The sequence below is a fragment of the Actinomadura keratinilytica genome (assembly GCF_039539665.1).
GTDB lineage: Bacteria > Actinomycetota > Actinomycetes > Streptosporangiales > Streptosporangiaceae > Spirillospora > Spirillospora keratinilytica.
Genome location: NZ_BAABDO010000002.1, coordinates 1 through 57,086, shown reverse-complemented (window position 1 = coordinate 57,086; position 57,086 = coordinate 1). Strand labels below are relative to the sequence as shown.

At 73.5% G+C, this 57,086-nt stretch carries 53 protein-coding genes and 1 pseudogene; 26 read left to right on the top strand and 28 right to left on the bottom strand.

The window, feature by feature from the left end; all coding sequences use genetic code 11:
- Positions 1–250 precede the first annotated feature (250 nt).
- The 3 genes from ABD879_RS00980 (at position 251) to ABD879_RS00970 (ending at position 3,517) form a co-directional block, all read left to right on the top strand.
- Positions 251–1,570 (top strand): glycosyltransferase family 4 protein, encoded by a 1,320-nt coding sequence (locus ABD879_RS00980; RefSeq protein WP_345016411.1) that lies wholly within the window; start codon positions 251–253, stop codon positions 1,568–1,570.
- Positions 1,571–1,644: 74 nt separating this feature from the next.
- Positions 1,645–2,427 carry a class I SAM-dependent methyltransferase gene (locus ABD879_RS00975; RefSeq protein WP_345016587.1) on the top strand — a complete coding sequence of 261 codons (783 nt, stop codon included), beginning with the start codon at positions 1,645–1,647 and terminating at the stop codon, positions 2,425–2,427.
- On the top strand, positions 2,417–3,517 hold the full coding sequence (locus ABD879_RS00970; RefSeq protein ID WP_345016410.1) for a prenyltransferase: 1,101 nt from the start codon (positions 2,417–2,419) through the stop codon (positions 3,515–3,517). Before ABD879_RS00975 ends, ABD879_RS00970 begins: the two co-directional genes overlap by 11 nt.
- 81 nt (positions 3,518–3,598) lie before the next feature.
- Here the strand turns inward: ABD879_RS00970 and ABD879_RS00965 are convergent, their stop codons facing one another.
- Entirely contained in the window at positions 3,599–4,258 is a 660-nt protein-coding gene (locus ABD879_RS00965; RefSeq protein WP_345016585.1) for a class I SAM-dependent methyltransferase, read from the bottom strand.
- A 541-nt stretch (positions 4,259–4,799) separates the two neighbouring features.
- On the opposite strand from ABD879_RS00965, the gene ABD879_RS00960 reads away from it, so the two are divergent.
- The 3 genes from ABD879_RS00960 (at position 4,800) to ABD879_RS00950 (ending at position 8,401) form a co-directional block, all read left to right on the top strand.
- Positions 4,800–4,991: a ferredoxin gene (locus tag ABD879_RS00960; protein ID WP_345016408.1), complete on the top strand. Its 192-nt coding sequence runs from the start codon at positions 4,800–4,802 to the stop codon at positions 4,989–4,991.
- Positions 4,992–5,079: 88 nt separating this feature from the next.
- Complete coding sequence (locus ABD879_RS00955; protein WP_345016406.1) at positions 5,080–6,168, top strand: Zn-dependent alcohol dehydrogenase; 1,089 nt, start codon at positions 5,080–5,082, stop codon at positions 6,166–6,168.
- A 226-nt stretch (positions 6,169–6,394) separates the two neighbouring features.
- Entirely contained in the window at positions 6,395–8,401 is a 2,007-nt protein-coding gene (locus ABD879_RS00950; RefSeq protein ID WP_345016404.1) for an endonuclease/exonuclease/phosphatase, read from the top strand.
- 503 nt (positions 8,402–8,904) lie between these two features.
- On the opposite strand, the gene ABD879_RS00945 is transcribed toward ABD879_RS00950, so the two are convergent.
- On the bottom strand, positions 8,905–12,252 hold the full coding sequence (locus tag ABD879_RS00945) for a beta propeller repeat protein (protein ID WP_345016402.1): 3,348 nt from the start codon (positions 12,250–12,252) through the stop codon (positions 8,905–8,907).
- Between the two features lie 146 nt (positions 12,253–12,398).
- Entirely contained in the window at positions 12,399–13,022 is a 624-nt protein-coding gene (locus ABD879_RS00940) for a DUF1707 SHOCT-like domain-containing protein (protein ID WP_345016400.1), read from the bottom strand.
- A gap of 284 nt (positions 13,023–13,306) precedes the next feature.
- Between ABD879_RS00940 and ABD879_RS00935 the strand changes: the two genes are divergently transcribed.
- A complete protein-coding gene (locus ABD879_RS00935) occupies positions 13,307–13,909 on the top strand; it encodes a Uma2 family endonuclease (protein ID WP_345016398.1) in 603 nt (200 codons plus the stop codon).
- 122 nt (positions 13,910–14,031) lie between these two features.
- Here the strand turns inward: ABD879_RS00935 and ABD879_RS00930 are convergent, their stop codons facing one another.
- The 5 genes from ABD879_RS00930 to ABD879_RS00910 all read right to left on the bottom strand — a co-directional run bounded on the left by ABD879_RS00930 (position 14,032) and on the right by ABD879_RS00910 (position 18,920).
- Complete coding sequence (locus ABD879_RS00930; protein ID WP_345016395.1) at positions 14,032–14,646, bottom strand: GTP-binding protein; 615 nt, start codon at positions 14,644–14,646, stop codon at positions 14,032–14,034.
- Positions 14,627–15,103, bottom strand: coding sequence for a DUF742 domain-containing protein (locus tag ABD879_RS00925; protein WP_425549608.1), 477 nt, complete (start codon positions 15,101–15,103; stop codon positions 14,627–14,629). The genes ABD879_RS00930 and ABD879_RS00925 overlap by 20 nt, the downstream gene beginning before the upstream one ends.
- 1 nt (position 15,104) lies before the next feature.
- The gene (locus ABD879_RS00920; RefSeq protein WP_345016391.1) at positions 15,105–15,548 is read right to left on the bottom strand and encodes a roadblock/LC7 domain-containing protein; all 444 of its coding nucleotides are present in this window, start codon (positions 15,546–15,548) and stop codon (positions 15,105–15,107) included.
- Positions 15,545–18,211, bottom strand: coding sequence for a nitrate- and nitrite sensing domain-containing protein (locus ABD879_RS00915; protein ID WP_345016389.1), 2,667 nt, complete (start codon positions 18,209–18,211; stop codon positions 15,545–15,547). Before ABD879_RS00915 ends, ABD879_RS00920 begins: the two co-directional genes overlap by 4 nt.
- Positions 18,212–18,521: 310 nt before the next feature.
- On the bottom strand, positions 18,522–18,920 hold the full coding sequence (locus ABD879_RS00910; protein WP_345016387.1) for a roadblock/LC7 domain-containing protein: 399 nt from the start codon (positions 18,918–18,920) through the stop codon (positions 18,522–18,524).
- A gap of 410 nt (positions 18,921–19,330) precedes the next feature.
- Between ABD879_RS00910 and ABD879_RS00905 the strand changes: the two genes are divergently transcribed.
- The gene (locus ABD879_RS00905) at positions 19,331–20,098 is read left to right on the top strand and encodes a sirohydrochlorin chelatase (RefSeq protein ID WP_345016385.1); all 768 of its coding nucleotides are present in this window, start codon (positions 19,331–19,333) and stop codon (positions 20,096–20,098) included.
- Between the two features lie 195 nt (positions 20,099–20,293).
- Here the strand turns inward: ABD879_RS00905 and ABD879_RS00900 are convergent, their stop codons facing one another.
- The 3 genes from ABD879_RS00900 to ABD879_RS00890 form a co-directional block, all read right to left on the bottom strand.
- Positions 20,294–21,109: an enoyl-CoA hydratase/isomerase family protein gene (locus ABD879_RS00900; RefSeq protein WP_345016383.1), complete on the bottom strand. Its 816-nt coding sequence runs from the start codon at positions 21,107–21,109 to the stop codon at positions 20,294–20,296.
- A 13-nt stretch (positions 21,110–21,122) separates the two neighbouring features.
- A complete protein-coding gene (locus tag ABD879_RS00895) occupies positions 21,123–22,025 on the bottom strand; it encodes an SDR family oxidoreductase (protein WP_345016381.1) in 903 nt (300 codons plus the stop codon).
- Positions 22,026–22,220: 195 nt separating this feature from the next.
- A complete protein-coding gene (locus ABD879_RS00890; protein WP_345016583.1) occupies positions 22,221–22,922 on the bottom strand; it encodes a DedA family protein in 702 nt (233 codons plus the stop codon).
- 89 nt (positions 22,923–23,011) lie between these two features.
- Between ABD879_RS00890 and ABD879_RS00885 the strand changes: the two genes are divergently transcribed.
- The 6 genes from ABD879_RS00885 to ABD879_RS00860 all read left to right on the top strand — a co-directional run bounded on the left by ABD879_RS00885 (position 23,012) and on the right by ABD879_RS00860 (position 30,597).
- Entirely contained in the window at positions 23,012–23,941 is a 930-nt protein-coding gene (locus ABD879_RS00885; RefSeq protein WP_345016378.1) for a glutathione S-transferase family protein, read from the top strand.
- Positions 23,942–24,126: 185 nt separating this feature from the next.
- A complete protein-coding gene (locus tag ABD879_RS00880) occupies positions 24,127–24,798 on the top strand; it encodes an AIM24 family protein (protein ID WP_345016376.1) in 672 nt (223 codons plus the stop codon).
- A gap of 197 nt (positions 24,799–24,995) precedes the next feature.
- The gene (locus tag ABD879_RS00875) at positions 24,996–28,694 is read left to right on the top strand and encodes a multifunctional oxoglutarate decarboxylase/oxoglutarate dehydrogenase thiamine pyrophosphate-binding subunit/dihydrolipoyllysine-residue succinyltransferase subunit (RefSeq protein ID WP_345016374.1); all 3,699 of its coding nucleotides are present in this window, start codon (positions 24,996–24,998) and stop codon (positions 28,692–28,694) included.
- Between the two features lie 95 nt (positions 28,695–28,789).
- Positions 28,790–28,969: a DUF6104 family protein gene (locus tag ABD879_RS00870; RefSeq protein ID WP_345016373.1), complete on the top strand. Its 180-nt coding sequence runs from the start codon at positions 28,790–28,792 to the stop codon at positions 28,967–28,969.
- Positions 28,970–29,069: 100 nt separating this feature from the next.
- Positions 29,070–29,885, top strand: a complete 816-nt coding sequence (locus tag ABD879_RS00865) for a DUF4097 family beta strand repeat-containing protein (protein WP_345016372.1) — start codon at positions 29,070–29,072, stop codon at positions 29,883–29,885.
- A gap of 1 nt (position 29,886) precedes the next feature.
- A complete protein-coding gene (locus ABD879_RS00860) occupies positions 29,887–30,597 on the top strand; it encodes a PadR family transcriptional regulator (RefSeq protein WP_345016369.1) in 711 nt (236 codons plus the stop codon).
- Between the two features lie 60 nt (positions 30,598–30,657).
- Here the strand turns inward: ABD879_RS00860 and ABD879_RS00855 are convergent, their stop codons facing one another.
- From ABD879_RS00855 to ABD879_RS00840, 4 genes are all read right to left on the bottom strand, one after another.
- Complete coding sequence (locus tag ABD879_RS00855) at positions 30,658–31,626, bottom strand: zinc-binding dehydrogenase (RefSeq protein WP_345016367.1); 969 nt, start codon at positions 31,624–31,626, stop codon at positions 30,658–30,660.
- A 67-nt stretch (positions 31,627–31,693) separates the two neighbouring features.
- Positions 31,694–32,515: an amino acid ABC transporter ATP-binding protein gene (locus tag ABD879_RS00850; protein WP_425549607.1), complete on the bottom strand. Its 822-nt coding sequence runs from the start codon at positions 32,513–32,515 to the stop codon at positions 31,694–31,696.
- 14 nt (positions 32,516–32,529) lie between these two features.
- Positions 32,530–33,375, bottom strand: coding sequence for an amino acid ABC transporter permease (locus ABD879_RS00845; protein ID WP_345016366.1), 846 nt, complete (start codon positions 33,373–33,375; stop codon positions 32,530–32,532).
- A gap of 9 nt (positions 33,376–33,384) precedes the next feature.
- The gene (locus ABD879_RS00840; RefSeq protein ID WP_345016364.1) at positions 33,385–34,233 is read right to left on the bottom strand and encodes an ABC transporter substrate-binding protein; all 849 of its coding nucleotides are present in this window, start codon (positions 34,231–34,233) and stop codon (positions 33,385–33,387) included.
- A gap of 502 nt (positions 34,234–34,735) precedes the next feature.
- Between ABD879_RS00840 and ABD879_RS00835 the strand changes: the two genes are divergently transcribed.
- Positions 34,736–35,842: an NAD(P)-dependent malic enzyme gene (locus ABD879_RS00835; protein WP_345016362.1), complete on the top strand. Its 1,107-nt coding sequence runs from the start codon at positions 34,736–34,738 to the stop codon at positions 35,840–35,842.
- Positions 35,843–36,113: 271 nt separating this feature from the next.
- Positions 36,114–36,641, top strand: coding sequence for a CGNR zinc finger domain-containing protein (locus ABD879_RS00830; RefSeq protein WP_345016360.1), 528 nt, complete (start codon positions 36,114–36,116; stop codon positions 36,639–36,641).
- A gap of 24 nt (positions 36,642–36,665) precedes the next feature.
- On the opposite strand, the gene sodX is transcribed toward ABD879_RS00830, so the two are convergent.
- Entirely contained in the window at positions 36,666–37,019 is a 354-nt protein-coding gene (gene sodX / locus ABD879_RS00825) for a nickel-type superoxide dismutase maturation protease (RefSeq protein ID WP_345016358.1), read from the bottom strand.
- Between the two features lie 173 nt (positions 37,020–37,192).
- Between sodX and sodN the strand changes: the two genes are divergently transcribed.
- The 4 genes from sodN to ABD879_RS00805 all read left to right on the top strand — a co-directional run bounded on the left by sodN (position 37,193) and on the right by ABD879_RS00805 (position 39,579).
- Positions 37,193–37,594, top strand: a complete 402-nt coding sequence (sodN, locus tag ABD879_RS00820) for a superoxide dismutase, Ni (protein WP_345016356.1) — start codon at positions 37,193–37,195, stop codon at positions 37,592–37,594.
- 117 nt (positions 37,595–37,711) lie between these two features.
- Positions 37,712–38,221: a GNAT family N-acetyltransferase gene (locus tag ABD879_RS00815; RefSeq protein ID WP_345016354.1), complete on the top strand. Its 510-nt coding sequence runs from the start codon at positions 37,712–37,714 to the stop codon at positions 38,219–38,221.
- A 105-nt stretch (positions 38,222–38,326) separates the two neighbouring features.
- Positions 38,327–38,755 carry an ATP-binding protein gene (locus ABD879_RS00810; protein WP_345016352.1) on the top strand — a complete coding sequence of 143 codons (429 nt, stop codon included), beginning with the start codon at positions 38,327–38,329 and terminating at the stop codon, positions 38,753–38,755.
- Between the two features lie 65 nt (positions 38,756–38,820).
- Entirely contained in the window at positions 38,821–39,579 is a 759-nt protein-coding gene (locus tag ABD879_RS00805) for an RNA polymerase sigma factor SigF (RefSeq protein WP_345016579.1), read from the top strand.
- A gap of 174 nt (positions 39,580–39,753) precedes the next feature.
- Here ABD879_RS00805 and ABD879_RS00800 read toward each other — a convergent pair whose 3' ends face one another.
- Positions 39,754–40,263: a hypothetical protein gene (locus tag ABD879_RS00800; protein WP_345016350.1), complete on the bottom strand. Its 510-nt coding sequence runs from the start codon at positions 40,261–40,263 to the stop codon at positions 39,754–39,756.
- Between the two features lie 72 nt (positions 40,264–40,335).
- On the opposite strand from ABD879_RS00800, the gene ABD879_RS00795 reads away from it, so the two are divergent.
- Complete coding sequence (locus ABD879_RS00795) at positions 40,336–41,268, top strand: diacylglycerol/lipid kinase family protein (protein WP_345016577.1); 933 nt, start codon at positions 40,336–40,338, stop codon at positions 41,266–41,268.
- A 302-nt stretch (positions 41,269–41,570) separates the two neighbouring features.
- A complete protein-coding gene (locus tag ABD879_RS00790; protein WP_285496754.1) occupies positions 41,571–41,831 on the top strand; it encodes a WhiB family transcriptional regulator in 261 nt (86 codons plus the stop codon).
- Positions 41,832–41,965: 134 nt separating this feature from the next.
- Here ABD879_RS00790 and ABD879_RS00785 read toward each other — a convergent pair whose 3' ends face one another.
- Entirely contained in the window at positions 41,966–43,588 is a 1,623-nt protein-coding gene (locus ABD879_RS00785) for a histidine kinase N-terminal domain-containing protein (RefSeq protein WP_345016348.1), read from the bottom strand.
- Between the two features lie 94 nt (positions 43,589–43,682).
- Here ABD879_RS00785 and ABD879_RS00780 point away from each other — a divergent pair, with 94 nt between their 5' ends.
- Together ABD879_RS00780 and ABD879_RS00775 are read left to right on the top strand one after the other, a co-directional pair.
- A complete protein-coding gene (locus ABD879_RS00780; RefSeq protein WP_345016346.1) occupies positions 43,683–44,852 on the top strand; it encodes an 8-amino-7-oxononanoate synthase in 1,170 nt (389 codons plus the stop codon).
- A 36-nt stretch (positions 44,853–44,888) separates the two neighbouring features.
- Positions 44,889–45,689 carry a GntR family transcriptional regulator gene (locus tag ABD879_RS00775; protein WP_285496757.1) on the top strand — a complete coding sequence of 267 codons (801 nt, stop codon included), beginning with the start codon at positions 44,889–44,891 and terminating at the stop codon, positions 45,687–45,689.
- Between the two features lie 39 nt (positions 45,690–45,728).
- Here ABD879_RS00775 and bioB read toward each other — a convergent pair whose 3' ends face one another.
- On the bottom strand, positions 45,729–46,724 hold the full coding sequence (bioB, locus tag ABD879_RS00770) for a biotin synthase BioB (RefSeq protein ID WP_345016343.1): 996 nt from the start codon (positions 46,722–46,724) through the stop codon (positions 45,729–45,731).
- A 77-nt stretch (positions 46,725–46,801) separates the two neighbouring features.
- Positions 46,802–47,527, bottom strand: coding sequence for a dethiobiotin synthase (bioD, locus tag ABD879_RS00765; RefSeq protein WP_345016342.1), 726 nt, complete (start codon positions 47,525–47,527; stop codon positions 46,802–46,804).
- A gap of 152 nt (positions 47,528–47,679) precedes the next feature.
- Here bioD and ABD879_RS00760 point away from each other — a divergent pair, with 152 nt between their 5' ends.
- Positions 47,680–48,525 carry a hypothetical protein gene (locus ABD879_RS00760; RefSeq protein ID WP_345016340.1) on the top strand — a complete coding sequence of 282 codons (846 nt, stop codon included), beginning with the start codon at positions 47,680–47,682 and terminating at the stop codon, positions 48,523–48,525.
- A gap of 53 nt (positions 48,526–48,578) precedes the next feature.
- Positions 48,579–49,091 carry a GNAT family N-acetyltransferase gene (locus ABD879_RS00755; RefSeq protein ID WP_345016338.1) on the top strand — a complete coding sequence of 171 codons (513 nt, stop codon included), beginning with the start codon at positions 48,579–48,581 and terminating at the stop codon, positions 49,089–49,091.
- A gap of 21 nt (positions 49,092–49,112) precedes the next feature.
- Here the strand turns inward: ABD879_RS00755 and bsaP are convergent, their stop codons facing one another.
- From bsaP to ABD879_RS00715, 8 genes and pseudogenes are all read right to left on the bottom strand, one after another.
- Positions 49,113–49,298 (bottom strand): biotin synthase auxiliary protein BsaP, encoded by a 186-nt coding sequence (gene bsaP / locus ABD879_RS00750; RefSeq protein ID WP_345016336.1) that lies wholly within the window; start codon positions 49,296–49,298, stop codon positions 49,113–49,115.
- 12 nt (positions 49,299–49,310) lie between these two features.
- Positions 49,311–49,523: a biotin/lipoyl-binding carrier protein gene (locus ABD879_RS00745; protein WP_345016334.1), complete on the bottom strand. Its 213-nt coding sequence runs from the start codon at positions 49,521–49,523 to the stop codon at positions 49,311–49,313.
- Positions 49,524–49,643: 120 nt separating this feature from the next.
- Positions 49,644–50,981 (bottom strand): acetyl-CoA carboxylase biotin carboxylase subunit, encoded by a 1,338-nt coding sequence (locus ABD879_RS00740; RefSeq protein WP_345016332.1) that lies wholly within the window; start codon positions 50,979–50,981, stop codon positions 49,644–49,646.
- A gap of 209 nt (positions 50,982–51,190) precedes the next feature.
- On the bottom strand, positions 51,191–52,564 hold the full coding sequence (locus tag ABD879_RS00735; RefSeq protein WP_345016330.1) for an HD-GYP domain-containing protein: 1,374 nt from the start codon (positions 52,562–52,564) through the stop codon (positions 51,191–51,193).
- A 6-nt stretch (positions 52,565–52,570) separates the two neighbouring features.
- On the bottom strand, positions 52,571–53,917 hold the full coding sequence (locus ABD879_RS00730; RefSeq protein WP_345016328.1) for an HD-GYP domain-containing protein: 1,347 nt from the start codon (positions 53,915–53,917) through the stop codon (positions 52,571–52,573).
- A 329-nt stretch (positions 53,918–54,246) separates the two neighbouring features.
- Positions 54,247–55,191, bottom strand: a complete 945-nt coding sequence (locus ABD879_RS00725; protein ID WP_345016326.1) for an NAD-dependent epimerase/dehydratase family protein — start codon at positions 55,189–55,191, stop codon at positions 54,247–54,249.
- Positions 55,192–55,353: 162 nt separating this feature from the next.
- A pseudogene (gene rsrA / locus ABD879_RS00720) lies at positions 55,354–55,629 on the bottom strand (mycothiol system anti-sigma-R factor); the annotation flags it as partial.
- Positions 55,626–56,225: a sigma-70 family RNA polymerase sigma factor gene (locus tag ABD879_RS00715; protein WP_345016575.1), complete on the bottom strand. Its 600-nt coding sequence runs from the start codon at positions 56,223–56,225 to the stop codon at positions 55,626–55,628. The pseudogene rsrA and the gene ABD879_RS00715, both read right to left, overlap by 4 nt.
- Positions 56,226–57,086: the final 861 nt, after the last annotated feature.

Genomic DNA, 57,086 nt, shown 5'->3' with positions numbered 1-57,086 from the left:
CGGATGTGCTCTTCGAAACACTCTTGGACGCTATGCCCAATACTGAACCGTCCGGTAACCTCCGCAGGCTAAGGTCTAGTTCAACAAAACGGGATAAAGGAGATGCCGGTCCGGGTCCGCGAGGTTCGCGAGGTCGGGGGGGCGTCGGCGCGTGGCTGAGGCGGCCGCGCGGCCACGGCGCCGGCACCCGGCCGAGGCATCGCCCGGGGTCCCCCTACTGGACGGGAGTGGTGCGTGAGCAGGGGCTGGCGTGGCTGAGGCAGAGCAGGCACCGCCCCGGGAGCAGGGCGGTCCGTTGCGCGTCGCACTGCTCTCCTACCGGAGCAAGCCGCACTGCGGCGGCCAGGGCGTGTACCTGCGCCATCTGACCCGCGAGCTGGTCGACCTGGGGCACACCGTGGAGGTGTTCTCCGGGCAGCCCTATCCGGAGCTGGACCGGGACGAGATCGTCCTGACCAAGATCCCCAGCCTGGACCTGTACCGGGACGACGACCCGTTCCGGACCCCGGCGCTCGGCGAGTTCCGCGACTGGATCGACGTGCTGGAGTTCGCCCACATGCGCACCGGCGGCTTCCCCGAGCCGCTGACCTTCAGCCTGCGGATGCTGCGCGAGCTGCGGCGCCGCCGCGGCGACTTCGACGTGGCGCACGACAACCAGGTGCTCGGCCTGGGCAACCTCGGCATCCCCCGGCTGGGCCTGCCGCTGGTCACCAGCATCCACCACCCGATCAGCGTGGACCGGCGGATCGAGCTGGAGGCGGCGCAGGGCTGGCTGGAGCGGTTCGGCAAGCGCCGCTGGTACGGGTTCGTGGCGATGCAGGCGCAGGTGGCGCGGCGGGTCGGGCCGGTGCTGACCGTCTCGGAGTCCTCCAAGGTGGACATCGTCAAGGACTTCCGGGTCGATCCGCGCGACATCGAGATCCTGCCGCTGGGCGTCGACACCCGGATCTTCCACCCGCGCGGCCCGCGGGTGCCCGGCCGGATCGTGGCGATGGCCAGCGCGGACGCGCCGATCAAGGGCGTGGACGTGCTGCTGCGCGCGGTCGCCAAGGTCGCCACCGAACGCGACGTGCACGTGGTCGTGGTCAGCCGCCCGCAGCCGGACGGCCCCACCGACAAGCTGGTGCGGGAGCTGGCGCTGGGCGACCGGGTGCGGTTCGTCAGCGGCATCGGCGACGAGGAGCTGGGCGAGCTGCTGGCGTCCGCCGAGATCGCGGTGGTGCCGTCCCGGTACGAGGGGTTCTCGCTGCCCGCCGTCGAGCACATGGCGTCCGGGACGCCGCTGGTGGCCAGCCGCGCCGGGGCGCTGCCGGAGGTGGTCGGCGACGCCGCGGTGCTGGTGCGGCCGGGCGACGTCGAGGAGCTGGCCGCCACGCTGCGCCGCCTGCACGACTCGCCCGCCGAGCGCGCCCGGCTGTCGGAGGCGGCGCTGGCGCGGGTGCGCGCGCGGTTCGCCTGGCGGGCCGTGGCGCAGGCGACGGTGGAGCACTACCGCGCCGCGATCCGCCAGCACCGCTACCTGCGGCTGGCCGCCGCCGCGCGCCGCGGCGACAGACGCCGGCGGCGGTAGACGGCGCCCGTCCGGGCCCGCACACCGACTGAGGGACGGCCGCGCGCGGTCCCCCGTACGGAAGGAGCACGACCCTGCTGACCGTGGATTTCCAGCGGTTCCGCGTCACCCCCGGAGAACGGGTGCTGGACATGGGATGCGGCGCCGGACGGCACGCCTTCGAGCTGTACCGGCGCGGGGCGCACGTCGTCGCCTTCGACCTGGACGCCGACGAGCTGGCCGGGGTGGAGAAGATGTTCGGCGCGATGCGCCTGGCGGGCGAGGCCCCCGAGGAGGCCACCGCGCGGACCGTCCAGGGCGACGCCCTCGACATGCCCTTCCCCGACGACCACTTCGACAAGATCATCGCGTCGGAGGTGCTGGAGCACATCCCCGACGACATGCGCGCCATGCGCGAGCTGCTGCGGGTGCTCAAGCCCGGCGGGCACCTGGCCGTCACGGTGCCGGCGTGGCTGCCCGAGCGGATCTGCTGGGCGCTGTCGGAGGACTACCACACCGCCCCCGGCGGGCACGTGCGCATCTACACCCGCGCCGAGCTGGAGGCCAAGCTGAAGGCCACCGGGTTCCGGGTGCGCGGCCACCACCACGCGCACGGCCTGCACTCCCCCTACTGGTGGATCAAGTGCGCGGTGGGCGTGAACAACGACGACCACCCGCTGGCGAAGGCCTACCACCAGCTGCTGGTGTGGGACATCATGAAGCGGCCGCTGCCGACCCGGCTGGCCGAGCGCGTGCTGAACCCGCTGATCGGCAAGAGCGTCGTCGTCTACTTCACCAAGCCCGCCGACGGTGCGCAGGACGGCGCCGGCGGGGTCGCCGCGCAGGACGCCGGCCGGGAGACCGCCGATGCCGTCTGAGGCCGTCCCGTCGGTGCCCGGCGTGGTGACCGCCGACGACATCGTCGCGACCGCGCGCAGCATCGTCGCCCAGCAGGAGCCGTCGGGCGCCATCCCCTGGTTCGCGCCGCTGGACGGCGTGCCCGGCCACGTCGACGCCTGGAACCACGTCGAGGCCGCCATGGCGCTCACCGTGGCCGGGCTGCGCGAGCACGCGCGGCGGGCCTACGAGTGGCTGCGCGGCGCGCAGCGGCCGGACGGGTCCTGGCCCGCCAAGTGGGTGCTGGGCGAGGTCACCGAGCCGGGCGGCGAGTCCAACCACGCCGCCTACCTGGCGGTCGGGGTCTGGCACGAGCTGCTGGTGACCGGCGACGAGGACTTCGCCCGGCACATGTGGCCCACGGTGCGCGCCGGCGTCGAGTTCGCCCTGGGCCTGCAGACGCGGCGCGGCGAGATCCGCTGGATGCGCGACCCGGACGGCCGCGCCGCGGGCGAGGCGCTGCTGACCGGCTGCTCGTCGATCTACCAGTCGCTGCGCTGCGCGGTGGCCCTCGCCGAGCACCTGGGCGAGCCGCAGCCGGACTGGGAGCTGGCCGCCGACCAGCTCGGGCACGTGGTGGCCGAGCATCCGGAGGCGTTCGCCGACAAGCGCCGCTGGTCGATGGACTGGTACTACCCGGTGCTGGGCGGCCCGGTGCGCGGTGAGGCCGCCGCCCGCCGCCTGGCCGAGGGCTGGGACACGTTCGTGGTGCCGGGGCTGGGCTGCCGCTGCGTGTCCGACCAGCCGTGGGTGACCGCGGCGGAGAGCTGCGAGCTGGTGATGGCGCTGGACGCGGCGGGCCGGCGGGACCGGGCGCTGGAGCTGTTCGCCACCGTCCAGCACCTGCGGCACGAGGACGGCTCGTACTGGACCGGCTGGCAGTTCGAGAACCGGCGGCACTTCCCCGGAGACCGTTCCACCTACACGGCCGCCGCGGTGATCCTCGCGGCCGACGTGCTGGCGGACGCCACGCCGGGCGCCCGCCTGTTCAAGGAGATCGGCGGGCGCCCGCTCGGGCCGTCCGCGGCCGCCGACCCGGTCGCCTGCGGCTGCGCCCTCGTCAGCGTCTGAACCGCGGCGTCTGAACCGCGGCGTCTGAACCGCGGCGTCTGAACCGCGCGCAGGGCGCCCGGGAGGGCCGCCGGGCGGGCCTTACGGCGCGGCGAGGGGGTCGCGGTCGTCCACGCGCTCCAGCACGCGCAGCGAGCCGGTGGCGCGCCGTTCGACGAACGCGCCGCTGTTCAGCGCCCGCAGGTAGATGTGCTGGTAGGGGGCCTGCCCGCCGTCCACCGGGTCGGGGAACACGTCGTGGACGACCAGCGCGCCGCCGACCATCACCCACGGCGCCCAGCCCTCGTAGTCGGCGCGGGCGTGCTCCTCGGCGTGCCCGCCGTCGATGAACGCCAGCGCCAGCGGGGTGCGCCACAGCCGCGCCACCGTGCGGGACGCGCCCACGACGGCCACCACGTGGTCCTCCAGGCCCGCCGCGCCGATCGTCTTGCGGAACGTCGGCAGCGTGTCCATCCGGCCGGTCTCCGGGTCGACCAGCGACGGGTCGTGGTACTCCCAGCCCGCCTGGTTCTCCTCCGAGCCGTGGTGGTGGTCCACGGTCACCACGACCGCGCCGGTGCGGCGCGCGGCCGCGCCGAGGTAGATGGCGGACTTGCCGCAGTAGCTGCCGACCTCCAGCAGCGGCCCGCGGCCGCCGAGGCGCGCGCCGTACTCCAGCGCCGTCTCGTACAGCGCCTGCCCTTCGGGCTCGGGCATGAAGCCCTTGGCGTTGAGCGCGGCGCGCAGCAGGTCGGGGGGCATGGGCTCATAGGCGGTGTCCACGGGCGTCCGGGCGGCGGGCGGGGCCGGTTCGGAGGGGGTTCCCGCGCCGGTGGACGCCATGGTGTCGGTCATCCGTGCCTTCTTCCGTGGTCGGTCGGCGGCCGTGGGGGCGGCGCCCGGGTAAGCCGGGTCTGCCGCGCACTCTATCCGGGCGGCGGCCCGGTCGGGCGTCCGCCTTGTGACGTCTTAGTGAAACGTGTTCTACTTCGGTGGTGGGGCAGCGGACGGCGGCACGTCCCGGCCGCCGCGGGCGCCGGCCGGGACGGCTGGACCGCGCCGCACGGCGGGCCGCACACCGCCCGCCCTCCGGGCGACCCGCATCCCGACACCACCGGAGAGCACGGAGTCCGCCCCACCCGTGACCAAACCGAATGACGTTCGCTATGTTGGCAGCCGGACCTTCCGGAGGATGATGGAAGGCGGCGGCCGGCGCGACCTGGCACCCGGGCCGCCGCTAGAACGTGTTCGCGTGCCCGTACCGCGGAACCGCGAGCCCACCGGGAAGTGAACGGAGAAGGCGATGCGCGTACGAGTCGACCCCCTGGTCTGCGAGGCCAACGCCGTGTGCGTGGGCCTGGCTCCCGAGGTCTTCGACCTGACCGACGACGACGAGCTGCGGATCCTGCTGCCCGACGTGCCGGCCGAGCACGCCGACCGCGTCCGGCACGCGGTGCGGTCGTGTCCCAAGGCCGCGCTCACCCTCGACGAGTGATCCCGGCCGTCCACCATCCTCCCTCCCCCACCCCTTTCCGCGACCCGCGCGCCCCGCGCGGCGTCCGATCCCCTCAGTGGAGGCAGCCATGGCACGTGCCGCGGTACTGCACGCGGTCGGCGACACCGAACTCGACCTGCGCGACGACGTGACCGCCGTCGCCCCCGGTCCCGACCAGGTGAAGGTCCACCTCAAGGCGACCGGCGTCTGCCACTCCGACCTGTCCACCATGACCGGCGTGCTGCCCGTCGTGCCGCCGGCCGTGCTCGGCCACGAGGGCGCCGGGGTGGTCGCCGAGGTCGGCGAGCACGTCACCCACGTCAAGCCGGGCGACCACGTGGTGGTCAACTGGACGCCCGACTGCGGCGCCTGCCCCGACTGCCTGCGCGGGCAGCCGTACCTGTGCATGACGTTCATGGCGCAGTCGTTCAGCGACCCGCGGTTCCGCATCGGCGCCGACACCCCCGCGTTCGGCATGGCGGGCTGCGGCACCTGGGCGGAGGAGATGACGGTGCCCCGGCAGGGCGTCGTCAAGATCGCCGACGATGTGCCGTTCGAGTACGCCGCGCTGCTCGGCTGCGGCATCCCCACCGGCGTGGGCGCGGTGGTCAACACCGCGCGGGTGCGGCCCGGGTCCAAGGTCGCGGTGGTCGGCGCGGGCGGCGTGGGCCTGGCGGTCATCCAGGGCGCCAAGATCGCCGGCGCGTCCGCCATCCTGTCGGTCGACCCCAACGAGGCCAAGCACCCGGTCGCCAAGCAGTTCGGCGCGACGCACGTCGCCACGCCGGACGGCCTGGACGAGACCAAGAACCTGCTGACCGGCGGCGCCGGCTTCGACTACGTCTTCGAGGTGGTCGGCAAGGCCGCGGCCATCACCACCGCCTGGAACCTCGCCCGGCGCGGCGGCGACGTCATCGTGGTCGGCGCGGGCGCGGCCGACGACAACGTCCAGCTGAGCGCGTTCGCGCTGCTGTTCGACGGCAAGAACCTCAAGGCGTCGCTGTACGGCGGCTGCGACCTCAAGCACGACATCCCGATGTTCGTCGACCTGTGGCGGGCCGGGCGCCTGGACATCGACGGCCTGATCTCCCGGCGCATCCGCTTCGAGGACCTCAACGACGCCGTGCGGGCGCTGCGCGACGGCGAGGTGATCCGCCAGGTGGTGCTGTTCGACTGACCCGGCGGCGGGGCCGGCCGTTCACCCAAGATCATCCGGGTTGTTCGGCAACCGCTTCTTCCCCGCCGACAACGCATGTCATCCTTTGTCGTGTACGGCGCCCGCCGGTCACCGGCGGGCGCCGAGCGCACCACCGAGAACACGCGCGTCAGTCGAGCATGGAGCGTGGGTGACCTACGTCGGACGGGGGCGCGGACGCCGCCCCTCAGCGCCCAGGACCCTTCTCATGGGAGCGGTGCTCGCCCTGCCCGTCCTCGCGGTGCCGACCTCCCAGGCGGCACCGCCCGAGGGTGCGGGGGTCTCCGCGCACGAGGCCGCACGGGGCGCACCGGGGGCGCAGAGCACCCCCGGCGGCGCCGCGCGCGCCGGCGCGGGCGGCACCGCGCCGTCCGCCACCGCGGGCGCCCGGCAGATCCGCATCCACGACATCCAGGGCGCCGGGCACGTGTCGCCGCTGAACGGGGCGCGGGTGAGGGGCGTGCGCGGCGTCGTCACGACCGTCACCGCCACCGGCTTTTGGATGCAGGACCCGCGGCCCGACCGCAACCCCGCCACGTCCGAGGGCATCTTCGTCTACACGCGCAACCGGCCGTCGGTGGCCGTGGCCGACGCCGTGCGCGTCGACGGCAGGGTCAGCGAGTTCCGCCCCGGCGGGAAGGCGTCGGCGACCCTGAGCCGCACCGAGATCGACGCGACCGCCACCGCGGTGGAGGCGCGCGGCGTGCAGCTGCCGGCGCCGGTGGTGCTGGGGCCGAGGGGCCGCAGGCCCCCGGGCGAGGTGGTGGACGACGACGGCCGCGGCCTGCCGCTCAACATCGAGACCCGGGGCTCGTTCGACCCGACCCGCGACGCCGTGGACTTCTACGAGACGCTGGAGGGCATGCGCGTCCGCGTGCAGGACGCGGTGGCCGTCGGCCCGACCAGCGGCGGCCGGATCCCCGTGCTGCCCGCGGGCGGCGCCGGGGCGGGCCCGCGCACCGCGCGCGGCGGCATCGTCGCCGCGGTCGGCGACGCCAACCCCGAACGGATCCTCCTCGACGACGCGCTGGCCCCGCTGCCCCCGGTGAACGTCGGCGACCGGCTGCCCGGCGCCGTCGACGGCGTGCTCGACTACGGCTACGGCGTCTACACGCTGCTGCCGACCGCGACGCCGCGCACCAAGAGCGGCGGGCTGCGGCGCGAGACGACGCGTCCGCAGCGCTCCGGCGAGCTGGCCGTGGCGACGCTGACCGTGGACGGCCTCGACCCGAGCGCATCGCGCGAGCGGTTCCGCGCCGTGGCCGCCGACATCGTGGACGGCCTGCGCTCACCCGACCTGATCACGGTGTCCGGGGTACGGGACAACAGCGGCCCCGACGACGACGGCACGGTCTCCGCCGACCAGACCGTGGCCGAGCTGATCACGGCGATCAGCGAGGCGGGCGGCCCGGACTACGACTGGCGGTCGGTGGCGCCGCGCGACAACGCCGACGGCGGCGAGGAGGGCGCCAACGACCACGTGGGGTTCCTGTTCCGCACCGACCGGGGGCTGAGCTTCGTCGACCGGCCCGCGAGCGGCTCCGGCGACGGCCTGGACCCGGCCGCGTCGCCCAGCGGCCCCGACCTGACCCGCACGTCGGTGCGCGCGCTCGCCGTGGGCGGGCAGGCCCGGCTCAGCCTCAGCCCCGGCCGCGTCGCGCCCACCGACCCGGTGTGGAGCAACGCGCGCAAGCCGCTGGCCGGTGAGATCACCTGGCGCGGGCGGCGGATCATCGTCGTGGCCAACGACTGGTACCCCAAGAGCAGCGACGACCAGCCCGAGTTCGGGCGCATCCAGCCGCCGCGCCGCCCCAGCGAGTGGCGCCGCGCCGCGCAGGCGAAGGTGGTGGCGCGGTTCGTCCGGTCGGTGCGCGCCGTGGACGGCGACGCCGACGTCATCGTCACCGGCGGCCTCAACGAGACCGAGTTCTCCGACCCGGTGCGCGCCCTCACCCGGGCGACGGGGCTGCGCAACCTGACCGACGAGCTGCCCCGCGCCCAGCGGTACACGAGCGTGTCGGCCGGGAACGCGCAGGCCCTCGACCACATCATGCTCAGCCCGTCGCTGGCGCGCCGCAAGCACGAGTACGACGTGGTGCACCGGCGGTCGGAGTTCGCCGACCGCTCCGCCGGCGACCGCGACCCGGCCGTCGTCCGCATCGACATGTCGTCCGGCAAGACCGCCGCCGCCCCGAGCACGCCCTCCGGCCAGTAGGCGGCGCGCAGACGCGGCAGGAGGCCCGCGGGCCACGGCGGGGAGCGGTGGCCCGTCTCAGGGCGCGAGACGGCGGGCTGAGGGCCGCCGACGCCTCCCTGCGCACCTGGGGAACGGTCGCGGGCGATGGTCGGCGTGCGCTGCCCGTGGGCCGCCGACCATCGCGCGCCATCCGGAGTATCGCCGTCGGCGACGCATCCGCTACATCCGCGTTTTCCGGTTCGACCGAACGCGGGGGCCTTTCCCCCGATAACCGGTGCGCCGGGAGCGCGGGGGTCATGACGACATTGCCCGCGTGTTCAGACATTCATTGCGTTTCGGTCATAGACCGCCCATCGCCCGAAGAGCTAGGTTTCGGGCATGAGCAAAGCTGGATGCAGTTGTGGACACGGCGGCGGATGCTCCTGCCCGAAGGGCTGCGCCTGCGGGTGCAACGGCTGAGCCGCCGCCTTCCGTAACCGAACCGCTACCCCGAACGAGACCGCTCCGGGCGTGGACGCGGGTCACGGGGCGGTCGTCCGCCACAAGGTGGACGTCTCACCCCGGTGGTCGGCGTTCACGCCCACGGCGAGCACGTCCCCGCCCACCGCGGCCAGCGCGGTGAGCCGCTGGTCCCCCGGCCCGTCCAGGCCGGTGCCGCGCGCCGGGACGCGCCGCCACGTCACCCCGTCCGCCGAGGCCCACATGGCCGCGTCCTGCGCGCCGTTGCGGCCGACCGCGCCGGCCACCACGAACCCCTTGGGCGTCACCGCGGACGAGGTGAGCTCCGACGCCTCCTCGGCTCCCGCGGGCACGCTCGTACGCCACGTGCGGCCGCCGTCGGACGACACCCCGATGAACCCCAGCCACCGCGCGGGCTTGCCCGCGGTCTGCGGCGTGGTTCCCCAGCCGAGCCCGACGAGGACGTCGCCGCGCGCCACGATCTGGTGGAACGCCCCCGACGCGACCCCCGACGGCAGCGGCGGCGGCGCGACGGCCGACCACTTCACGCCGTCCTGGGACGTCCACACCGCGGGCCGGTAGGAGACGGGCTTGGCGGGCTTGCGGCCGTTGCCCGCGGCCGTCTGGCGGCCGCCGACGGCCACGTAGCCCTTGGCGGTGGCCGTGACGTCCCGCAGCCACGCGCGGCCGTCCAGATCGCCCTTGCCCGCGTTCGAACCGCGCTTCCAGGTCTTGAGGTCGGTGGAACGCCACACGGCGGCCTTCCCCCCGGACGCGCCGACGACGACGTAGCCGGACGGCCCGGACGTGACACCGTCCACCATGTTGCCCCGCACCCCGGGGAACGGGGTCTTGCGCCACGTCACCCCGTCCGCGGACCCGGCCACCAGGGGTGTCACCTTCCCGTCGGGGGCGGTGACGCGTCCGACGGCGAGCCACCCCTTGGCGCCGTAGGCGACGTCGCCGAACCGCTGCCGCGGCTGGCGCGGCCCGCCGACCGCCTTGCCCGCGCGCAGGTCGGGCGTCTGCGCGCGCGCCCAGGCGCCGGGGTCCGCCGCGGGCGCGCTCCACACCGCCCCGCCGCCGCCCGTGCTGCCCACGGCGACGACGCGTCCCGCCCCCACGCTCATGGACGTGACGGCGCGTTCGGGGCGGATCGCCCCCGGCACCTTGGCCAGGTCCACCACGTTCACCGGCCGGGCCGCCGCCTCGCCCGACAGCGCCAGGTAGGGGTCGTCGCCCCGCCGCCCGGTGAGGACGGCGGCGGCGCCCGCCGCGACCGTCAGCCCGCTGACGGTGAGCCCCGAACCGGGGGCGGCGGCCATGGCCCCCACGTCGCCGCCGGGCCGCCAGGTGCGCCCGTCGCCGCTGCGCAGCACCGTCCCGGCGCCGCCCTTGCCGCGCACCAGGACCGCCAGGCCGGTGGACGACCCCGCCAGCCGCGCCACTCCCCCGTACGACGGCACCGACACCTGCCCGGCAGGCGCCCACGTGCGCCCGTCCGCCGAGAAGAACACCACGCCGTAGCGGGTGATGGTGCGGCGCTTCTTCACCTTGGTGACGCGCCAGCCCTCACGGGCGACGTACACGCCGCCGGGGCCGGACGCCAGCCCGATGGTCGAGCCGTAGGAGCCCTGCGCCTGCGGCACGGTCACCGGGGTCCACGTGCGCCCGCCGTCGGCCGTCAGCCACAGCCCCTCGCCGCGCTGCGTGACGGTCTGCTTCCTGCGCTTGCCCTTGCGGGTGACGGTCTTGGTGACCTTCCGGGAGAACCGGCCGTGCGCCACCAGGGCGCCGTTGCCGGTCGCCGCCACCCGGTCCAGTCCGGTGATCTCGCCGTTCGCCGGGCGGTCGACGCGCTGCCAGGACCGGCCGTCGGCCGAGGTCCACAGCACGGCCCGCTGGTCGCCCCGGAACGTGCCGCTCGGCGAGTTCGCGCCCACGGCCGCGAACCCGGCGGACGTGCGGACCAGCGCGTTGATCCGGTCGCCCGGCCGGAAAGCCGCGCCGGCGTTGGTCGCCTCGCGCGTCCAGACGCGGCCGTCCCGGCTGGTCCACACGGCCACGCCCGCGGCCGCGGCGGCCGCGCCGGCCTGCGGGGCGGCCTGCCCCAGCGCGGCCCACCGTCCCGAGCCGCCCGCGATGTGCCGGGGCTGGTCGCCGGGCGCCGGCTCGCCGCCGCCCGCGGCCTTCACCTGGGCCAGCCGCCAGCTGCGCCCCGCGTCGCCGGAGAACAGGAACTGCGCGCGCTCCCGGCCCGCGGCGCCGTCGCCCGCCTTCTCGTTCCCGGCGGCCACGACGGTGCCGCCGGACGCCGCCACGGCCGACAGCTCCTGCACCAGGCCGTCCGTCACGGCCGCCGGATCGGTGCCGAACAGGCGGTCGGCCGCGACGGCCGCGGGCACCGCCGGCCCGGCCTCGTCGTCGCCGCTCCCGGTCGCGTACACGCCCGCCGCCACGACGACCACGACGACGGCCGCGGCCCCGGCGCCCACCAGCCGCCTGCGTCCGCTCGCCGCGGCCGGGGCGGTGCTCTGCGCCTCCGCCGCCTTCGGCTGCGTCTTCGGCTTGGTCTGCGTCTTCGGCTTGGTCTGCGTCTTCGCCTTCGGCTGTGTCTTCGCCTGCGTCTTCGGCTGTGTCTTCGGTTTTGCCTTCGCCTGCGACTCGGTCTTCGGCTTGGCCGCCGCCTTCGACTTGGCGGCCGCGGTCGCCTTCTGCCCGGCCTTCGGCTTGGGGGCGGTCTTCGACTTCGCCTGCGGCCCGGCCTTCGGCTTGGCGGTCGTCTTGGGCTTGGGCGCCGCCTTGGGCGCTGCCTTGGGCGCCGCCTTGGAGGCCGCCTTGGAGGCCGCCTTGTCCTTGGAGGCGGACTTGGGCGCCGCCTTGGACGCGGACTTGGAGGCGGGCTTGGGCTCCGTCTTGGGCTTTGCGGCGGTCTTGGACGCGCCCTTCGGCTTGGCTGCGGACGCGGGCTCGGCGTCGGCCTCGGCCCGCGGCTTCGGCTCGCTCTTCGCCTTCGGCTCGGCCTTCGCCTTCGGCTTCGGCGCCGGCTTGGCCGCGGCCTTCGGTTTGGACTCGGCCTTCGGGGAAGCGGCCGCCGACTCGGCGGGCTTGCCCGGCTTGGGATCGGCAGGCTCGGCCGCCTCGTCCGCGTCCGGCCAGGGCACGCCCGCGCGGCGCCAGGCCTCCTCGGCGCGCTGCCAGGGGGACGGGACGTTCTTCGCCCGCCCGCCCCTGCCCCGGGACGGACGGCCGCCGGGCGCGGGCGTCTCGCCGAGCGTGTCGGGGGCGCTGAAGGCCAGCCGCTGCCTGATCCGGCGGGAGGCCCTCGGGCCGGACAGGTCGGGCCCCGGGGAAGGATCCGTCCCCGCCTGTGGCCGGGCACTGTCCTGCTCAGGGGTCTGTGCCGTCACTCCCGCTCCTTCACACGCGCAGCGGTCCCGCAGGACCCGTCGGTGCCGACTCGGCGATGGAACACCATCCAACCGCGTCACGTCAGTCTCTGTACCGACAACCGCCGGATCGCCGGTCAAAGGTATCGCGGAGCGTTTATATCGCCTCAGGCCAGGCGAAGTTGATCTTTTGCCTCGATCGACCCCTTGTAGGCGATGCCGTGCACCCGCACGACGGGAGCGTCGGGGCCGGCGGCGGCCGTGTGCACGTCGGCGGACACGCCCAGCCCGCTGATCTCCAGGCGCACGTTCGGCGGGACGACGATGTCGACGTTCGACTTGTAGGCGACCACCCGCACGACCGTGACCGCCGAGGACAGCTCGACCGACCTCAGGTCGAGCAGGCATCCGCCCTTGTAGGCCACGACGGTGTACCGCTCGGGCAGGCGCCAGCGCCCGGTGCGGCGCACGCTGCTCTTGTAGGCCATCTGCCAGCGGCCCACCAGGCCGGTGCGCTGCGCCGGGACGACGCGGGCCCGCGGGGCGCCCGAGGCCGGGCCGTCCGGCGCGGTCCAGCCGGCGCCGGGCAGGTCGGCGGTGAGGCGGTCGAGGTCGGCGTAGGTGCGGGCGGCCAGCACCAGGTCGATGCGCTCGTCGAGCTCGGCCTCGGTCAGCCGCCCCTCGGCGAAGGCGGTGTGCAGGCGGACGAGGCGCTCGTCGCGGTCGCGGTCGGAGACGCGCAGAGATGACCCGGCCGGTTGCGCGGGCCGCGGCCGCTGCTCGACAGTCATGGCATCTCCCCTTCGCGTCCTTGCGCGGCACCGGGCGGGACGCCGCTTCCGGCATCCGGAGGGACGGCGCCGCCGGCGAGCCTGCACCCTCCCGCCACCGGAGGGTCAAGCCGAGTCGACCTTGGACGGATAAATCGAGATACATCGTAACTCGGCGTTGCTCGCCCGGCGAGAGATATCGGGTCGGACGCGCGCCCTGCACCCGTCCGCGCGGACGGTCCGTTACATTCGCGATACGGCAGGTGATCAAGAAGGCCCGGTGCTCGGGAAGGGGGGCGTGTCCCGTGGTGCACTCGGTCGGCCGCGCGTTCGGCCCGTACACCCTCTACGACCTGGACGCCATGCCCGAGGACGACGGGCGCCGCTACGAGCTGGCGGACGGCTGGCTGACCGAGCTGCCCGGCGACGTGTGGCACGACCACGCCGCCGCCCGGCTGCGCGACATCCTCAAGGACGCCGCCGGGCGGGCCGGCGCGGACGTGCACGTGGCGGGCGCGCCGCAGGACGTCATCACGCCGCGCGGCGTCCGCAAGCCCGACGTGTTCGTGGTCGGCCGGGAGGTGGCCCGGGCCGCGCTGGAACGCCGCAGCCGCTGCTACTACGGCCCCGACCTGCTGCTGGTCGCCGAGGTCGTCACGCCCCGCACCGGCAGCGAGCGGATCGACCGGTGCGCGAAGGTCGCCGAGTACGCCGCCGCGGGCATCCCGCACTACTGGATCGTCGACCTGGAGCCGCGGCCCGCGGTGACGCTGCTGGAGCTGACCGCCGAGGCGCGGGACGGCGCCGCGTACCGCACGCACGCCCGCGTCAGGGCGGGCGAGGAGCTGGCGGTCGGCCGGCCCTTCCCCATCGGCTTCGACCCGGCCCGCCTGTCCGAGATGGAGTGAGGCCGTCCGCAGCGCGGACGGGCCGCAGGCGCCGGCCCCGGCGGGACGTGGCAGGCCGCCCGTCCCGCCGGGGCCGGAAAGGCGCCGGTGCGCCGCGCGGCGGCGGCCGGACCGGCGGCGGTTCAGTGGGTGAGCGCGCCCGGGTCGCGGCGGCTGCTCATCGACCGCATGATGTGCTCCACCAGCGTGATCAGCACCTGCTTGGCCGATTCGCGGTCGCGCACGTCGCAGTCGATGACCGGCACGTACGACGGCAGGTCCAGGGCGTCGCGCACCTGCTCGGGCGAGTGCCGGGTGGCACCCTCGAAGCGGTTGACCCCGATGATGAACGGGACGCCGCGGCGCTCGAAGTAGTCCACCGAGGCGAAGCAGTCGGCCAGCCGCCGGGTGTCGACGAGCACCACCGCGCCCAGCGCGCCCTTGGCCAGCTCGTCCCACATGAACCAGAACCGGTCCTGGCCCGGCGTGCCGAACACGAACAGCACCAGGCCGTTGGGCAGCGTGATGCGCCCGAAGTCCATGGCCACCGTCGTGGTCGTCTTGTCCTGGACGGCGGTGGTGTCGTCGATCCCGATGCTCTTTTCGGTGAGCGCCTCCTCGGTGCGCAGCGGCCGGATCTCGCTCACCGCGCTCACCAGCGTGGTCTTGCCGACTCCGAACCCGCCGGCCACCAGGATCTTGACGGTCAGCGCGGAATCGCCCGGCGGCGGGCCCGCGTCAGAGCGCACGGATTCCATCGATCACTTCCTTGAGTACGCGCTCGCTGGGGAACTGGGCCACCGGCGCGGGTCGGCGGACCTGGATCAGCGAGCGGTCGAGCAGGTCGCCGAGCAGAACCCGGACGACCCCGAGGGGGAGTTCAAGTTCCGACGCTATCTCGACAACCGACAGCGGGGTGTGGCAAAGTGCCAAGATCATTTCATGTTCCGGCTCCGGTGCCCAATGAGCCGCCTCCGGGGGCGCCCCCGGACCGGCCGGACCCTGCTCCGCGGCGTCGCCGCCCGAGGTGAGCCCGGCCGCCGCCGCCTCGTCGGTGACGATCAGCGCGACCATGTCGAACTGCTCGGCGCGCTGGTGGTCCGTGCGGCCCCCGGTGAGCGCATACGGGCGCACCACGGGCCCGGCCGACTCGTCGTGCCAGGCCGGCGGCCGGCGCCCCGCGGCGCCGGGGCCGGTGGGATGCGGGCCCGCCATGTCACGCGCCACCCGGCTCGGCACCCACCCGCGGGTCGGCCGACAGATGCTGCCCGACCCGCGTGACCAGCATCGCCATCTCGTAGGCGATGACGCCGAGGTCGGCGCCCGCGTCGGCGAGCACCGCCAGGCAGGCGCCCTGCCCGGCGGCGGTGACGAACAGGAACGCCGACTCCATCTCCACGATGGTCTGCCGCACCGGGCCGCCGCCGAAGCTCTCCCCGGCGCCGCGCGCGAGGCTCTGGAAGCTGGCCGCCACCGCCGACAGGTGGTCGGACTGCTCGGCCTCCAGCCCGCTGGAGGAGGCGATGCGCAGGCCGTCGCTGGACAGCACGACCGCGTTCTGCACCTTCGCCACCCGCTGGACCAGGTTGTCGAGCAGCCAGCTCAGCTCACCGTTGGGTCCGCCCGCAGTGTCCGTGCCGGCCTGCTGGGATTCTGTCATCGGCTGTCGTCCTCCTGGGCTCGGGGAGATTGGGCTGGGGGCGGCGGGGCGCCGTCCCGCTCCGCCTCCTGGCGGCCGCGTTCCCATCCGCGCTGCATCGCCGACAGCATCGTGCGCAGGCTGTCGGGCGAGCGCTGCGGGTCCGCGGCGGCCGGGGCGGCGGCGGGCTCGGCGGGCGGGGCGTCCGCCTGCGGGACGGGCGGAGCGGGCAGGGGCCCCGTGCCGGCGGGCGGGACGCCGTCGTCCGGGGGACGCAGCGCCGCGGCGGCCAGGTCGGCGTCCACCTTCTCGCGCAGCTGGGGCACCAGGTGGGTCTGGCGCCTGCGGCGCGGCAGCCCGTCCTCGGTCAGGAGCGGCTCCCGGTCCGCCGCGGGCGGCCGCCGCTCCTCGGCGGATGCCCCGGTGGCGGGGGACGTCTCATCGGCGGGCGCCCCTGCGGCCGGGGGCGCCTCTGCGGCGGGAGGTCCGCCGACGGGCGGACGTCCCGTGCGGCGCCGCCGCCGCAGCTCGTCCGACGCCCCGTCACCGGCCGCGGGCTGCAGCGCGGGCGCCTCGGACCGCCCGGACCGCCCGGACGGCGCGGGCGGCTCGGACGGACCGGCCACCAGCCGCATGACGCCCTGCTGCCCGGTCGCGGCGGCCGGCGCCGAGGCGGGCGCCGCGACCACCACGGGCTGCGGCACCCGCCGCTCCTGCTCGCCCGCGGGCCGCCGGACGGGCGGATCCTCGGGCTCGACGATCAGCGACGACGGCAGCAGCACGATCGCGGTCGTCCCGCCGTACGGGGAGGGCCGCAGCGTGACCTGGATGTCGTGGCGGCGGGCCAGCCGCGCCACCACGAACAGGCCGAGGCGGGCGCTGTCGGCGGGGTCGAACTCCGGCGGGTCGGCCAGCCGCTCGTTGGCCAGCCGCACCGCCTCGGCGGACATGCCGAGCCCCCGGTCCTCGACCTCGATGGCGAAGCCGCTGGCCACCGGGTGCCCGCTGACCCGCACGGGCGACTGCGGCGGGGAGAAGGTGGTGGCGTTCTCCACGATCTCGGCCAGCAGGTGCACCACGTCGGCGACGGCGGATCCGGCCAGCGCCAGCCGGGGCAGCGGCTGCACCCGGACCCGCGGGTAGTCCTCCACCTCGGCGACCGCGCCGCGCACCACGTCCACCAGCGGCACCGGTCGGCGCCAGCCGCGGCCGGAGGGGCGGCCGGCCAGGATGACCAGGCCCTCGGCGTGCCGCCGCATGCGGGTGGCCAGGTGGTCCAGCCGGAACAGGTCGGCCAGCTCGGCGGGGTCCTCGGTGCGGTGCTCCATCTCGTCCAGCAGGCTGAGCTGGCGGTGCAGCAGCGCCTGGTTGCGGCGGGCCAGGTTGACGAACACCTCGTTGAGGCCGCGCCGGGCGTCGACCTCGGCGGCGGCGGCCAGCAGGACCGCCTCCCGGGCGCGCGCGAACGACTCGGAGATCTGCCGGATCTCGTCGATCTGGTAGTGGGCCTCGGGTTCCTCGTCGGTCGTGCGGATGGGCCGTCCGGCGCGCGCGTCCTCGGCGAGCTGGGGCAGCCGCCGCTTGGTGAAGTCGACGACGCGGGCGGCCAGCGTGCGGCACTCGCGCAGCAGCCGCCGCGACACGCGCGCCGCGACCACCACGGACAGCACCAGCGCGACCAGGCCGAGGCCGCCGGCGACGGCGAGCCGGGCGAACACGCCGATGGCGATGCCGCGGGCCCGCTCGGTGACGCCGTCCAGCACCTGGTTCTCAAAGCCGTAGAGCCGGTCGAGGACGGAGACGGCGGCCGCGTTCCAGTCCACCGCGCCGACGGGCGGCGTCATGTGCGCGGAGGAGTCGGCCGCGGTGCCGGCGCGCGCCGTGCGGGCCGTGCTCTCGGCGCGGCCGGCGGTGCGCGCGGCGGTGCGCCCGGTCGGCTCGGCCGCGTGCAGGACCCGCTCCTCCAGGGTGCGCAGCCGGGAGAACTGCGGCATGGCGACCAGCCGGTCGTAGCGGACCCGGTCGGCGGTGTTCAGGCTCGGCACCGCGTCGGCGTAGGCGTACCGCTGGACGCCGGTGAACTGGGCGAACTGGGCGCGTTCGGCGGCGGTCAGGCGGCCCGCCGCCAGCACGCCGGCCATCAGGGCGTCCTCGCGGGCCAGGTACTCGCGGCCGCGGGTGAGCTCCAGCAGGACGCGGGCCTCGGCGGCGATGCGCGGGTCCTCGGGGGTGACGGCCCCGTAGACGCCGAACGCGGCGTCGATGATCTGCGAGTAGTCGTTCAGGATCCGGGTGCGGTCGGCGTCGCGCCCGTCGACCAGGCGGCGGATGTCGTCCAGCTCGCCCAGCTCCCGCAGCAGCCCGTCCAGGCGCGCGCGGACGGGGGGTTCGAGCGTGTCGCCGGCTGCGGGGTCCTTTCTATAACGCTCCACGGTCGCCCTGGCCCCGTCGGTGGCCCGGCGCTGGGCGGCCAGCTCGGACTGCCGGGCCGCGGAGCGGGCGCCCAGGGCGGCCAGCGACAGGCGGCGCTCCTTCTGCAGCGCGTCGACCAGCCGCTGGGTGGGCAGCAGCGTCCGGTTCTGGAACCGGTCGCTGTCCAGCAGGGCCTTGGCGTCGCCGAAGCTGATGGCGGTGAGGTAGGCCCACAGCGCGACCAGCGACAGCAGCGGGACGAGGAGCATCATCGCGATCCTCGACCGGATGGAGGTCAAGCGCCGGGCCCTCACGGTTGGCACACCAGGCGTACGCGGGCGGTCGAAGGCAACCGGGGGGACGACATGCTGGTGAACCTCCCGAATGCGGGTTCTACGGGGGTCTGCCGGAGCCTACTACGGCGGCCCGGCAGTGCCGATCTTCGGGGCGGCGCGCCGTGACGGGCCGAACGCCGAACGTCAGGCCCTATGGGCGCACGAAGGCGCGCCCCGCCGCACCGACCGCCTGGCCGGCGCGTTCGGGACGGCGGGACGGCCCGCCCGCGGGCCACCGGGCATCCCCTCAGGCGAACCTCGGATCGACCTGCATGTGCGCGCCCACCCGCTTGATCAGTACGGCCATCTCGTAGGCGATCAGCCCGGCGTCGGCCTCGGCCTCGGCGAGCACGGCCAGGCAGGAGCCGTCGCCCGCGGCGGTCACGAACAGCAGGACGTTGTCCATCTCGATGATGGTCTGGCGGACGTTGCCGCCACCGAAGTGCCGTCCGGCGCCCCGGGCGAGGCTCTGCACGCCGGCGGCGAGCGCCGCGAGGTGCTCGGCGTCCTCGCGGGCCAGCTCACGGGAGGCGGCGACAGCGAGGCCGTCCCTCGACAGCAGCACCGCCTGCCGGACCGCCGGCACACGCTCGGCGAAGTCGTTGACCAGCCAGTTCAGCTCACCGGTCGCGGTGTTGTGCGTCATCTTTCCCTCGTCGGTCGGCAGGCTCCCGGCGTCCGCGTCGGCCGATTTCGGACGCGTCCCCGGCCCCTGAAAGCGCCGCAGACATTACCAGTCGCTATGCGCCATTTCCACGGATTCGCCATTTGGCACGCCGAGGGACGCCGACCCCACCTCCCGACACAGATGTCTTATTTGTGCAATTAGTCCGAATTGGCACTCGGTGTCGTACGGCCGAAGCGCAGGTCGCGGGCGTCCGTGCGGCCGACCCCGGGCCTGTGCCATGATGCCCTGAAACGCCGAGCCGTCCGCGTGCGACGGCCGACGGCGTTACGATTCCCGCCGTGAGTCCCGAAACCCAGGCATCCGAGGCACTTCCGTCGAGACGCCGCCGCACGCCCCGCGGCGGCCGCCACCGGGGTACCGAATCCTTCGTGCTCCCCCCGGGCGCGCCCCCGCTCGTCCTGGCCGTCCCCGGTTCCGCCACGGGCGCCGGCGGCACGATCGCGGCCGAGCTGGCCGTGCTGGTGGAGACCGAGCAGACCGGGCAGCCCGCCCTGGTCGGCCACCTTGAGGGCGAGGACAAGTCGCTGCGCTCGGTCCTCGCGGGCGTGCGCCAGCAGCGCCCCGAGGAGCCCGCCGCGGTGGTGGTGCCGCTGCTGACCGGCCCGCACCCCCAGGTCGACCCCCTGCTGCGCGAGGCGGTGGCCTCCGCACCCCAGCCCGTCCTGCTCGCCGAGCCGCTCGGCCCGCACCCGCAGATCGCCGCCGCGCTGCACGAGCGGCTGGCCGAGGCCGGGCTGGCCCGCGCCGACCGCATCCGCATGATGAGCATGGTGACGGCCGCCAGCGGCTTCCTCGTCGTCACGCCCGGCGAGCAGCCCGCGCTGCGGCAGGCCGAGGTGACCAGCGTGCTGCTGGCCTCCCGGCTGGCCGCCCCGGTGTTCACCGCCCTGCTGGACGACCCCGCCGGCATCGACGCCGCCGTACGGCAGCTGCGCGACGCGGGCGCCAACCGGCTGGCGCTGGCCCCGTACATCATCAACGGCGAGCCCTACCGGGAGGCCATCGCGAACGCCGCCGCCCGCGCCGGCGCCGAGTACGCCGCCCCGATCGGCGCCCACCCGGCCCTGGCGGAACTGGCCGCCCTGCGCTACACCGAGGCCATGGAGCGTGCCCTCACCGCCCTGGAGCGCCGCTGACGGCACGCGCCGTCCGCTCGCGGCGAGCGGCCCCGGGGTCCGTGCCGCCCCGCCATGCCGCCGCGCCCGAGCACCCGCGAACCCCCGCCACCGACCCGCTATCGACCCGCCGCCACCGTCCGCCGCCCGAGACGGCCCGGCACCGGACAGCGCGCGGCGTGCCGTCCCGCGGGGGACGGCACGCCCATGACGCGCTCAGCGGTTCTTGAAGACGGGAGGGCGCTTCTCCATGGTGGCGGTCATGCCCTCGGCCAGGTCCTCGGTGAAGAACGCCAGCGTCTGCACGCCGGTCTCGGCCGCCAGCTGGGCGCGCAGCCCGGGGGCGTCCAGGGACATGTTGAGCAGCTCCTTGGTGCGGCGCAGCCCGTAGGGGGACTTGGCGAGCAGCTCGTCGGCCAGCGCCAGCGCGGCCTTCAGGTCCGCGCCCTGCTCGGTCACCTCCGTGACCAGGCCCAGCTCGGCCGCCTCCGTCACGTCCAGCCGCCGCGCCCGGTAGAAGATCTCGGCCGCGCGGGCCGGGCCGACCAGCCGCGGCAGCAGCCACGACAGCCCGCAGTCGCCCGCCGACAGGCCGAGGTCCACGAACGGCAGGACGAACTTCGTCGTCGGGTCGGCCACCCGCAGGTCGCAGGCGAGCGCCCAGGACACCCCCATGCCCGCCACCGGGCCGTGCAGCGCCGCGATCACCGGCTGCGGGATCTCCCGCAGCCGCGCGGTCACCTCGCCGCCCCGGGCGATGCTCCGGTAGATCCGCTGCGGGCGCCCCTCGCCGGCGGCGTCACCGGCATCGTCGGTGTCGCCGGCCCCGCCGGCGCGCAGGTCCATGCCCGCCGAGAAGCCGCGCCCCTCGCCGGTGAGCACGACCACCCGGGTCTCGGCGTCGCGCATCAGCTCGTTGAGGACGTCGACCATCTCCTCGGCGAGCGCGGCGGTGACCGCGTTCAGCCGCTCCGGGCGGGACAGGGTGATCACCAGCACCCCGTCCCGCCGCTCGAGTTTCAGATCGCCCATGTCCGGCGCGCGGTCAGGAGCCCAGGTGCTGGATCAGCGGGGCCATCTGCTCGCCGGGGTTCTTCGGCACGATGTACGGCTCCTGGGCGTTGATCGCCTCCCAGTTGTCGCGGATCGCCTCCACCGACAGGGCCTCCTTGGTGCCCCAGCCCGGCCCCTCGGCCACGAACACCCGCGCCACCCGGCCGCCGCCGACCGTGTAGACCTCGCCGCTGACCGGGACGCTCTCGTGCACCAGGTAGGCCACCAGCGGGGTGACCTTGTCGACGCCGAGCTTGTCGGCCGAGTCGGGGGGCAGCAGGTCCTCGGTCATCCGGGTCCACGCGACCGGGGCGATCGCGTTGGCCTTGATGTCGTACTTGGCGCCCTCGTGGGCGAGCGTCCGGGTGAACCCGACCAGGCCCATCTTGGCGGTGGCGTAGTTGGCCTGCCCGAAGTTGCCGAACAGCCCGGCGGGCGAGGAGGTGTTGACGATGCGGCCGTAGCCGTTCTCCCGCAGGTGCGGCCAGGCCGCCTTGGTGACCAGGAACGAGCCGCGCAGGTGCACGGCGATCACCGCGTCGAACTCCTCGACGGTCATGTTCTTGAACGACCGGTCGCGCAGGATGCCGGCGTTGTTGATGACGATGTCGACCTTGCCGAACGCCTCCAGCGCCGCGCCCACCACGGCCTCGGCGCCCTCGGGCGTGGCCACGTTGTCGGGGCTGGCCACGGCCTCGCCGCCGTTCTTGTTGATCTCCTCGACGACCTCCTGGGCCGGGCCGGCGGAGGCGCCGACGCCGGAGCGGTCCCCGCCCAGGTCGTTGACGACCACCTTGGCGCCGCGCGCGGCCAGCTCCAGCGCGTGCTGGCGCCCGAGGCCGTGGCCCGCTCCGGTGACGACCGCGACCCGGCCGTCGTAGCGCAGTTCCGACATCCCGCTCTCCTCACATCGCACCGAACACGTCGACGGGTGGTCGACGGATGTACGCCCTCAGGTAACCACCCGAGGGTTACCCAGTGGTACCACTGAACCGAATCTGACTCGGCTTCGGCCCCCTGGACTTCTCCCCCGGCGGCGCCGCGGCTACTCGTCCGGGAGGCCGGTCGGCGGGTGATCGTCCGGTTTGGGTCACCGTCCGCCGCGGGAGCCGTCGGACGCGCCGTCCACGGCGGCGGCCTCGGCAGTGAGGGCGTCGGCGACGCCCTCGGCCTCCTTTTCGGTGCGCGTCTCGCCTCTGCGCCGGCGCCACGCCCAGACGGCCAGCGCGGCCAGCGCGACCGCGGCCAGGGCGATCGCCAGGCCGCGTCCGGCCACCTTGGCCATGTGCTCGAACGCGGCCCCGGTGAAGAAGCCGCCGAAGGTGAACACGCCCACCCAGCAGATCCCGCCGAGCGTGTTGAACACCAGGAAGCGGGCGTAGGGCATGCGGGCGCTGCCCGCCAGGGCGGGCATCAGGGCGCGCAGCAGCGCGGTGAACCGCCCGAGGAACACGGCGAACGCCCCGCGCCGCCGGATGAGGTCCTGGGCGCGGCCCACCGCGGGCCGGTGCCGCCGCGTCGCCCGGGTGTCGAGCAGCCGGTCGCCGTAGCGGCGGCCGATCTCGTAGCCCACCGAGTCGCCCGCGATCGCGGCGGCGATCGCGATCGGCAGCAGGACCGCCAGCGACAGCCGCCCCTGGGAGGCCAGCACCCCGCCGACCACGATCGCGGTCTCGCCCGGGAAGACGAACCCGAAGAACAGTGCGGCCTCGGCGAACACCAGACCGGCCACCAGCAGATACACCGGCAGCGGCGGCAGCCCGTCCACCAGGGCGCTGAAGTGCTGCGTCATGGACACTCCGGCCAGGCTAGCGGTAGCGGCGCGCGCGGCGGCACGCTGGAGGGGACAGACGAGCACGCGACGGACGTCAGGGGCGCGGAATGACGAAGATCATCACCAGGGAGATGAAGGACGGCCGGTTCGAGCGCCAGCCGAACCGCTTCACCGACCGGATCACCGCGGACGGCTCCAGCGGGTACCCCGCCGAGCCCGGCCGCTACCGGCTGTTCGTCTCCTACGCCTGCCCGTGGGCGCACCGCTCGCTGATCGTCCGGCGGCTGCTCGGCCTGGAGGAGGTGATCGGCCTCGGCGTGGTCGACCCGATCCGCGACGAGCGCGGCTGGCGCTTCCCCGAGCCCGACCCGGTGACCGGCGCGACGTTCCTGGCCGAGCTGTACCGGGCCACCGACCCGTCCTACGAGGGCCGCGTCACCGTCCCGTGCGTGTGGGACACCCGCACCGAGCGGATCGTCACCAACGACTTCCCGGTGATCACCACGACGATGGAGCTGGAGTTCGCCGCCCACCACGCCCCCGGCGCGCCCGACCTGTACCCCGCGGAGTCGCGCGCCGAGATCGACGAGCTGAACGAGCTGATCTACGCCAACGTCAACAACGGCGTCTACAAGGCCGGGTTCGCCACCTCCCAGGAGCCGTACGAGGAGGCCGTCGACGCGCTGTTCGACACGCTCGATGTGCTGGAGGAGCGCCTGGCGACGCGGCGCTACCTGATGGGCGACCGGCTCACCGAGGCCGACGTGCGGCTCTACCCCACGCTGGTCCGCTTCGACGTCGTCTACCACGGGCACTTCAAGTGCAACCTGCGGCGGCTGGTCGACTACCCCAACCTGTGGGGCTACGTCCGCGACCTGTACTCGATGCCCGCCTTCCGGGAGACCACGGACTTCGACCACATCAAGCGGCACTACTACGTCACGCACGAGGGCATCAACCCGTCCGGGGTGGTGCCCAAGGGGCCGATCATCGACTGGAGCGAGCCGCACGACCGCGCACGCCTCGCCGCCGGCTGAGGCGGCGGGCCCGCCGTGGCCGGTCCGTGCCAGACGCCGCGCGGCGGGCGGAGAGCCCTCGGGGCGTCGGCCTCCCTCGTTATGCTGACGCCCCACATCCTGCCCCCGGGACACGCCGTCCGCGGAACCTCCGGGCCCCGCGCGACCGTCCAAGGTCTTGCGAAACCTCCACGAAAGGGTCAGTCATGCGCAGCGCGTTCTTCGGCAACATGGACCAGGGGCAGCAGCTCCCGGGCCACTTCGCCCTGCAGAACTCGAAGATGCTCCGGGTCCACCTCAACGGGGACGTCCTGGCCCGGCAGGGGTCCATGGTCGCCTTCCAGGGGCAGATGGACTTCGACTACGAGGGCGCCGGAGGCATCGGCAAGTTCATGAAGAAGGCGCTCACCGGCGAGGGCGTCCCCACGATGCGGGTCAAGGGGCAGGGCCTGCTGTTCCTGGCCCACGACGCCGACGACATCCACCTGTTCTACCTGGAGAACGAGGGCATCACCGTCAACGGCTCCAACATCCTGGCCTACGACGCGCACCTGCAGTCCGACATCCAGCGCGTGCAGGGCGCGGGCATCGCCGCGGGCGGCCTGTTCAACACCACCCTCACCGGCACCGGCTGGGTGGCGCTCACCACACACGGCACCCCGGTCATGCTCGACTGCGGCCGGGCGCCCACGTTCGTCGACGGCCAGTCGGCGGTGGCCTGGAGCAGCCACCTGCAGGTAGGCGTCAACCGCACCTTCAAGATCGGCGCGCTGATCGGCCGGGGCAGCGGCGAGGCGATGCAGCTGGCGTTCCAGGGGCAGGGCTTCGTGCTCGTCCAGGCCAGCGAGGGCCCGACGGTCCCGCCGCACACCCACTGACCTGCGGACGGCGCGCAGCCGCCGGAGGTTTTCGGAGATCTCGACGAATTCGGGGTGCCGGATTTGGCGAGATCCACCGTAACGGGGCCCCGCGGGGGCGGGGTGCCGACGTCACGGCGTCCCCGGCGGGCGAGTGCGAGTAGCCTTAAGTCGTCTCAGAACACACCTGCGAGCTGCGGAAGAGGGCGATCTCCGCCGTGTCGACAGAGTCGCACACAAGTGCCGACCCCAAGCACACAGATTTCGGTGCCAACGAGTGGCTGGTCGACGAGCTGTACCACAAGTACCTCGAAGACCCGAACTCCGTGGACGAAGCCTGGTGGAGCTTCTTTGCGGACTACCAGCCGGACTCCCGGCCGTCCGCCGCTCCCCCGAACGCGTCCCCCGGCACCGACGGAGCGGTCGTGACGGCCGCCAACGGCACCGCGGCCGCCCCGCCGACACAGCCGGTGACGCCGCCCAAGGCCGCCCCCAAGGCGGCGCCGAAGGCCGAGGCCAAGAAGGCCCCCGCCGTCCAGGTGCCCGAGGGCGCCGAGGAGGTGCGGCTGCGCGGCGTCGCCGCCCGCACCGCGACCAACATGGACGCCAGCCTGGCGGTGCCGACGGCCACCAGCGTGCGGGCGGTCCCGGCCAAGCTGCTGATCGACAACCGCATCGTCATCAACAACCACCTGCGGCGCGGCCGCGGCGGCAAGGTCTCCTTCACCCACCTGATCGGCTACGCCATCGTCCGCGCGCTGCAGGCGATGCCGGAGATGAACAACGGCTACGCCGAGATCGACGGCAAGCCGACGCTGATCAAGCCCGCGCACGTCAACTTCGGCCTGGCCATCGACCTGCAGAAGGACGACGGCACCCGGCAACTGGTGGTGCCCAACATCAAGGCCGCCGAAACCCTGGACTTCCGCCAGTTCTGGGCCGCCTACGAAGAGATCGTCCGCAAGGCGCGCGCCGGCAAGCTCACCCTGGAGGACTTCCAGGGCACCACGATCAGCCTGACCAACCCCGGCACGATCGGCACCGTGCACTCGGTGCCGCGGCTGATGCCCGGCCAGGGCTGCATCATCGGCGTGGGCGCCATGGAGTACCCGGCCGAGTTCGCCGGCGCGTCCGCCGAGACGCTGGCGCGCAACGGCATCAGCAAGGTCATGACGCTGACGTCGACCTACGACCACCGCATCATCCAGGGTGCGCAGTCGGGCGACTTCCTGCGCCGCATCCACCAGCTGCTGCTGGGCGAGGACGGCTTCTACGACGAGATCTTCGAGGCGCTGCGGATCCCGTACGAGCCGGTCCGCTGGGTGCAGGACATCTCGGCCACCCACGAGGACGACGTCGCCAAGGTCGCCCGCGTCCACGAGCTGATCCACGCCTACCGGGTGCGCGGCCACCTGATGGCCGACACCGACCCGCTGGAGTACAAGCAGCGCCGCCACCCCGACCTGGACATCCTTGAGCACGGCCTCACCCTGTGGGACCTGGAGCGCGAGTTCGCCACCGGCGGCTTCGGCGGCAAGCCGACCATGAAGCTGCGCGACATCCTGGGCGTGCTGCGCATGGCCTACTGCCGCACGGTCGGCATCGAGTACATGCACATCCAGGACCCCGAGGAGCGGGCCTGGATCCAGGAGCGGGTGGAGATCCCGCACGACAAGCCGTCGCGCGAGGAGCAGCTGCACATCCTGCGCCGCCTCAACAGCGCCGAGGCGTTCGAGACGTTCCTGCAGACCAAGTTCGTCGGGCAGAAGCGGTTCTCGCTGGAGGGCGGCGAGTCGCTGATCCCGCTGCTGGACTCGGTGATCTCGGCGGCGGCGCAGGCGCACCTGGACGAGGTCGTCATCGGCATGGCGCACCGGGGCCGGCTCAACGTGCTGGCCAACATCGTCGGCAAGTCCTACGGGCAGATCTTCGGCGAGTTCGAGGGCAACCTCGACCCGCGCAGCGCCCAGGGCTCCGGCGACGTGAAGTACCACCTGGGCGCCGAGGGCGACTTCGTGGCCCCCGACGGCTCGAAGATCCGCACGTCGCTGGTGGCCAACCCGTCCCACCTGGAATGCGTCGACCCGGTGCTGGAGGGCGTGGTCCGCGCCAAGCAGGACGTCCTGGACGTCGGCGAGGCGGGCTTCACCGTGCTGCCGATCCTCATCCACGGCGACGCGGCGTTCGCCGGGCAGGGCGTGGTGGCCGAGACGCTGAACCTGTCGCAGCTGCGCGGCTACCGCACCGGCGGCACCGTGCACGTGGTGGTCAACAACCAGGTCGGCTTCACCACCGCGCCGGAGTACTCGCGCTCCAGCGTCTACTCCACCGACGTGGCCCGGATGATCCAGGCGCCGATCTTCCACGTCAACGGCGACGACCCGGAGGCGTGCGCGCGGGTGGCGCGGCTGGCCTTCGAGTACCGGCAGACCTTCAAGAAGGACGTCGTCATCGACATGGTCTGCTACCGGCGGCGCGGGCACAACGAGTCCGACAACCCCTCGTTCACCCAGCCGCTGATGTACGACCTGATCGACGCCAAGCGCTCGGTCCGCAAGCTGTACACCGAGGCGCTGATCGGCCGCGGCGACATCACGGTCGAGGAGGCCGAGGCGGCGCTGCGCGACTACCAGGAGCAGCTGGAGCGGGCGTTCACCGAGACCCGGGAGGCGGCCAAGCGGCCGCTGGAGCCGGGGTCGGTGGTCAAGCCGGACGTCGAGGAGCGCATCCCGATCGACCACGCGGGCGCGGGCACCGCGATCCCGATGGAGACGGTCAAGCGGATCATCCAGTCGCAGGTCACGCTGCCGGAGGGCTTCAACGTGCACCCGCGGCTGCAGCCGATCCTGCAGCGCCGGGTGCAGTCGATCGAGGACAACGCGATCGACTGGGCCACCGGGGAGCTGCTGGCGTTCGGGTCGCTGCTGATCGACGGGCACCCGGTCCGGCTGGTCGGCCAGGACTCGCGGCGCGGCACGTTCGGCCAGCGGCACGCGGTGCTGGTGGACCGCAAGACCGGCGAGGAGTACACCCCGCTCAAGCAGTTCGGGCAGGGCGTGTCGAAGTTCTACGTGCACGACTCGCTGCTCAGCGAGTACGCGGCGATGGGCTTCGAGTACGGGTACGCGATGACCCGGCCGGACGCGCTGGTGTGCTGGGAGGCCCAGTTCGGCGACTTCGCCAACGGCGCGCAGTCGGTCGTCGACGAGTACATCTCGTCCGGCGAGCAGAAGTGGGGCCAGCGCTCGGGCGTGGTGCTGCTGCTGCCGCACGGCTACGAGGGCCAGGGGCCCGACCACTCCTCGGCGCGCATCGAGCGCTACCTGCAGCTGTGCGCCCAGGACAACATGACCGTGGTCTACCCGACGACCCCCGCGAACTACTTCCACCTGCTGCGCTGGCAGGTGCTGTCGCAGCGGGGCAAGCCGCTGGTGGTGTTCACGCCCAAGTCGCTGCTGCGGCTCAAGGCGGCCACCTCGGCGGTCGACCAGATCACCGAGGGCTCGTTCCAGCCGGTGATCGGCGAGACGTCGGCGGACATCGACCCGGCGAAGGTGCGCAAGGTCGTGCTGACGTCCGGCAAGGTCTACTACGAGGCCCTGGCGGCGCGGAAGGCGGCGGGCGTCGACGACACGGCGCTGGTGCGGGTGGAGCGGCTCTACCCGCTGCCGGTGGACGAGATCAAGGCGGAGCTGGCCAAGTACCCGGCCGACGCCGAGCTGGTGTGGCTGCAGGAGGAGCCGGCCAACATGGGCGCCTGGCCGTTCATCGCGCTCAAGCTGCCGCCGCACCTGGACGGCCGGCAGCTGAACCGGGTGTCGCGCCGGGCCGCCTCGTCGCCGGCGGTCGGCTCGGCCAAGCTGCACCAGGCCGAGCAGGAGGCGCTGCTGGCCCGGGTCTTCGGCGCCGGGCAGTGACGGACCGGAACGGGTAACGACCGGCTGAGTGTCGAGGGCTCCGGGCGCGGCCGCGCCCGGAGCCCTCGCCTTTGCCGCATGGCTGGAGAGAGGCGATGTACTTCACCGATCGGGGTATCGAGGAGCTGACCGAGCGGCGCGGTGAGGAGGAGGTCACCCTGAGCTGGCTGGCCGAGCGGCTGCGCGAGTTCGTGGATCTGAACCCCGAGTTCGAGACGCCCGTCGACCGGCTGGCCACCTGGCTGGCCCGGCTGGACGAGGACGACGAGGAGTAGCGGCCCCGGCCCGGCTCTGCCGCGACGCGATATGCCCGCTCTTACCGAGACGCGACATATCGTGTTTACTGGAAGCAGTCGGACGAAGGGCGATGTCGCGATGTCGCGCTGGACGATCGAGGAACCCACCTCCCTGGAATTCGACGGCGTGGTGGCGCTGAAGACCACGCTGATCGCCGGAAGCGTCTGCGTGCTGGCCGGGGGCGAGCGGCCCTCGGTCCTGGTGGACGAGGTGGAGGGGCCGCCGCTGGTGGTCAGCCACGAGGCCGGCATGCTCAACGTCAGCCACGAGCGGCTCTGGGAGGGCGTGCTGACCTGGCTGCGCACCCAGCGGTGCCGCGCCGTGGTCACCGTCACCGTGCCGCACGACTGCCCGGTCACCGTCAACCTGGTGTCCGCGGACGCGGTCATCACCGGGCTGTCGGCCCGCACGTCCCTCAAGACCGCCTCGGGCGACGTCACCCTGGACGGCGTCACCGGCGAGATCGACGTGGGCACCGTGTCGGGCGCGATCGAGGCCCAGGGGCTGGACGGGCGGGTGGCGTTCACCTCCGTGTCCGGCGACCTGGCGCTGGCGGGCGGCTCGGTGGACGCGCTGACCGCCCGCACCGTCAGCGGCCGCATCGCCGTGGACGTGGACCTGGCGAAATCCGGGTCGGTGGAGGTGAACACCGTATCCGGCGAGGTGGCGCTGCGCGTCCCGGAGTCCGTCTCGGCCGAGGTGACGCTGAACTCGGCGGCCGGTCGGCTCGACTCCTCCTTCGCCGGGCTGGAGCGGCAGGACCGCCCGTTCGGCCGGACCGTCGCGGGCCGGCTGGGGGACGCCTCCGGCAGGCTGTCGGTGAACACGGTGTCCGGCGGCGTCACCCTGCTCGGCCGGACCCCCGGCGACCCCGCATCCGGAATGGAGAAGTGAGTTGAGCCCCGTCTTCGGCCACGGCCGCCTGCGGCTGTACCTGCTCAAGCTGCTGGAGGAGTCCCCCCGGCACGGCTACGAGGTGATCCGGCTGCTGCAGGACCGCTTCCTCGGGGTCTACTCGCCCTCCCCCGGCACCATCTACCCGCGCCTGGCCCGGCTGGAGTCCGAGGGCCTGGTCAGCCACGAGGTCGTCAAGGGCAAGAAGGTCTACTCGCTCACCGACAAGGGCCGGGCCGAGCTGGAGCGCCGCATGGACGAGCTGGCCGAGCTGGAGGAGGAGATCTCCGCCTCGGCGCAGCGGTTCGCCCGCGAGGTGCAGCAGGACGTCCGGCAGACGGTGCGCACGCTGCGCGAGGAGCTCACCCAGGCCGCCCGCAGCATGCGCGACCAGGGCCGGGCCGCCTCCAAGGAGGCGTGGCGGGAGACCGCCGAACGCCAGAAGGAGGAGTGGCGCCGGCAGAAGGACTTCTGGCGCGAGCAGACGCAGACCTGGAAGGAGGAGTGGCAGCGCAGCTGGGAGGAGGTCTGGAAGACCGCGACCGGCTCCCAGGACGACTTCGCCCGCCTCAAGCTGGAGCGCCTGCTCGGCCGGTTCGTCGAGGACGTCCGCCGCGACGCCCGCGACGCCCGGCTGAGCGAGCACGATCTGGAGGCGGTGCGGGACCTGCTCGACGACGCCCGCGCCCGCCTCCGCGACCTGCTGTCGTGATCGGCGCTGTCGTGACCGGCGCTGGGCGCGTCCCGCCCGGTCCCCCGGCCGGGCGGGCGGCTACGGCGTGAAGACGATCTTGCCGAAGAGGTCGCCCTCGGCCATGGCGGTGAAGCCCTCGACGGCCCGGTCCAGCGGCAGCACCCGGTCGATCTTCGGCCGGACGCCCGTGGTGACCAGGAACCGCGCCAGCCGCTGGAGCTGGTCGCGGGTGCCCATGGTGGAGCCGACCACCGACAGCTGCAGGAAGAACACCCGGTTCAGCTCGGCGGGCGGCACCTGGCCGCTGGTCGCGCCCGACACCACGATCCGCCCGCCCGGCCGCAGCGACTTCAGCGAGTGCGACCAGGTGGCCTGGCCGACGGTCTCCATGACCGCGTCCACCCGCTCGGGCAGCCGGGCGCCGGGCTCGAACGCCGCGTCCGCGCCCAGCTCCAGGGCCCGCTCGCGCTTGGCCTCGCTGCGGCTGGTCGCCCACACCCGGTAGCCCGCGGCCGAGCCGAGCGCGATCAGCGCGGTGGCGACGCCGCCGCCCGCGCCCTGCACCAGGACGGTCGAGCCGGGCTGCAGGCCGGACTTGTCGAACAGCATCCGGTAGGCGGTCAGCCAGGCGGTCGGCAGGCAGGCCGCCTCCTCGAACGACAGCTCCGCGGGCTTGGGCACCAGGTTGCGGCGCGGCACCGCGACCTTCTCGGCGAACGTGCCGTCGTGCAGCTCCGACAGCAGCGACCGCTTGGGGTCGAGCGTCTCGTCGCCGCCGCCGCGCTGCGGGTCGCCGATGACCGAGTGCACGATGACCTCGTTGCCGTCCTCGTCCACTCCGGCCGCGTCGCAGCCCAGGATCATCGGCAGCTGCTCGGCGCGCAGCCCCACGCCGCGCAGCGACCACAGGTCGTGGTGGTTGAGGGCGGCGGCCTTGACCGTCACCGTGGTCCACCCGCCGGGGACCTCCGGGTCGGGCCGCTCGCCCAGCGTCAGCCCGTTCACGGGATTGTCTGCGTCGAATCGCGTAGCCGTCACAGCGAACATGACCGCACCCTAGTCCGCGCCAAAACCACGCGCCCCGACCGGGGTCCGGCCGGGGCGCGAAAGGATGCTACGAGCGCGACTTCGGGATCTCCTCGGGAGCCTCGCCGGCCGTCAGGCCCTCCGGGTGCTCCAGGTCGGCCGCGTCGCCGACGTCCACGTGGGTGGGGTCGAGGACCCGGCGCAGGAAGCGCTGGGTGCGTTCGTGCCGAGGATCGCCGATGACCTGGTCCGGCGGCCCCTGCTCGACGATCACGCCGCCGTCCATGAACACCACGTGGTCGGCCACGTCCCGGGCGAAGGCCATCTCGTGGGTGACCACGAGCATGGTCATGCCCTCCTGGGCGAGCTGGCGCATGACGGTGAGCACGTCGCCGACCAGCTCCGGGTCGAGCGCCGAGGTGGGCTCGTCGAACAGCATCAGGCTCGGGTCCATCGACAGCGCCCGCGCGATGGCGACGCGCTGCTGCTGCCCGCCGGACAGCTGGGAGGGGTAGCTGTCGGCCTTGCCCTCCAGGCCCACCTTGGCGAGGTTCTCGCGGGCGATCCGCTCGGCCTCGGCCTTGGAGCGCTTGAGCACCCGCCGCTGGGCGATGGTGAGGTTCTCCAGCACCTTCAGGTGGCTGAACAGGTTGAACTGCTGGAAGACCATGCCCAGGCGGCGGCGCGCGGCGTTGATGTCCACGTCGGGGTGGGTCAGCTCGACGCCGTCCACGACGATCGTGCCCGCGGTCGGCTCCTCCAGCAGGTTCACGCACCGCAGCAGGGTCGACTTGCCCGAGCCGGACGGGCCGATGATGCAGATCACCTGGCCCCGCTCCACCGACAGGTCGATGCCCTTGAGCACCTCGACGGGGCCGAACGACTTGTGCAGCCCGCGGATCTCCACCATGTGCGTCACAACGCTCACCGTGCCTTCGCCTGGCGGGCCTCAAGCCTGCGCACGAGGTAGCCCAGCGGAATCGTGATGATCAGATACGCCGTGCCGGCCACCATGATCGGCGTGACGTCCGCCAGCCGCACCGCGACCTGCTCCCCGAACTTGGTCAGCTCGACCTGGGTGCTGGTCACGCCGAGCACGAAGACCAGCGAGGAGTCCTTGAACAGCAGCACCAGCTCGTTGGTGAGCGGCGGGATCACGATCCGGAACGCCTGCGGGATGACGATCGTGAGCATGGCGCGGCTGTAGGACATGCCCAGCGAGCGGGCCGCCTCCATCTGGCCCTTGGGCACCGCCTGGATGCCGGCCCGGATCGTCTCGGCCATGTAGGCGGCGCCCACCAGGCCGAGCCCGAGCGCGATCTGGGTGTAGATGCCGCCGGGCGGGTCGCTGAACGTCGGGAAGGCGATCGGCAGGCCGAAGGCGACCAGGATCAGGATCAGCAGCGCGGGCAGCCCGCGGAAGATCTCGATGAAGACCAGCCCGAACCAGCGGTACGGCCCCACCGACGACAGCCGCATCAGCGCGATCACCAGGCCGACCACGATGCCCAGCGCGTAGGCCAGGACGGTGTAGATCACCGTGTTGCCGAGCGCCCGGAAGACGTCGGGGACGGTCTCCCGCGCCGCGTCGGCGTCGAGGAAGTGCTCCTGGATCTTCGGCCAGTCGGCGAACACGGCGACCAGCACCACGATCAGCAGGAAGATCGCGTACTGGATCCAGCGGCCGATCCGCTGCTTCTGGCGTGGGCTGAGCCCGCTCCGGCCGGGGGATCCCCCGGCCGGAGCGGCCTCTGGCGTCGTCGCGGTCATGAGCGGCTATCAGCCTTCGGCGGGCATCGTCTTGGGGTCGGAGCCGACCCACTTCTTGTACGTCTCCTTCCAGGTGCCGTCCTGGATGGAGGACGTGATCGTCTCGTTGATGACCTTCAGCAGCTCCTCGCTGCCGGTCTTCTTGACGGCGAAGCCGTACTGCGCGCCGGTCGGGATCTCGGCGACCAGCTCGAACTTGCCGGAGACCTCGGGCTTCTTGAGCCAGCCGTTCACCACCGGCAGGTCCTGCAGGGCGACGTCGATCGCCCCGGACTGCAGGGCCAGCAGCTGCTTGCCGGAGTCCTTGTACTGGCGGGCCTCGATGCCCTTGCTCTTGGCGTAGTCGAGGCTGGTGGTGTCGGCCTGGACGCCGAGCTTGGCGCCCTTGGCCTTGACGTCGTCCACCGAGGTGACGCCCGAGCCCTTCTTCACCAGCAGGCCGAGCACCTCGGGGAAGTACGGCCGGGAGAAGCCCAGGTTCTGCTTGCGCTCGTCGGTGATCGTCATGCCGGCGGCGGCGACGTCGCAGCGGTTGGCGTTGAGCGCGGCCCCGCTCTTGATCACATCGAAGTCGATGTTGACGATCTCCTGGGTGACGCCGAGCTTCTTGGCGACCATGTCGATCATGTCGACGTCGAACCCGACCACCTTGCCGCCCTCCTCGTACTGGAACGGCGGGTACGGCAGGTTGGTGCAGGTCTTCAGCTTGCCGCTGCTCACCAGCCTGACCCCGGGGACCTTGGTCCCGGTCGCCGAGTCGTCACCCGAGTCGCCCCCGCACGCACTCAGCGCCAGCAGCCCGGACAGGGCGAGCGCGGCGGCCGCGACGGTACGGCGACGCAGAGAACCAATCGTCACGGTCCCCCTCCATAAATTCGTCGATCATTGGCCGGACCGGGTCGATCCGTAGACGAGTGCACATTCTGGCGTACACCAGGCATGAACTGGATTAAGGGTGCGAAACAATCGCACAACAGAGCAGGCGGCTCCACCCTACCCGCGGCGACGTTTCGACTGCACACGGTGGGCATGACGCCCGAAAGGGACGGGTGCCGCGTGGCGTCGGGGGCGCATGTTGCGTGACGGCCGCCACTCCGGCCCCCGCCCATCGGGCCGAGGCCCCTGTGGCACAATCGGACAACGGGTGACCCCCGTACGTCGCGAGATCACCACAGGTGCCCGGCCACCAGACCGCACCACCGTCCACGCGCGGCATCGCCTCAAAGCTCTCATCTCACAGACAGGGGTCGCTGTGGCTGTTCAGCCCTTCACCAGCGAAACGCGCGGGTCCGGATCCCCGGACTCCGCCTCGCTCGACAACGATCCGGCATTTCGGTTGCACCGGGGTGGCAAGCTCGAGATGCGCTCCACCATCCCGGTGCGCGACAAGGAAGACCTCTCCCTCGCCTACACCCCCGGCGTCGCCCGGGTGTGCACCGCCATCGCCGACAACCCCCGGCTCGCCAACGACTACACCTGGACGTCCAAGGTCGTCGCGGTGGTGACCGACGGCACGGCCGTCCTCGGCCTCGGTGACATCGGCCCGGCCGCCTCCATGCCCGTCATGGAGGGCAAGTCGCTGCTGTTCAAGGAGTTCGCCGGGGTCGACTCGGTGCCGATCGCGCTCGACTGCACCGGCGTCGACGAGATCGTGGAGACCGTCGTGCGGCTGGCGCCCAGCTTCGGCGGGATCAACCTGGAGGACATCAGCGCACCGCGCTGCTTCGAGATCGAGGACCGCCTGCGCGCGGCCCTGGACATCCCCGTCTTCCACGACGACCAGCACGGCACCGCGATCGTGACGCTCGCCGCGCTGAAGAACGCCGCCTGCCTGATCGGCCGGCCGCTGTCGGACCTGCGCGCCGTCGTCGCGGGCGCCGGCGCCTCCGGCGTGGCCGTGACGCGCATGCTGCTGGGGGCGGGCATCGGCGACATCGCCGTGTCCGACAGCCGCGGCCTGATCTACCCGGGCCGGGCCGGCCTCAACCCGGTCAAGGAGGCGCTGGCGGCCGACACCAACCGGGCCGGCCTGCGCGGCTCCACCGAGGAGGCGCTGCGCGGCGCCGACGTGTTCATCGGCCTGTCCGGCGGCACCGTGCACGAGTCGGCCATCGCCGCCATGGCCGACGACGCGATCGTGTTCGCGCTGTCCAACCCGACGCCCGAGGTGCCCCCGGAGGTCGCCCGCCGGCACGCCCGGGTGGTCGCCACCGGCCGCAGCGACTTCCCGAACCAGATCAACAACGTGCTGGCCTTCCCCGGCATCTTCCGCGGCGCGCTGGACGTGCGCGCCCGCACCATCACCGAGGGCATGAAGCTGGCCGCCGCCGACGCGCTGGCCGCCATCGTGGGCGACGACCTCGCCCCCGACCACATCATCCCCGGCCCGTTCGACGAGCGCGTCGCACCCGCGGTGAGCGCGGCCGTGGCCGAGCAGGCCCGCCGCGAGGGCGTCGCCCGCCGCTGAGCCGAGAACGACCTTCCGGCCCCGATTACGGCCCGTGCTCCCACCCCCGGGAACACGGGCCGTAATCAACTCCACCCCCACCTCATCCGGCAAACCTTTATCAAAACCCCAACAAGACAACCAATCTGCCGCCATCACCCCGCACAGCCCGCAAATATTTCATATTGCCCTCGGCGCCCTCTGCCGCCGCCGTCGGCCAAGGTGTAATAGTCGACAGAAGGGAACGCTTTCCCCGACCCCGCCCGAAGGCCCGACTCTGTCAGGAGCCCTCGTGGACCTGTCCTCCTATGCCGACCTGGCGCTCGACCTGGTGAACACCCGGCAGCCGAGCGGAGACGGGCTGGGCGACCTCGACGGGCTGCAGGCGCTGCTGGCCCACCGCCCGCACCTGGGCGGCCGCGTCACCCGCCGCGACCTGGACGCGATGCGCGAACTGCGCGACGAGCTGCGCGCCGTCTTCGTCGCCGCCGACCACGGCGACGAGGAGGACGCCGCCGAACGCCTCAACGCCCTGCTCATCCAGCACCCCGTCCACCCCCAGCTGTCCGGCCACGACGCCCAGGGCTGGCACCTGCACCTCAACGAGGGCGGCTCCATCCCCGACCGCTACGCCGCCCGCGCCGCGATGGGCCTGGCCGTCCACATCAGCGACCGCGGCATGCACGGCCTCGGCATCTGCGCGACCGCGGACTGCGAACGCGTCTTCCTGGACACCACCCCCGACGCCTCCCGCCGCCACTGCCCCGCCCACACCCCCGCCAACCACCAATCCGCCGCCCCAGCCCCCCTCCCCCGTTGACCGCCCTCGTCGCATCGCCGGTTCTCAGTGATCTGCTCGGCGACCTGCGCGGCCGGGGATGAAGATCGCGAGGCGGGACAGCGGCCAGTAGCGGGCCACCACGCGGCCCACGATCAGGTTCTCGGGGACGGCGTCGAAGTCCCAGCTGTCCTGGCGGCCGGAGGCGCCCTGGTTGTCGCTCTCCAGCCACCAGCCGCCGTCGGTGCGGCGGGTCGCCCGTTTGACGATCAGCTGCTCGGCGCGTCCCGGGTGGCGGGCCACCACGACGTCCCCCTCGGCGACCCGCGTCCCCCGGCGCACCAGGAGCCAGTCACCGGGCCGCAGCGCAGGCGTCATCGACTCCCCCGCCACCGCGACGGCCATCAGCCGGCCGGCCATTCCCGCGCCCTCCGCATAGGTCACCGTTGTCTGGAGACAACGTCACTCCGGGCTCTCCCCCCCGTGAGGGGTCCTAGGCCCAAATACCGAGCGCCCCGCGCCGACGGCGGCGCCGCCACAAGAGTAATGTCGGTGACCTGAGCATGATCCGATTCGAGGGAAGGGAAACGCAGGTGCTCGCAAACCTTCTGCGCCCCAAGACCACGGTCTCCGCGCACTGCGACCTGCCGTGCGGGGTCTACGACCCGGCGCAGGCGCGCATCGAGGCCGAGTCCGTCAAGGCGATCTGCGAGAAGTACGCGGCCAACGAGGACCCGGTCTTCCGGGCCCGCGCCATCCTCATCAAGGAGCAGCGCTCGCAGCTGGTCAAGGAGCACCTGTGGGTGCTGTGGACCGACTACTTCAAGCCGCCGCACTTCGAGAAGTACCCGCAGCTCCACCAGCTGTTCAACGAGGCCACCAAGCTGGCCGGCGCGGGCGGCACCAAGGGCGGCATGGACGTCAAGACCGCCGAGGAGCTGCTCGCCAAGATCGCGGAGATCGACAAGATCTTCTGGGAGACCAAGCAGGGCTGAGCAGGCCCGGCGCGCCACGTCACGAGGCCCTGCCCGGCTCGGGCGGGGCCTCGTCCATACATGGCCGCCTGCGTGGCGCGGATGTCAGGGGAGGTTGGGGGCTTGTAGCCTTTTCGTGTGATCCGCGCCGCAGTTCCCGAAGACGTTCCCGCGATCCTGAGCCTGATCCGCAGGCTCGCCGACTACGAGCGCGCACTGCACGAGGTCAAGGCGACCGAAGACGATCTGCGCGAGCACCTGTTCGGGCCGCAGCCGCGGGTGTTCGCGCATGTGGCCGAGCACGAGGGCGAGGTCGTCGGGTTCGCACTGTGGTTCCTGTCGTTCTCCACCTGGCTCGGCCGCCACGGCATCTACCTGGAGGACCTCTACGTCTGCCCGTCCGCGCGCGGCAAGGGCTACGGCAGGGCGCTGCTGGCGGAGCTGGCGCGGATCGCCGTGGAGCGCGGGTACGGCCGGGTCGAGTGGTCGGTGCTGAACTGGAACACCCCGGCGATCGGTTTCTACAAGGCGCTGGGCGCGCAGCCGCAGGACGAGTGGACCGTGTTCCGGCTCACCGGCAAGGCGCTGGAGGAGCTCGGCGGCGGCCGGGACGGGCGGGAAGCGGGGCCCGGACACCCGGACAGGTGATCCATTTCTACCGGATGCGGCAAAGCCACGCGCGCCGGAGTCTCGAAGCAGGCCGGTTAGGCGGTAGTTTCGAAGGCAGCGGGACCTACCGCGCAAGGGAGTGACGTGACTGAGGAAACCGCTGCGATGCCGGCCAGTACGAAGGTGTCGCCGCGCGACGCGGTGACCGTGAAGCTGCCTGCCGCGAGCGCCTACCTGTCGGTCCTGCGGACCGCCACGGCGGGTCTTGCGGCCCGGCTCGACTTCACGCTGGACGAGATCGAGGACCTTCGCATCGCCGTCGACGAGGCGTGCGCGATGCTGCTCGCACAGGCGGTGCCCGGAACCGACCTGACCTGCGAGTTCGAACTGACCGGTGACGCGATGCGCATCAACGTGTCGGTGCTGACCGTGGACGGCCGCGAGCCGAGCCGCGACACCTTCGCCTGGACGGTGCTGTCGTCGCTGGCCGGAGAGGTCGACTCCGAGGTGGGCGCCGACGACCGGGTCACGGTGATGCTGCAGAAGCGTCGCGGCGCGACGGGGGCCCCGTGACGGAGAAGACGACCCTTCCGGAGGGCGGCGGCGCGACGGGCGCGAGCGAGCGCCCCGACACCGCGGTGCCCGACCGCGCCCGGGCCCGGGCGCTGTTCGAGCGGCTGGCCGAGCTGCCCGAGGGCGACCCGGAGCGCCAGCGCATCCGCGACCAGCTGGTGGAGCTGCACCTGCCGCTGGTGGAGTACCTGGCCCGCCGCTTCCGCAACCGCGGCGAGTGGCTGGACGATCTGATCCAGGTCGCCACGATCGGACTGATCAAGTCGATCGACCGGTTCGACCTGGAGCGCGGCGTGGAGTTCTCCACCTACGCCACGCCCACCATCGTCGGCGAGATCAAGCGGCACTTTCGCGACAAGGGCTGGGCGGTGCGGGTGCCGCGCCGGCTGCAGGAGCTGAAGCTGTCGCTGACCAAGGCGATCAGCGATCTGGCCCAGCGCGAGGGGCGCGCCCCGACCGTCAGCGAGCTGGCGGCGCACCTGGGGATGAGCGAGGAGGAGGTGCTGGAGGGCCTGGAGTCGGCCAACGCCTACTCCACGGTCTCGCTGGACGCCCCCGACTCCGGCGACGAGGACGCGCCCGCGGTGGCCGACTCGCTCGGCATGGTGGACGAGTCGCTGGAGGGCGTGGAGTACCGCGAGTCCCTCAAGCCGCTGCTGGAGAAGCTGCCCGCCCGCGAGAAGAAGATCCTCCTGCTGCGCTTCTTCGGCAACATGACCCAGTCGCAGATCGCCGCCGAACTAGGCATCTCCCAGATGCACGTCTCCCGTCTGCTCGCCCGCACCCTCGCCCAGCTCCGGGAGGGCCTCACCGCCGACGAGTGACCGCAGGCCGCCGCGGAGTTCGCAAGGCGGGTCCCGCTCGCACGGCGTTCCCTGTTGGCAGAACGCGCGCCGCCGTCGGCGCGAGGACAGACGCGCACAACAGGCGTCACGGTGCGTGCACACGCGTGTGGGGGGCGGAGCCGGATACACCGGCCGCCGCCCCCACGCGTATTTTCAACGCTTTTTACCGCCCTGCTTCTTCTTGCCGCTCGGGGCGCGTCCGCGGGGCGCCGCCGCGGCCTTCTCCCGCGGCTCGCCGGCGCCCTCGCCGGCCGCGTCCCGTTCACCGGAATCGCCGGAGGGCTCGTGGTCGTGGACGAGCCAGGCCGTGGTGGGCGGGCTGAGCAGGAGCACCAGCGCGGCCACGGCGACCAGGCCCAGCGGGACGGCCAGCCAGTACTGCCCGCTCTGCCACAGCGACCAGGCGACCGGCAGGGCGAACAGCTGCACCAGGACGCTGGGCGAGCGGCTCCAGCCGTCGCCGCGCAGCAGGCCGCGGGCGCAGCCCAGCATGCCCGCGCCGGCGCCGAGCGCGATGACGGTCACGGCGATCGCGGTCGCCGGGTCCACGGCCGCGCCGATCACCGTCTCGTACCCGGTGAACAGGCCGAACCCGACCGCGGTGAGGCCCTCGGCGGCGACGAGGGCGGCGGCGCCGTGCACGGTGTTCAGACGCTTCGACACAACCAGCAAGCCTATCCCCGGGCGCCGGCGCCCCTGTCCCCGAGCACGGATACGCTGAACGCCGTGCGCGCCATGCTCATCGCCAACCCCAAGGCGACCTCGACCACGCGGCGGGCCCGCGACATCATGCTGCGGGCCTTCACCGGCGATCTGACCGTCGATCTCGCCGAGACGGCGCACCGCGGCCACGCCATGGAGCTGGCCCGCAAGGCCGCGCACGAGGGGTACGACCGGGTCGTGGTGCTCGGCGGCGACGGCACGGTCAACGAGGCCGTCAACGGGCTGCTGGCCGACGGGCCGTCCCCGGACCTGCCGGTGCTGGCCGTGGTGCCGTGCGGCAGCGCGAACGTGTTCGCCCGGGCGCTGGGCCTGCCGGGCGACCCGCTCGGGGCGACCCGCCAGGTGCTGCAGGGCCTGCGGGCCGGGCGGCACCGCACGGTGGGCCTCGGCACGGCGAGCCTTCCCGACGCCCCCGAGCGGTATTTCACCTTCAACGCCGGGGTGGGCCTGGACGCCGAGGTCGTCCGCGAGGTCGAGCGGCAGCGCCGCAAGGGCGGCCGGGCGCCCGCGTCCCTGTACGTGCGGACGGCGATACGGCATTTCTTCGCCGGGACCGACCGCAGGCGTCCCGCACTGACCCTGGAACAGGCGGGCCGCCCGCCGAAAGCGGGGCTGTTTTTGGCCTTTGTCTCCAACACCTCGCCGTGGACTTTCCTTGGTCCGCTTCCGGTGAATCCGAGTCCGCGCGCCAACTTCAACAAGGGCCTGGACGTGTTCGCGATGCGGTCGCTGGAGGCGGCTCCGGCGCTGGCGACGGTGGCGCAGATGATGGTGGCCCGGACCCGTCCCGTGCAGGGCCGCCATGTGGTGAACGTGCACGATGCGGCCGAGGTCACGCTGCGGGCGCCGCGGCCGGTGGCCTACCAGCTCGACGGCGACTACCTGGGCGAGACGCCGGTCATCACCTTCCGTGCCGTCCCGAAGGCGATACGGGTGGTCATATGACGCCGGTCACGTCCGAGTTAACGGCAAAGCAACACCGCTGAACCACGGATGTGACACATATGACACTCATACTTTGAGAAACGTTTCTCAAAGGTCTTGCGTCCCCCTACGCTGCCCTGACACGCTCAAAGTGCGCCGCGACAGAGGCCCAACGTCGTCAGCCTCGTGTTCGAGGAGCGCCACGCAACGACCACCCCTGAACCCAACCCCCCTTCCGCGGCTCGGGGTGTCTCGCGAGACATGTGAATCAGTTCACAAGAATGTGGGGGCGATTCCTCCACGCTGACGAAGGAGTGGACCGCATGGACTGGCGCCACCGCGCAGCCTGCCGTGACGTGGACCCCGAGCTGTTCTTCCCGATCGGCAACACCGGGCCCGCGCTCCTGCAGATCGAAGAGGCCAAGCAGGTATGCCGCCGCTGCGACGTGACCGACGCCTGTCTGCGCTGGGCGCTGGAGTCCGGCCAGGACGCCGGCGTGTGGGGCGGCATGAGCGAGGACGAGCGGCGCATCCTCAAGCGGCGCACCGCCCGCGCGCGTGCCCGCGCCAACGCCCGGGTCTGAGCCGCCGCCGGACGGCGTCCGCCTCCCCGCCGGCGCGCCGCCTCCGAACCCCCCGGTCGGAGAGCACCGCGCGTCCGCAGACTCCAAGCGCCCGCGGCACCGCCGCGGGCGCTGGTCTTTGCCCGGGAAGCCACCTAGATCCCCCGCTCGGGCCGTCCCTGCAGGGACGACCGCCCGCCGTCGCGGCTCCGGCCGAGGCCGAGGTCCTTCAGGGCGGGACGCGCCGCCACGCCCCGGTCCCGCGCCGCCGGGGCGCGCGCTCCGGTCGGGTCGAGCGGGATGTCCACCAGCACCTCGGTGCCGCCGCCCTCGCGCCGCCCGAACTCCAGCCGCCCGCCCAGCTCGCCCACGATGAGCGTGCGGACGATCTGCAGCCCCAGGCTGTTGCTGCTCTCCACGTCGAAGTCGGCGGGCAGGCCCACCCCGTCGTCGGAGACCGTGACCGCCAGCCGCGGCCCGGCCTCGCCCTCCGCCTCCCGCCGCCGCGCGCTGACCTCCAGCGTCCCGAACCGGTTGGACAGGCCGTGCTCCAGGGCGTTCTGCAGCAGCTCGGTGAGCGCCATCGCCAGCGGCGTGGCGACCTCGGCGGGCAGCACGCCGAAGCTGCCGGTGCGCTTGGGCGTCACCCGCGCCTCCGGCGTGGACACCTCCCCCGCCATGGTGATCACGCGGTCGGCGATGTCATCGAAGTCGATCAGCTCGTCGGGGGTGAGCGACAGGGTCTCGTGGACGATCGCGATGGACCCGACCCGGCGCACCGCCTCGTCCAGCGCGGCCCGCCCCTCGGGGATGCGCAGCCGCCGGGCCTGCAGCCGCAGCAGCGCCGCGACCGTCTGCAGGTTGTTCTTCACCCGGTGGTGGATCTCCCGGATGGTGGCGTCCTTGGTCATCAGCTCGCGGTCGCGCCAGCGCAGCTCGGTGACGTCGCGGCACAGCACGATCGCGCCGATCCGGGTGCCGCCCACGATCAGCGGGATGGTGCGCAGCTGCATCACCGACCCGTGCGCCTCCACCTCCACCTCGCGCGGCGCACGGCCGCTGAGCAGCACGCTCAGCGCCTCCTCCAGCGGCTCGCCGGTGTCGCACAGCTGGGTGGTGATCTCGCCGAGCACCTCGCCGACCAGGTCGGTGGGGAAGCCGAGGCGCCGGTAGGCCGACTGCGCGTTCGGGCTGGCGTAGGTGACCCGCCCGGCCCGGTCCAGCCGGATCAGCCCGTCGCCGACGCGCGGCGCGCGCACCAGGTTGGGCTCCTCCCCCGGCACCGGGAACCGGCCCTCGGAGATCATCTGGGCCAGGTCGCTGGCGCTCTGCAGGTACGTCAGCTCCAGGCGGCTCGGGGTGCGGGCCGAGCTGAGGTTGGTGCTGCGCTGGATGACGCCGAGCATCTTGGCGCCGCGCCGCACCGGGATCGACTCCTCCCGGACGGGGATGCCGCTGCCCCACTCCGGGTCGCCCTCGCGGACGATGCGCTGCTCGCGCCAGGCCACGTCGATCAGGCCGCGCCGTCCGCTGCGCACGATCCGGCCGACCAGGTCCTCGGGGTAGGCGGTGGGGCCGGTGGTGGGGCGCATCTGCGCGATCGCCACCCACGACGACGGCACCGGGCCCTCCGCCGACCGCAGCGGCACCCACAGCAGCAGGTCGGCGAACGACAGGTCCGCCAGCAGCTGCCAGTCCGACACCAGGGCGTGCAGCCACTCCAGGTCGGTGTCGGTGAGGTCGGTGTGGTCGCGTACCAGATCGGTCAAAGTGGGCACGGCTCCATCATCGCCGATGCCGAGGACCGCCCCGTCCGCCCCCGGCCCCTCACCCGCCGCCGGGGCCGGGCACGGGACCTGGCAAGATCTGGTCATGGCACCTGATCCCCTGGAGCGGCTGCGCGCCGCCGCCGTCCGCCGCGAGCGGGCCGGGCTGCGGCGGAGCCTGCGGCCCCGGACCGCCGACCACGACGGGCTCATCGACCTGGCGTCCAACGACTATCTGGGGCTGTCGCGCGACCCGCGGCTGGTCGAGGGCGCGGTCGCGGCGGCGCGCGCGTGGGGCACCGGGGCCACCGGGTCCCGGCTGGTGACCGGCACGACGCGGCTGCACGCCGAGCTGGACGAGCGGCTGGCCGCGTTCACCGGAAGCGCCGCCGGGCTGGTGTTCTCCTCCGGCTACATGGCCAACCTCGGCGCGGTGGCGGGGCTGGGCGGCCCCGGGGTGCTGGTGGTGTCCGACCAGGTCAACCACGCCTCGATCATCGACGCCTGCCGGCTGTCGCGGTCGCGGGTGGCGGTCGTCCCGCACCGCGACGTCGGCGCCGTGGAGGCGGTGCTCGCCGGCCGGGAGGAGGAGCACGCCCTGGTCGTCACCGACGCGGTGTTCTCGGTGGCGGGCGACCTGGCGCCGCTGCGCGAGCTGCACCGGGCGGCCCGCGCGCACGGGGCGCTGCTGGTGGTGGACGAGGCGCACGCCCTGGGCGTGGTCGGCGAGGGGGGACGCGGCGCCGTGCACGCCGCCGGCCTGGCCGGGGAGCCGGACGTGGTGCTCACCCTCACCCTGTCCAAGTCGCTGGGCGCCCAGGGCGGCGCGGTGCTCGGCGCCCCCGAGGTCGTGCAGACGCTCGTCGACACCGGACGTTCGATGATCTTCGATACGGGGCTGGCGCCGCCCGCCGCGGGGGCCGCGCTGGCCGCCCTGGACGTGCTGGCCGCCGAACCGGACCTGCCCGCCCGCGCCCGCGGCCTGGCCCGCCGGATCGCCGCGATGGCCGCCGAGCTGGGGTTGGAGACCACCGCCGAGCCCGCCGCCGCCGTGGTGCCGGTGGTGCTGGGCGAGCCGGCGGCGGCGGTGCGCGGCCAGGAGATCTGCGCGCGGCACGGCGCCCGCGTCGGCTGCTTCCGGCCCCCGTCGGTGCCGAAGGGGCAGGCGTGCCTGCGCGTCACCGCCCGAGCCACCCTCGACGAGTCCGACCTCACAACGCTAGAACGGGGCCTGAAAGATGTCGCCGCGTCGGCCACCCGTACCCTTCACACATAACATCGGGGAAACCCATGATGAACGTGAGGAGAGACCGTGACGGAGGTCAGGGGCGGGCCCCGGCACGGGGGCGGCTACAGAGCCGATCGGGCACCACTCAGCGACATCGGCCGGCACCACTCGGCCAACGCACCGCGCATTCCGAAGTACTACAAGCTCAAGGAACTGCTCGTCGAGCTGATCCAGTCCCTGCCTCCCGGTAGCCCGCTCCCGCCGGAGCGGACCCTCGCCGAGAAGTACGAGACCTCGCGCACCACGGTCCGCCAGGCGCTGGCCGAACTGGTCGTCGAGGGGCGGCTGCAGCGCATCCAGGGGAAGGGCACCTTCGTCGCCAAGCCGAAGGTCGCCCAGGAGCTGCAGCTGGTCAGCTACACCGAGGACATGCGGCACAAGGGCCTGCGGCCCGAGACCCGCATCCTGGAGATCGGTTACGTCAGCGCCGACGAGCGCCTGGCCGGTCTGCTCGGCATCCGGACGGGGGGCCGGGTGCTGCGCATCCACCGGCTGCGGCTGGCCGACGGGGAGGCCATGTCGATCGACACCTCGCACCTGCCGGCCCGCCGCTTCCCGGGCCTGCGGCGCGAGCTGCCGCGGCACCGCTCGCTGTACGAGACGCTGGCCACCGCCTACGACGTCCACCTCGCCGAGGCCGAGGAGACGATCGAGACGGTGCTGGCGACCCCGCACGACGCCCAGCTGCTGGGCGTGGACGTGGGGCTGCCGATGCTGCTGCTGTCCCGGCACGCTCTGGACGACACCGGCCAGCCGGTCGAGTTCGCCCAGAGCCTCTACCGGGGCGACCGCTACAAGTTCATCACCCGGCTCAAACGGAACTAGCGCGGCCGCCCCGTCCGCGTGCGGGGCGGCCCGCGCGGGTCACAGGGTCTGGGAGAGGGCCTTGATCGGCATCTGCAGTTCGTCGAGCAGGGCCAGGTCCTGGGCGGCGGGGCGGCCGAGGGTGGTCAGGTAGTTGCCGACGATGATGGCGTTGATGCCGCCCAGCATGCCGTCGCGGGTGCCCAGGTCGCCCAGGGTCAGCTCGCGGCCGCCCGCGTAGCGCAGGATCGTGCGCGGCAGCGCCAGCCGGAACGCGCCGATCGTCTTGAGCGCCTCGGGGCCCTCCACCAGCGGACGGTCGGCGAACGGGGTGCCCGGACGCGGCGCCAGGAAGTTCAGCGGCACCTCGTCCGGCTCCAGCTCGGCCAGCTGCCCGGCGAACTCGGCGCGCTGCTCGACGGTCTCGCCCATGCCGATGATGCCGCCGCAGCACAGCTCCATGCCCGCCTCTTTGACCATGAGGCAGGTCTCCCAGCGCTCCTCCCAGGAGTGCGTGGTGACCACGTTGGGGAAGTGGGAGCGGGCGGTCTCCAGGTTGTGGTTGTAGCGGTGCACGCCCATCGCGACCAGCTCGTCCACCTGGGCCCGGGTGAGCATGCCCAGCGAGCAGGCGATGTTGATCTCGACGGCGTCGTTGACGGCCTTGACCCCCTCGCGGACCTGCGCCATCAGCCGCTCGTCCGGGCCGCGCACGGCCGCGACGATGCAGAACTCGGTGGCGCCGGTGCGGGCGGTCTCCCTGGCCGCCTCCACCAGCTCGGGGATGTTCAGCCACACCGACCGCACCGGGGACTCGAACCGGCCCGACTGCGAGCAGAAGTGGCAGTCCTCGGGGCAGCCGCCGGTCTTCAGCGAGACGATCCCCTCGACCTCGACCTCGGGCCCGCACCAGCGCATCCGGACCTCGTGCGCCAGCGCCAGCAGGTCGGAGATCCGCTCGTCGGGCAGGGTCAGGCACTCCAGGGCCTGCTCGGCGGACAGCCCCCGGCCCTCCTCCAGCACCTGGCGTCGGGCGACCTCAAGGATGTCGGTCACGGACCCCTACCTTCCTTCCTGGGTTGACACGGTGTTCGTGTTCTGGGGAGGGACTTCGGCTCGGCGGAGCCGGGCGGTCAGGGGACGGCGGTGCCCTGGGCGCCGCGGAACGCGGCCGGGTCGAAGGAGCCGCCGAACACCGGGGACAGCGCGCGGTGCGCGGCCACCAGGAACTCGGCCGGGTCGAGGGCGCCCGCGCCCGCGGGCACCGCCCCGGCCAGCGGCCGGGCCGAGATGGTCTCCAGGTCCGGCACGTTGCTGCGCATCGCCAGGTCCGGCTTCTCGGGCCACTCCCCGATCACCACGCCGGCGGGCTGCACGCCGCGGTGCGCCATCGCCTCCAGGGTCAGCGCGGTGTGGTTGAGGGTGCCGAGGCCGGGCCGGGTCACCACGACGGCGGGGGCGCCCAGCCAGCGGGCCAGGTCGGCGACGGTGGTGCCCTCCTCGTCGTAGCGGACCAGCAGCCCGCCCGCGCCCTCCACCAGCACCAGGCGGCGGGTCTCGGCCAGCTCGCGGATGCGGCCCGCCACCTCCGACAGCGCCACCGGCGGCAGCCCGGAGCGGCGGGCGGCCGCGGCCGGGGACAGCGCGTCCGGGAAGCGGGCGAACTCGTGCAGGTCGTCCACGCCCGCCAGCCGCCGCACGACGTCCAGGTCGCCGGGTTCGCCGGGCCGCACGCCGGTCTGCGCGAGCTTGACCACGGCGACCGACGACCCGCGGGCGGCGGCCAGCGCGGCCAGCGCAGCGGTCACGATCGTCTTGCCGACGCCCGTACAGGTTCCGGTCACCACGAGCACACTCACGACCGGCACCCTAGCGCGGGCCGCTCCGGCGGCGCCCTCGCCGATTTCCACAGTCTTGGCCAGGGGAATTTGTACGCGGGTTCGCGCGCATACCCCCGGAATGCCCCGGAAATCCCGCGGAACCCGGCGATGGCGCGCCGCGTCCAAGCTCCATGGCCGGGCTCACACGCGCGACAGGGGCCGCGGCGGCGCTGGCGGGGGCGATCGTCCTCGCCTCCTGCGGCTCCGACACCGGCACAACGGCGGACGCCCCCTCGTCCCCGCCGTCTGCGCCGTCTCCGAACGGAACGGCGACCACGGGACCGTCCTCCGGCGCGCAACCGGTCCTGCGCTGGCGCCGGACCGGGGGCATCGCCGGGCGCGGCGGCCCCGGCGACCTCCCCGAATTCTCGCTGTACGGCGACGGGCGCGCGATCTTCATCCCGGACGGCGGCGGCCGGGGCGCCACCGAGTACCGGCTGCGGCCGGACGCGCTGCGGCGCCTGCTCGACGGGGCCCGCGCGGCGGGGCTCGACCGGTCCCGCACGATCGCCCCGGGCCGGCTGGTCATGGACGCCATGAACCTGGAGATCACCATGGGGGCCGCGCGCACCCGGGTGGTCATGCCCGAGGAGCACGACGGCCCGGTGACGCGCTTCCACCGGCGCCTGGATCCGACGGGCTGGGCCGCAGGCGACCTGGCGGGGCCGGTGCGGCCGTACCGCGCCGCCCGGGTGGCGGTGCTGGCCGGGCGGGTCGGCGCGGACGCCGGTTCCGGCGACGGCCCGGCCGTGAAGGCCTGGCCGCTGGCGCCGCTCGACCGGGGCGAGCGGGTCGCCGGACGGCTGCTGTGCACGGTGCTGAGCGGCCGCGACGCCGCGACCGCCGAGCGCCTCGCCGCATCCGAGTCGTCCGGTTCGTCCGGCACCGCCTGGCGCAGCGGCGCGCACCTGTACTTCGTCCGCTTCCGGCCGCTGCTGCCCGACGAGACGACCTGCGCGGACATCGCCCGCCGCTGACCCCGGGCATACCCTGAGGCGCGGATCCGATCGACCCCCAGGGAGCACCACAGGTGGCAGAGACGTCGGTTGCGCGCGGCCCGGTGACGGTGCGGACCGCCCGTCCGGACGAGCACGATCTCGTGGGCGAGCTGACCGTCGAGGTCTACGTGGGCGGCGGGCTGGTCGAGCCCGACTCCGGGTACGTGCCCGAACTGCGCGACGCCCGCGCCCGCGCCGCGGACACCGAGCTGCTCGTGGCCGAGCTCGCCGGCGAGGTGGTGGGCGCGGTGGCCTACTGCCCGCCCGGCAGCCGGTACGCGGCGCTCGCCGGCGCGGACGAGGCCGAGTTCCGCATGCTGGCCGTGGTGGAGCGGGCGCGCGGCCGGGGCGTGGGCCGCGCCCTGGTCGAGGCGTGCCTGGACCGCGCCCGCGCGGCGGGGCTGTCCGGGCTGCGGCTGGTCACGCAGCACAACATGCCGGCGGCCCACCGCCTGTACGAGCGGCTGGGCTTTCGCCGGACGCCCGAGCGCGACTGGCCCCTGGAGTCCGGAAAACACCTGCTCGCCTACCACATGCCGCTGTGACGGGCACGCCGCCGCGGCGGGTCAGGCCGAGGTGAGCGTGCCGTGCTCGGCGCAGCGGGCCGTCCACCCCATCGGCGTCACCTGGACCACCATGCGGCGACGGCACCGGGTGCAGTAGCGCGGCGGCTCCATCAGCCGGGCGGCCCGGCATTCGCGGTGGTCGCCTTCCGCCTCCGGGGCGCCGCAGCGGTCGCAGTACGTCTCCACGGTGCGAGCGTATTACTCGATGACGGCGATCAGGTCGCCCTCCTGGACGACCTGGCCCTCGGTGACCGCCAGCTTGGCGACCCGGCCCGGCTCCTCGGCCAGCACCGGGATCTCCATCTTCATCGACTCCAGGATCACCAGGGTGTCGCCCTCGTTCACCTGGTCGCCCTCGGCGGCGGTCACCTTCCACACGTTCGCCACCATCTCGGCGTGCACGTCGGCCACGGCGGTTCCTTCCTTCGATGTGCCAGGGACGGTTTCGGCGGACGCGCCCGGGACCGGGCGCCGCCGCGGGTCGGCGGGTCGCCCGCCGCGGGACGCGGCGGACGGGGTGCGGCGGGGCGGCTAGCGCTCCCGCATCCGGCCGACGAGCCCGGTGTCGTAGGACCCGTCGGCGAACTCCGGGTGGTCGAGCAGCTCGGCAAGGAACGGCAGGTTGGTCTTGGGCCCTTCGATGCGGAACGCCCCGACCGCCGCCCGCGCCCGCCGGAGCGCGCCGTCGCGCGTGTCGGCGTGCACGCACAGCTTGGCCAGCAGCGGGTCGTAGTGCGGGGTGACGGTGTTGCCCTCGGCGTATCCGGCGTCGATGCGGATGCCGTCGCCGACCGGCTCCTCCCACACGCTGATCCGGCCGGGGCCGGGCAGGAACCGCACCGGGTCCTCGGCGTACACGCGCAGCTCGATCGCGTGGCCGCGCGGCTCGGCGGCGGTGAACGACACCGGCTCCCCCGCCGCGACCAGCAGCTGCTGCTCGACCAGGTCGATGCCGGTGACCAGCTCGGTGACCGGGTGCTCGACCTGCAGCCGGGTGTTCATCTCCAGGAAGAAGAAGTCCTTGGTGGCCGGGTCGACCAGGAACTCCACGGTGCCCGCCCCGCGGTACCCGATCGCCTCGCCCGCCCGCACCGCCGCGGCCAGCATCCGCTCGCGCAGCTCGCCGGCGACGCCCGGCGACGGGGCCTCCTCGGCGACCTTCTGGTGGCGGCGCTGCACCGAGCAGTCCCGCTCGCCCAGCGCCAGCACGGTGCCGTCGGCCAGCCCGAGGATCTGCACCTCCACGTGCCGGGCCCGCTCCACGTACCGTTCCAGCAGGATGTCGGCGCTGCCGAAGAACCGCTCGGCGCGGCTGCGGGCGGTCTCGAACGCCGCGCGCAGGGCCGCCTCGTCGCGGACGGCGGCCATGCCGATGCCGCCCCCGCCCGCCGCGGCCTTGACCATCACCGGGTAGCCGATGCGCTCGGCCTCCTCGGCGGCGGTGCCGGCGTCCGGCACCGGCTCCCACACGCCGGGCGCGACCGGGACGCCCGCCTCCTTCATCAGGTTCCGCGCGTTGATCTTGTCGCCCATGCGGGCGATCGCCAGCGGCGGCGGGCCGACCCACGCCAGGCCCGCGTCGACCACCTGCCGGGCGAACTCGGCGTTCTCCGCCAGGAACCCGTACCCGGGGTGGACGGCCTGCGCGTTGGTGCGGCGCGCGGCCTCCAGGATGCGCGCGGCGTCCAGGTAGCTGCGCGCGGGCGGCGGCGGGCCGATCAGGATGGCCTCGTCGGCCTCGGCGACGAACGGCAGGTCGGCGTCGGCCTCGGAGTACACCGCGATGGCCTTCAGACCCATCGCACGCACGGTGTGGATGATCCGGCTGGCGATCTCACCGCGGTTCGCCACGAGCACGGACTCGAACACCAGGGGATTCTCCTTTCACGTGCACGGCTGTGCACGCGACGGCGCGCCGGAACGGATGTGGCCGACCCTATTGCGCACGCGCACGCTCGTCCGGGCGCGCGAGCGACAAATACCGGCCGGTAGTTTTGTCCGCCGCCCCCATGCCGCGCCGCGTCCGGCGACCGGTCGCGGCACGTGCGGCGCCGGGCGCACCGCGGGCAGGGGCCGCGCTACACGCGGGTGCGGCGTTCGACGACGCGGCTGAGCGCCTCCACCACGGCGGGGTCGTACTCCGACGCCGAGTCCAGCCGCAGCCGCTCCAGCACCGCGGCGCCCCGGTCGCGGTCGGAGGAGTCGCCGACCAGGTCGTCGTAGGCGTTGGCGACCTTGATGATGCGGCTGGCCAGCGGCGGCGGCGCCGGCCGCTCGACGCCGTCGTCGGCGCCCGCGGTCTCGCCTTTGCCGCGCCGGGAGGTGTGGGCGGCCGCGCTCTCGTCGGGGGACGCGGCGGTGCGGTAGGGGTGCGAGGACAGCTTGACGATGTGCGCCACCCGGTCCAGCACGCCGGTCTGCTTGATCACCTCGGCGCCGAGCTCGGCGATGCGGCGCTGCTCGGTGGGCGAGGCCAGCACGGTGGCCCCGCCGGGGATGGGGTCGCCGAGCGACAGCTGGCCGATGTCGTGCATGAGGGCCGCGTACTCCAGCTCCAGCAGCTCCTCCTCGCACATGCCCAGCTCGCGGCCCATGCCCACGGCCAGCCGCGACACCCGCCGCGAGTGCCCGGTCTCGACGTAGCCGCCGACCTCGGTGACCCGCGACAGCGCCCGCACCGTCTGCAGGTAGGTGGCCCGCACCCCCGAGTAGCGGCGGAAGGCGAACTGGGTGACCAGGATCGGCGCGGTGAACACCGCCAGCGCCACCGGCCCGAGCACGGTGGTGGCGACCGCGATGAGCATGGCGGTGGCGTTGGTGGCCGCGCACAGCGCCATCTTGGCGCGGATCTCGTCGCGCAGCGCGATGCCGAACCGGGCCCGCACCGTCTCGGCGCGGATCCACGCCGCGACCACCACGTCGGTGAAGCAGGAGATCACCACGGTCAGGCACATCGCCGCCAGCAGCAGCTGCCAGTCCAGGTCCAGCGCCGGCAGGGGGCGGAAGCACAGCGCCACCACCGCCACGATGAGCAGCCGCCGCGCCATGGCGTCGGGCCGCGGCATCCGGCCGACCGCGGCGTGCGGGAGCGAGCCGACCAGCATGCCGACCGCGGTCACCGCCACCACCTGCAGCGGCGAGTGCACCGCCGGGTGCACGCCGAGCAGCGCCCCGGGCGGGGCGTTCTCGGGGCCGACGCCCACCAGCAGGGCGTAGCCGACGGCGCCCGCGGTGGCGACCGGGGCGACCTCGCGGTTGCCGGGCATGACCATGCGGAACAGCTCGCCCAGCGCGATCAGCACGCCGAACAGCACCGCGACGTCGGGCTGCTGCAGGCCGACCGCGGCGACCCGGGTGACGGAGACCGCCACCAGGAGCACGGCGACGGCGATGACCAGCAGCTTCCCGGCGTCGACGCGCTGCCAGGCGCTTCGGGTGCGGTGCGCGTTCACGGCGCCCTACCGCCGCGCGCCGTCCCCGGCGACCCGGATCGGGGCGCTGGGGTCGTCGTGGTCCTGCTGGGTGGTCTCGACGACGTCGTCGTCGGGCAGCACCACGGGCTTGGGCGGGTCCCAGCCCTCGCGTTCGAGCGCGCGCAGGAACGCGTCGACCATCACCGGGTCGAAGTGGTCGCCCGCGCACTTGCGCAGCTCGCTCACCGCTTTGTCGATGCTGAGCGCCGAGCGGTAGGAGCGGGTGGAGGTCATCGAGTCGAACGCGTCCGCCACCGAGATGACGCGGGCGAACTCGGGGATCTCATCGCCCGCCAGGCCCATGGGGTAGCCGGTGCCGTTCATCTTCTCGTGGTGGTGCATGATGCCCGCCAGCGCCTCGTCCAGGAACCCGATCTCGCGCACGATCTCCAGCCCGCGCATGGGGTGCAGCTGGATCGCGGCGAACTCCTCCTCCGTCAGCGCCCCCGTCTTCTGCAGCACCTTGGTGGGCACGCCCAGCTTGCCGACGTCGTGCAGCATGCCCGCGTACCGGATCGCCTCCACCCGGTCCGGCCGCATCCCGATCTCCTGGGCGATCATCACCGACCCGCGCGACACCCGCTCGGAATGGCCGCGGGTGTAGTAGTCCTTGGTCTCCACCGCCTGGCACAGCGCCGCCAGCGTCGCCGCATGCGCCTGCTGCTGGGCGTGCGTCTGCTCCAGCGCCCACCGGGCGATGAACAGCGGCAGCAGCACCAGCACCGCGGCGAACGTGCCGACGTGCTGCCACAGGCCCGCGATGAGCAGCCCGAACATGCCGTAGCCGAGGCAGCCCACCGACAGCTGGCCGCTCTCGCGCAGCAGCTCGCGCGGCGCCGCCTGCTTGGACAGCAGCAGGATGCCCGCCATCAGCAGCAGGTTGACGCCGACGAAGGTGACCAGGGCGCCGAGGAACGGGACGATCACCTGCTCGACCCAGTCGGCCTGGCCGAACCGGGGCGGATGGCCGCCGAGGGCCTCGAACACGGTGCCCGCGGCGTACCCGCACAGCGCGAACTGGGCGCCGTTGAACAGCCGCTTCACCGGCGCGAACAGCCGCTGCCCGGTGACCACGGCCGACACGCCCAGCAGCGCGGCCCCGGCGGGGCCCAGGAGCACCACCGACGCCAGGCTGGCGGCGAAGCTCAGCGACACCCGCGCGCGTTCGACGTTGAGCAGCGCCGGCGCCGAGTCGCAGATGAGGAACAGGGCGGCCAGCACCGCCAGCTTCGACCAGTCCAGCTCGCGGAACGACGACGTCGCGATGAGCCCGGCCGCCAGAGCGACCACGCCGCAGACGTACGCCCAGGCAGCCAGTGGTAGTCCACGCATTGCCGCACCTTCGGGAAACGGAACGTGGGGCCGCCGCCGGGGCCGGTGGTGCCGGTGCGCCCACCTAGACCCAGGACACGCCCTCGGGCATCCTCAGCGACGGCGCCGGGGCGCCCCGGTCCCGTTGGAGCCCGGCCGTCCTGACACGCTTGAGCATGGCGTTCGCCTCCCCCCGTGAACCGGCCCCGAGCGCCCGGGCGAGCGCGAGGTCCCGGCCGCCGGGGCATGCGAGTGCTCCCGTCGCTGATTCCGGCACAAGCCTAACGTGGGAGACCTAGGCCACACAGGCATGCGGCGAATCGTGAGCAAAGCGTGAACTAATCGTCACCTTAGGTGATCCGCGCCTCGGGCGGCTGCGCCGCCGCCCGCTCGCGCGCCCACGCGGCGGTCGCGGCGAGCCCCTCGCGCAGCGGCACGCGCGCCCGCCAGCCGAGGGCCTGCTCGGTGGCCGCCGGGTCGACGGCCATCGCGGGCAGGTCGCCGGGCCGCGGCGGCGCGAACGCGGGGTCGTCCGGGGCGCCCACCGCCTCGGCGACCAGGGTGTGCAGCTCGCGGTCCGTGGTCTGCACCCCGGTGCCGACGTTGAACCGGCCGCCGCCGCCCGCCTCTCCGGTGGCGCGGGCGAACGCGTCGACCACGTCGAGCACGTACACGTAGTCGCGGGTCTGGGTGCCGTCGCCGAACACCCGGGTCGGCCGGCCCGCCAGCAGCGCGTCGGTGAAGATCGAGACCACGCCGGCCTCGCCGTCGGGGGTCTGCCGCGGCCCGTAGACGTTGGCCAGCGTCAGGATGGTGTAGTCGAGTCCGTGCAGTGCCCGGTAGGTGCGCAGGTAGACCTCGCCGGTGACCTTGGAGGCGGCGTAGGGAGAGGCGGGCCGCAGTTCGGCGTCGGGTGGGACGGGCAGCGCGTCCGGCACCCCGTACACCGCGCAGCTGGAGGCGAACACCACCTTGCGGGCGCCGCCCGCGCGCGCGGCCTCCAGCACGTTGGCGGTGCCCAGCGCGTTGACGCGCGCGTCGTGCAGCGGGTCGGCGACGCTGGCGCGCACGCTGACCTGCGCCGCCAGGTGGCAGACCACCTCGGGCCGCAGGGCCGCGACCCGGCCGGGCAGCGCCGGGTCGGCCACGTCCATGCGCCAGATCTCCACGTCCGTGCGGGCGTTGCGGCCCGAGGAGAAGTCGTCGACGCCGACGACCCGGTGTCCGTCGGCCAGCAGCCGGTCGACCAGGTGGGAGCCGATGAACCCGGCAGCGCCGGTGACGAGTACGAGCACGCCGGAAACCCTAGATCAGTCGGCGGCGCGCTTCCCGGCCCTGCCGGCCGCCTGTCTGCCCGCGGCCCCGGCGACCTGCGCCGCGCCGGCCGCACCGCCGGCCGCACCGCCGACCTGACCGCCGGCCTCGGCGCCGGCCGCACCGCCGGCCTCGCCGGCCTTCGCGGCCTCGGCCTCTTTCAGCTCGCCGCACAGCTGCTCGATGCGCCCCAGCACCTTGGCGCGCAGGTCGGCGGGCACCGGTTCGCAGCCGCACGACTTGCCGACCAGCTTCTTGACGGCCTCCTCCAGGCCGAACTCGCGCAGGCACGGCCCGCACTCGTCCAGATGCTGCTGCACCTCGCCGCAGCCCTGCTGGTCGAGCTCACCGTCCAGATAGGTGTAGACCCTGGCCAGCACCTCGCTGCACGGCGTCTCGTGGTGGTCGCCACAGCTCATGACGATCCCCTCCCCGCCCGGGTCAGCCCGCGCTCTCGGGCGTAGTCCTCCAGCATGCCGCGCAGCTGCCGCCGTCCGCGGTGCAACCGGGACATCACCGTGCCGATGGGCGTGCCCATGATCTCGGCGATCTCCTTGTAGGCGAAGCCCTCGACGTCGGCGAGGTACACCGCGATGCGGAACTCCTCGGGCAGCTCCTGCAGGGCCTGCTTGACGTCGGTGTCGGGCAGGTGCTCCAGCGCCTCGGCCTCGGCCGACTTCAGGCCGCTGGAGGTGTGCGACTCCGCCCGCGCGAGCTGCCAGTCCTCGATCTCCTCGGTGGCCGACTGCTGCGGCTGCCGCTGCCGCTTGCGGTAGGAGTTGATGAAGGTGTTGGTGAGGATCCGGTACAGCCACGCCTTGAGGTTGGTGCCCTCCCGGAACTGGTGGAAGGACGCGAACGCCTTGGCGAAGGTCTCCTGGACGAGGTCCTCCGCGTCGGCGGGGTTGCGCGTCATGCGCAACGCGGCCGAGTACAGCTGGTCCAGGAACGGGAGCACGTCGCGTTGGAAGCGCTGCTGCCGCTCCTCCACGGTCTCGGCGGCGTTCGCCCGCACCGGGGACTGCGCCTCCTCCGCCGCTCCGTTCGGCTCTGCCGGGCGGTCCAGGTGCTCCTCGCCTTGCCGTCGCTCCGCTGCGGCCACCTGACCACCCCCTTCGTCCGTGGTGGCGCCCTTGGTGGCGCCGTACGCCACAGACGATATAGGGCCGCGCAGCCGGATCTGACCGTAGGGGGCGCTGCGCGGCGGCTGCACCGCGGCGTCCCCTGGATGCTCGGCAACGGCCGTGGACATCGAGCAGCACCTCCGCTGTACGGATCGTCGTCGGTCCCGTACGGCACGCCCGGTGGCCCTTTTCGCGACGGTTTCGGTCGTCTCGCGGGTCGTTGGGCGCCCGTACGCGGACGGTTGTGAGACGGTGCAACGCATGGACCGGCGCGTCGATTCCCGGGCGGGACGAATCCGGGGACCACGGAGGGTGACGCGCGCCACCCGCGGGGAAGAAGTCCCCATAGAGGGCGAGAACAGGAGCAAACCGTTGCTACCGCTGCCGGCGCAACCTCCCGAACCCAGCGTCGCGGATCTGCGTGCCGCGCCGGGCGACGGCCGGTCCCTGACGCTGTACTGGACGTTCTACTGGGCGGTCGCGGCGGCGCAGCTGGCCCGCTGGCTGCCGCGCAGGCCGTCGCTCATCCTGGACATCTCCGGGGGCCGCACGGGCAGCGCGGCGCAGGCGGCCGCCGCCGGCCACACCGTCCTGGAGGTGCTCGACCCGCTGGTCACCCCGCCGGGCGGGGACGCCGGGGTCGGCGCCGACGGGGCCGGCGGCGGGGTGAACGGCGTGGCGGCGCCGCGGCTGCGCCCGCCCCCGGCGCCCGACCTGGCGAAGTCGGAGGCCAAGCGGTCTTAGGAAGACAA

Bases quoted from the DNA above. Each gene is read 5' to 3' on its own strand.
- ABD879_RS00940 (WP_345016400.1), bottom strand. From the start codon at position 13,022: ATGACTGTCGAGCAGCGGCCGCGGCCCGCGCAACCGGCCGGGTCATCT.
- ABD879_RS00965 (WP_345016585.1), bottom strand. From the start codon at position 4,258: ATGCCCCCCGACCTGCTGCGCGCCGCGCTCAACGCCAAGGGCTTCATG.
- ABD879_RS00885 (WP_345016378.1), top strand. From the start codon at position 23,012: ATGACGAAGATCATCACCAGGGAGATGAAGGACGGCCGGTTCGAGCGC.
- ABD879_RS00960 (WP_345016408.1), top strand. From the start codon at position 4,800: ATGCGCGTACGAGTCGACCCCCTGGTCTGCGAGGCCAACGCCGTGTGC.
- ABD879_RS00870 (WP_345016373.1), top strand. From the start codon at position 28,790: ATGTACTTCACCGATCGGGGTATCGAGGAGCTGACCGAGCGGCGCGGT.
- ABD879_RS00780 (WP_345016346.1), top strand. From the start codon at position 43,683: ATGGCACCTGATCCCCTGGAGCGGCTGCGCGCCGCCGCCGTCCGCCGC.
- ABD879_RS00865 (WP_345016372.1), top strand. From the start codon at position 29,070: ATGTCGCGCTGGACGATCGAGGAACCCACCTCCCTGGAATTCGACGGC.
- sodX (WP_345016358.1), bottom strand. From the start codon at position 37,019: ATGGCCGGCCGGCTGATGGCCGTCGCGGTGGCGGGGGAGTCGATGACG.
- ABD879_RS00850 (WP_425549607.1), bottom strand. From the start codon at position 32,515: ATGGTGGAGATCCGCGGGCTGCACAAGTCGTTCGGCCCCGTCGAGGTG.
- ABD879_RS00880 (WP_345016376.1), top strand. From the start codon at position 24,127: ATGCGCAGCGCGTTCTTCGGCAACATGGACCAGGGGCAGCAGCTCCCG.
- ABD879_RS00855 (WP_345016367.1), bottom strand. From the start codon at position 31,626: ATGTTCGCTGTGACGGCTACGCGATTCGACGCAGACAATCCCGTGAAC.
- ABD879_RS00900 (WP_345016383.1), bottom strand. From the start codon at position 21,109: ATGGGCGATCTGAAACTCGAGCGGCGGGACGGGGTGCTGGTGATCACC.
- ABD879_RS00950 (WP_345016404.1), top strand. From the start codon at position 6,395: ATGGGAGCGGTGCTCGCCCTGCCCGTCCTCGCGGTGCCGACCTCCCAG.
- ABD879_RS00795 (WP_345016577.1), top strand. From the start codon at position 40,336: ATGCTCATCGCCAACCCCAAGGCGACCTCGACCACGCGGCGGGCCCGC.
- ABD879_RS00730 (WP_345016328.1), bottom strand. From the start codon at position 53,917: ATGCGTGGACTACCACTGGCTGCCTGGGCGTACGTCTGCGGCGTGGTC.
- ABD879_RS00890 (WP_345016583.1), bottom strand. From the start codon at position 22,922: ATGACGCAGCACTTCAGCGCCCTGGTGGACGGGCTGCCGCCGCTGCCG.
- ABD879_RS00910 (WP_345016387.1), bottom strand. From the start codon at position 18,920: ATGACGCACAACACCGCGACCGGTGAGCTGAACTGGCTGGTCAACGAC.
- ABD879_RS00760 (WP_345016340.1), top strand. From the start codon at position 47,680: ATGGCCGGGCTCACACGCGCGACAGGGGCCGCGGCGGCGCTGGCGGGG.
- ABD879_RS00895 (WP_345016381.1), bottom strand. From the start codon at position 22,025: ATGTCGGAACTGCGCTACGACGGCCGGGTCGCGGTCGTCACCGGAGCG.
- ABD879_RS00925 (WP_425549608.1), bottom strand. From the start codon at position 15,103: ATGGCGGGCCCGCATCCCACCGGCCCCGGCGCCGCGGGGCGCCGGCCG.
- ABD879_RS00790 (WP_285496754.1), top strand. From the start codon at position 41,571: ATGGACTGGCGCCACCGCGCAGCCTGCCGTGACGTGGACCCCGAGCTG.
- ABD879_RS00915 (WP_345016389.1), bottom strand. From the start codon at position 18,211: ATGATGCTCCTCGTCCCGCTGCTGTCGCTGGTCGCGCTGTGGGCCTAC.
- ABD879_RS00835 (WP_345016362.1), top strand. From the start codon at position 34,736: ATGCGCTCCACCATCCCGGTGCGCGACAAGGAAGACCTCTCCCTCGCC.
- ABD879_RS00970 (WP_345016410.1), top strand. From the start codon at position 2,417: ATGCCGTCTGAGGCCGTCCCGTCGGTGCCCGGCGTGGTGACCGCCGAC.
- ABD879_RS00920 (WP_345016391.1), bottom strand. From the start codon at position 15,548: ATGACAGAATCCCAGCAGGCCGGCACGGACACTGCGGGCGGACCCAAC.
- ABD879_RS00845 (WP_345016366.1), bottom strand. From the start codon at position 33,375: ATGACCGCGACGACGCCAGAGGCCGCTCCGGCCGGGGGATCCCCCGGC.
- ABD879_RS00955 (WP_345016406.1), top strand. From the start codon at position 5,080: ATGGCACGTGCCGCGGTACTGCACGCGGTCGGCGACACCGAACTCGAC.
- ABD879_RS00930 (WP_345016395.1), bottom strand. From the start codon at position 14,646: ATGGAATCCGTGCGCTCTGACGCGGGCCCGCCGCCGGGCGATTCCGCG.